66 protein-coding genes, 2 tRNA genes and 3 pseudogenes (2 of these 71 running past the window's edge) are annotated in these 53461 nt (G+C 64.3%); 42 read left to right on the forward strand and 29 right to left on the reverse strand.

Annotated features, from left to right (window positions below; translation table 11 throughout):
- From VV867_RS08905 to VV867_RS08945, 9 genes are all read right to left on the reverse strand, one after another.
- On the reverse strand, positions 1-21 hold the 5' end (the start) of the coding sequence (locus VV867_RS08905; protein WP_328566140.1) for a hypothetical protein. Its footprint begins 471 nt before the window's first position; only the first 21 of its 492 coding nucleotides appear in the window; it begins with the start codon at positions 19-21; its stop codon lies off the left edge, out of view.
- 78 nt (positions 22-99) lie between these two features.
- Positions 100-579: a hypothetical protein gene (locus VV867_RS08910; protein WP_328566141.1), complete on the reverse strand. Its 480-nt coding sequence runs from the start codon at positions 577-579 to the stop codon at positions 100-102.
- Between the two features lie 112 nt (positions 580-691).
- The gene (locus VV867_RS08915) at positions 692-1012 is read right to left on the reverse strand and encodes a nuclease domain-containing protein (protein ID WP_328566210.1); all 321 of its coding nucleotides are present in this window, start codon (positions 1010-1012) and stop codon (positions 692-694) included.
- Positions 1012-1548, reverse strand: coding sequence for a hypothetical protein (locus VV867_RS08920; protein WP_328566142.1), 537 nt, complete (start codon positions 1546-1548; stop codon positions 1012-1014). The genes VV867_RS08915 and VV867_RS08920 overlap by 1 nt, the downstream gene beginning before the upstream one ends.
- Entirely contained in the window at positions 1541-2455 is a 915-nt protein-coding gene (locus tag VV867_RS08925) for a hypothetical protein (protein WP_328566143.1), read from the reverse strand. The genes VV867_RS08920 and VV867_RS08925 overlap by 8 nt, the downstream gene beginning before the upstream one ends.
- Positions 2442-3422 (reverse strand): hypothetical protein, encoded by a 981-nt coding sequence (locus VV867_RS08930; RefSeq protein WP_328566144.1) that lies wholly within the window; start codon positions 3420-3422, stop codon positions 2442-2444. The genes VV867_RS08925 and VV867_RS08930 overlap by 14 nt, the downstream gene beginning before the upstream one ends.
- Positions 3419-3841 (reverse strand): HNH endonuclease, encoded by a 423-nt coding sequence (locus VV867_RS08935; RefSeq protein WP_328566145.1) that lies wholly within the window; start codon positions 3839-3841, stop codon positions 3419-3421. The genes VV867_RS08930 and VV867_RS08935 overlap by 4 nt, the downstream gene beginning before the upstream one ends.
- A 43-nt stretch (positions 3842-3884) precedes the next feature.
- Positions 3885-4220 carry a hypothetical protein gene (locus tag VV867_RS08940; RefSeq protein ID WP_267853094.1) on the reverse strand — a complete coding sequence of 112 codons (336 nt, stop codon included), beginning with the start codon at positions 4218-4220 and terminating at the stop codon, positions 3885-3887.
- 88 nt (positions 4221-4308) lie between these two features.
- The gene (locus tag VV867_RS08945) at positions 4309-4518 is read right to left on the reverse strand and encodes a hypothetical protein (protein WP_328566146.1); all 210 of its coding nucleotides are present in this window, start codon (positions 4516-4518) and stop codon (positions 4309-4311) included.
- Between the two features lie 89 nt (positions 4519-4607).
- Here VV867_RS08945 and VV867_RS08950 point away from each other — a divergent pair.
- The 4 genes and pseudogenes from VV867_RS08950 to VV867_RS08965 all read left to right on the forward strand — a co-directional run.
- Positions 4608-4793: pseudogene (locus tag VV867_RS08950) on the forward strand (helix-turn-helix domain-containing protein); the annotation flags it as partial.
- A 105-nt stretch (positions 4794-4898) separates the two neighbouring features.
- Complete coding sequence (locus tag VV867_RS08955) at positions 4899-5477, forward strand: S24 family peptidase (RefSeq protein WP_328566211.1); 579 nt, start codon at positions 4899-4901, stop codon at positions 5475-5477.
- Positions 5478-5751: 274 nt separating this feature from the next.
- Positions 5752-6882 carry an ImmA/IrrE family metallo-endopeptidase gene (locus VV867_RS08960; protein WP_328566147.1) on the forward strand — a complete coding sequence of 377 codons (1131 nt, stop codon included), beginning with the start codon at positions 5752-5754 and terminating at the stop codon, positions 6880-6882.
- Positions 6875-7405, forward strand: coding sequence for a DUF4411 family protein (locus VV867_RS08965; RefSeq protein WP_328566148.1), 531 nt, complete (start codon positions 6875-6877; stop codon positions 7403-7405). The genes VV867_RS08960 and VV867_RS08965 overlap by 8 nt, the downstream gene beginning before the upstream one ends.
- A gap of 39 nt (positions 7406-7444) precedes the next feature.
- Here VV867_RS08965 and VV867_RS08970 read toward each other — a convergent pair whose 3' ends face one another.
- Entirely contained in the window at positions 7445-7708 is a 264-nt protein-coding gene (locus tag VV867_RS08970; protein ID WP_328566149.1) for a hypothetical protein, read from the reverse strand.
- A gap of 108 nt (positions 7709-7816) precedes the next feature.
- Entirely contained in the window at positions 7817-8158 is a 342-nt protein-coding gene (locus VV867_RS08975) for a DUF1654 domain-containing protein (RefSeq protein WP_328566150.1), read from the reverse strand.
- A 300-nt stretch (positions 8159-8458) separates the two neighbouring features.
- On the opposite strand from VV867_RS08975, the gene VV867_RS08980 reads away from it, so the two are divergent.
- From VV867_RS08980 to VV867_RS09095, 24 genes and pseudogenes are all read left to right on the forward strand, one after another.
- Positions 8459-9034 (forward strand): hypothetical protein, encoded by a 576-nt coding sequence (locus tag VV867_RS08980; protein WP_328566151.1) that lies wholly within the window; start codon positions 8459-8461, stop codon positions 9032-9034.
- A gap of 92 nt (positions 9035-9126) precedes the next feature.
- Positions 9127-9318, forward strand: coding sequence for a hypothetical protein (locus tag VV867_RS08985; RefSeq protein WP_328566152.1), 192 nt, complete (start codon positions 9127-9129; stop codon positions 9316-9318).
- A gap of 5 nt (positions 9319-9323) precedes the next feature.
- Entirely contained in the window at positions 9324-9560 is a 237-nt protein-coding gene (locus tag VV867_RS08990) for a hypothetical protein (protein ID WP_267853101.1), read from the forward strand.
- A 303-nt stretch (positions 9561-9863) separates the two neighbouring features.
- Positions 9864-10343 (forward strand): zinc-finger-containing protein, encoded by a 480-nt coding sequence (locus tag VV867_RS08995; RefSeq protein ID WP_328566153.1) that lies wholly within the window; start codon positions 9864-9866, stop codon positions 10341-10343.
- A gap of 2 nt (positions 10344-10345) precedes the next feature.
- On the forward strand, positions 10346-10483 hold the full coding sequence (locus VV867_RS09000; protein WP_328566154.1) for a hypothetical protein: 138 nt from the start codon (positions 10346-10348) through the stop codon (positions 10481-10483).
- A complete protein-coding gene (locus VV867_RS09005; protein WP_328566155.1) occupies positions 10480-10686 on the forward strand; it encodes a hypothetical protein in 207 nt (68 codons plus the stop codon). Before VV867_RS09000 ends, VV867_RS09005 begins: the two co-directional genes overlap by 4 nt.
- Positions 10683-10973 (forward strand): hypothetical protein, encoded by a 291-nt coding sequence (locus VV867_RS09010; protein ID WP_281686735.1) that lies wholly within the window; start codon positions 10683-10685, stop codon positions 10971-10973. The genes VV867_RS09005 and VV867_RS09010 overlap by 4 nt, the downstream gene beginning before the upstream one ends.
- A gap of 97 nt (positions 10974-11070) precedes the next feature.
- Positions 11071-11202 (forward strand): hypothetical protein, encoded by a 132-nt coding sequence (locus VV867_RS09015; protein ID WP_281686734.1) that lies wholly within the window; start codon positions 11071-11073, stop codon positions 11200-11202.
- A gap of 7 nt (positions 11203-11209) precedes the next feature.
- Positions 11210-11494 (forward strand): helix-turn-helix transcriptional regulator, encoded by a 285-nt coding sequence (locus VV867_RS09020; protein ID WP_328566156.1) that lies wholly within the window; start codon positions 11210-11212, stop codon positions 11492-11494.
- Positions 11495-11507: 13 nt separating this feature from the next.
- Complete coding sequence (locus tag VV867_RS09025; RefSeq protein WP_328566157.1) at positions 11508-12209, forward strand: ERF family protein; 702 nt, start codon at positions 11508-11510, stop codon at positions 12207-12209.
- Entirely contained in the window at positions 12206-13855 is a 1650-nt protein-coding gene (locus VV867_RS09030; protein ID WP_328566158.1) for a YqaJ viral recombinase family protein, read from the forward strand. The genes VV867_RS09025 and VV867_RS09030 overlap by 4 nt, the downstream gene beginning before the upstream one ends.
- Before the next feature lie 4 nt (positions 13856-13859).
- On the forward strand, positions 13860-14171 hold the full coding sequence (locus VV867_RS09035) for a hypothetical protein (RefSeq protein WP_328566159.1): 312 nt from the start codon (positions 13860-13862) through the stop codon (positions 14169-14171).
- A gap of 46 nt (positions 14172-14217) precedes the next feature.
- Positions 14218-14778: a hypothetical protein gene (locus tag VV867_RS09040; protein ID WP_328566160.1), complete on the forward strand. Its 561-nt coding sequence runs from the start codon at positions 14218-14220 to the stop codon at positions 14776-14778.
- Positions 14775-14960 (forward strand): hypothetical protein, encoded by a 186-nt coding sequence (locus VV867_RS09045; RefSeq protein WP_328566161.1) that lies wholly within the window; start codon positions 14775-14777, stop codon positions 14958-14960. Before VV867_RS09040 ends, VV867_RS09045 begins: the two co-directional genes overlap by 4 nt.
- Positions 14961-15184: 224 nt before the next feature.
- Positions 15185-15646, forward strand: a complete 462-nt coding sequence (ssb, locus tag VV867_RS09050; RefSeq protein ID WP_328566162.1) for a single-stranded DNA-binding protein — start codon at positions 15185-15187, stop codon at positions 15644-15646.
- A gap of 15 nt (positions 15647-15661) precedes the next feature.
- Positions 15662-16579 (forward strand): annotated as a pseudogene (rdgC, locus tag VV867_RS09055) (recombination-associated protein RdgC); the annotation flags it as partial.
- A 93-nt stretch (positions 16580-16672) separates the two neighbouring features.
- Positions 16673-16861, forward strand: a pseudogene (locus VV867_RS09060) (DNA translocase FtsK); the annotation flags it as partial.
- Positions 16854-17465 carry a hypothetical protein gene (locus VV867_RS09065; RefSeq protein WP_328566163.1) on the forward strand — a complete coding sequence of 204 codons (612 nt, stop codon included), beginning with the start codon at positions 16854-16856 and terminating at the stop codon, positions 17463-17465. The pseudogene VV867_RS09060 and the gene VV867_RS09065, both read left to right, overlap by 8 nt.
- Entirely contained in the window at positions 17458-17697 is a 240-nt protein-coding gene (locus VV867_RS09070; protein ID WP_328566164.1) for a YlcI/YnfO family protein, read from the forward strand. Before VV867_RS09065 ends, VV867_RS09070 begins: the two co-directional genes overlap by 8 nt.
- Entirely contained in the window at positions 17694-17927 is a 234-nt protein-coding gene (locus VV867_RS09075; RefSeq protein ID WP_328566165.1) for a hypothetical protein, read from the forward strand. Before VV867_RS09070 ends, VV867_RS09075 begins: the two co-directional genes overlap by 4 nt.
- A complete protein-coding gene (locus VV867_RS09080) occupies positions 17924-18133 on the forward strand; it encodes a LexA family protein (RefSeq protein WP_328566166.1) in 210 nt (69 codons plus the stop codon). Before VV867_RS09075 ends, VV867_RS09080 begins: the two co-directional genes overlap by 4 nt.
- Before the next feature lie 64 nt (positions 18134-18197).
- Positions 18198-19055, forward strand: coding sequence for a DNA adenine methylase (locus VV867_RS09085; protein WP_328566167.1), 858 nt, complete (start codon positions 18198-18200; stop codon positions 19053-19055).
- A complete protein-coding gene (locus VV867_RS09090; protein WP_328566168.1) occupies positions 19052-19852 on the forward strand; it encodes a hypothetical protein in 801 nt (266 codons plus the stop codon). Before VV867_RS09085 ends, VV867_RS09090 begins: the two co-directional genes overlap by 4 nt.
- Positions 19852-21537 (forward strand): DNA cytosine methyltransferase, encoded by a 1686-nt coding sequence (locus tag VV867_RS09095; RefSeq protein WP_328566212.1) that lies wholly within the window; start codon positions 19852-19854, stop codon positions 21535-21537. Before VV867_RS09090 ends, VV867_RS09095 begins: the two co-directional genes overlap by 1 nt.
- Positions 21538-21592: 55 nt before the next feature.
- Here VV867_RS09095 and VV867_RS09100 read toward each other — a convergent pair.
- Positions 21593-21677 (reverse strand) — tRNA-Ile (locus VV867_RS09100).
- 150 nt (positions 21678-21827) lie between these two features.
- On the opposite strand from VV867_RS09100, the gene VV867_RS09105 reads away from it, so the two are divergent.
- A complete protein-coding gene (locus tag VV867_RS09105) occupies positions 21828-22127 on the forward strand; it encodes a hypothetical protein (RefSeq protein WP_328566169.1) in 300 nt (99 codons plus the stop codon).
- 2 nt (positions 22128-22129) lie between these two features.
- On the opposite strand, the gene VV867_RS09110 is transcribed toward VV867_RS09105, so the two are convergent.
- A complete protein-coding gene (locus VV867_RS09110; RefSeq protein ID WP_328566170.1) occupies positions 22130-22366 on the reverse strand; it encodes a hypothetical protein in 237 nt (78 codons plus the stop codon).
- Positions 22367-22452: 86 nt separating this feature from the next.
- Here VV867_RS09110 and VV867_RS09115 point away from each other — a divergent pair, with 86 nt between their 5' ends.
- The 8 genes from VV867_RS09115 (at position 22453) to VV867_RS09150 (ending at position 26383) form a co-directional block, all read left to right on the forward strand.
- On the forward strand, positions 22453-22665 hold the full coding sequence (locus VV867_RS09115; protein WP_328566171.1) for a hypothetical protein: 213 nt from the start codon (positions 22453-22455) through the stop codon (positions 22663-22665).
- On the forward strand, positions 22662-23090 hold the full coding sequence (locus VV867_RS09120; RefSeq protein ID WP_328566172.1) for a hypothetical protein: 429 nt from the start codon (positions 22662-22664) through the stop codon (positions 23088-23090). The genes VV867_RS09115 and VV867_RS09120 overlap by 4 nt, the downstream gene beginning before the upstream one ends.
- 176 nt (positions 23091-23266) lie before the next feature.
- The gene (locus VV867_RS31145) at positions 23267-23671 is read left to right on the forward strand and encodes a hypothetical protein (RefSeq protein WP_442965013.1); all 405 of its coding nucleotides are present in this window, start codon (positions 23267-23269) and stop codon (positions 23669-23671) included.
- Positions 23668-24015, forward strand: coding sequence for a hypothetical protein (locus VV867_RS09130; protein ID WP_328566173.1), 348 nt, complete (start codon positions 23668-23670; stop codon positions 24013-24015). The genes VV867_RS31145 and VV867_RS09130 overlap by 4 nt, the downstream gene beginning before the upstream one ends.
- 92 nt (positions 24016-24107) lie before the next feature.
- Positions 24108-24830 (forward strand): hypothetical protein, encoded by a 723-nt coding sequence (locus VV867_RS09135; RefSeq protein ID WP_328566174.1) that lies wholly within the window; start codon positions 24108-24110, stop codon positions 24828-24830.
- Entirely contained in the window at positions 24827-24997 is a 171-nt protein-coding gene (locus VV867_RS09140) for a hypothetical protein (protein ID WP_328566175.1), read from the forward strand. Before VV867_RS09135 ends, VV867_RS09140 begins: the two co-directional genes overlap by 4 nt.
- 100 nt (positions 24998-25097) lie before the next feature.
- Positions 25098-25337, forward strand: a complete 240-nt coding sequence (locus tag VV867_RS09145) for a DUF4224 domain-containing protein (protein WP_109931388.1) — start codon at positions 25098-25100, stop codon at positions 25335-25337.
- Positions 25334-26383, forward strand: coding sequence for a phage integrase (locus tag VV867_RS09150; RefSeq protein WP_328566176.1), 1050 nt, complete (start codon positions 25334-25336; stop codon positions 26381-26383). Before VV867_RS09145 ends, VV867_RS09150 begins: the two co-directional genes overlap by 4 nt.
- 99 nt (positions 26384-26482) lie before the next feature.
- Here VV867_RS09150 and VV867_RS09155 read toward each other — a convergent pair.
- Both VV867_RS09155 and VV867_RS09160 read right to left on the reverse strand, forming a co-directional pair.
- Positions 26483-26556 (reverse strand) — tRNA-Cys (locus VV867_RS09155).
- Positions 26557-27120: 564 nt separating this feature from the next.
- Complete coding sequence (locus tag VV867_RS09160) at positions 27121-28116, reverse strand: NAD-dependent formate dehydrogenase (RefSeq protein ID WP_328566177.1); 996 nt, start codon at positions 28114-28116, stop codon at positions 27121-27123.
- Positions 28117-28556: 440 nt separating this feature from the next.
- Here VV867_RS09160 and VV867_RS09165 point away from each other — a divergent pair, with 440 nt between their 5' ends.
- Positions 28557-32663, forward strand: coding sequence for a bifunctional nitrate reductase/sulfite reductase flavoprotein subunit alpha (locus VV867_RS09165; RefSeq protein WP_328566178.1), 4107 nt, complete (start codon positions 28557-28559; stop codon positions 32661-32663).
- A 272-nt stretch (positions 32664-32935) separates the two neighbouring features.
- Here the strand turns inward: VV867_RS09165 and VV867_RS09170 are convergent, their stop codons facing one another.
- Positions 32936-33685 (reverse strand): succinate dehydrogenase iron-sulfur subunit, encoded by a 750-nt coding sequence (locus tag VV867_RS09170; protein ID WP_275629962.1) that lies wholly within the window; start codon positions 33683-33685, stop codon positions 32936-32938.
- 221 nt (positions 33686-33906) lie between these two features.
- Here VV867_RS09170 and VV867_RS09175 point away from each other — a divergent pair, with 221 nt between their 5' ends.
- The 3 genes from VV867_RS09175 (at position 33907) to VV867_RS09185 (ending at position 38030) form a co-directional block, all read left to right on the forward strand.
- A complete protein-coding gene (locus VV867_RS09175) occupies positions 33907-34461 on the forward strand; it encodes a sigma-70 family RNA polymerase sigma factor (RefSeq protein ID WP_328566179.1) in 555 nt (184 codons plus the stop codon).
- On the forward strand, positions 34461-35450 hold the full coding sequence (locus tag VV867_RS09180) for a FecR domain-containing protein (protein ID WP_328566180.1): 990 nt from the start codon (positions 34461-34463) through the stop codon (positions 35448-35450). Before VV867_RS09175 ends, VV867_RS09180 begins: the two co-directional genes overlap by 1 nt.
- Before the next feature lie 276 nt (positions 35451-35726).
- Complete coding sequence (locus tag VV867_RS09185) at positions 35727-38030, forward strand: TonB-dependent siderophore receptor (protein WP_328566213.1); 2304 nt, start codon at positions 35727-35729, stop codon at positions 38028-38030.
- An 82-nt stretch (positions 38031-38112) separates the two neighbouring features.
- Here VV867_RS09185 and VV867_RS09190 read toward each other — a convergent pair whose 3' ends face one another.
- The 11 genes from VV867_RS09190 to VV867_RS09240 form a co-directional block, all read right to left on the reverse strand.
- Positions 38113-39318, reverse strand: coding sequence for a multidrug effflux MFS transporter (locus tag VV867_RS09190; RefSeq protein WP_328566181.1), 1206 nt, complete (start codon positions 39316-39318; stop codon positions 38113-38115).
- Between the two features lie 68 nt (positions 39319-39386).
- Positions 39387-40334, reverse strand: a complete 948-nt coding sequence (locus VV867_RS09195; protein WP_328566182.1) for a helix-turn-helix domain-containing protein — start codon at positions 40332-40334, stop codon at positions 39387-39389.
- 78 nt (positions 40335-40412) lie between these two features.
- Complete coding sequence (locus VV867_RS09200; RefSeq protein ID WP_328566183.1) at positions 40413-41183, reverse strand: 2-keto-4-pentenoate hydratase; 771 nt, start codon at positions 41181-41183, stop codon at positions 40413-40415.
- Positions 41180-42784, reverse strand: a complete 1605-nt coding sequence (locus tag VV867_RS09205; RefSeq protein ID WP_328566184.1) for a bifunctional 3-(3-hydroxy-phenyl)propionate/3-hydroxycinnamic acid hydroxylase — start codon at positions 42782-42784, stop codon at positions 41180-41182. Before VV867_RS09205 ends, VV867_RS09200 begins: the two co-directional genes overlap by 4 nt.
- Positions 42785-42804: 20 nt before the next feature.
- Positions 42805-43653 carry an alpha/beta fold hydrolase gene (locus VV867_RS09210; RefSeq protein WP_328566185.1) on the reverse strand — a complete coding sequence of 283 codons (849 nt, stop codon included), beginning with the start codon at positions 43651-43653 and terminating at the stop codon, positions 42805-42807.
- 23 nt (positions 43654-43676) lie between these two features.
- Positions 43677-44279 (reverse strand): amino acid synthesis family protein, encoded by a 603-nt coding sequence (locus tag VV867_RS09215; protein ID WP_328566186.1) that lies wholly within the window; start codon positions 44277-44279, stop codon positions 43677-43679.
- A 12-nt stretch (positions 44280-44291) separates the two neighbouring features.
- Positions 44292-44741 carry a VOC family protein gene (locus VV867_RS09220; RefSeq protein ID WP_328566187.1) on the reverse strand — a complete coding sequence of 150 codons (450 nt, stop codon included), beginning with the start codon at positions 44739-44741 and terminating at the stop codon, positions 44292-44294.
- Between the two features lie 10 nt (positions 44742-44751).
- A complete protein-coding gene (locus tag VV867_RS09225; RefSeq protein WP_328566188.1) occupies positions 44752-45792 on the reverse strand; it encodes a WD40/YVTN/BNR-like repeat-containing protein in 1041 nt (346 codons plus the stop codon).
- 13 nt (positions 45793-45805) lie between these two features.
- Positions 45806-46600: an SDR family NAD(P)-dependent oxidoreductase gene (locus VV867_RS09230; RefSeq protein ID WP_328566189.1), complete on the reverse strand. Its 795-nt coding sequence runs from the start codon at positions 46598-46600 to the stop codon at positions 45806-45808.
- Between the two features lie 25 nt (positions 46601-46625).
- Positions 46626-48116, reverse strand: a complete 1491-nt coding sequence (locus tag VV867_RS09235; RefSeq protein WP_328566190.1) for an aldehyde dehydrogenase family protein — start codon at positions 48114-48116, stop codon at positions 46626-46628.
- Between the two features lie 10 nt (positions 48117-48126).
- On the reverse strand, positions 48127-49668 hold the full coding sequence (locus VV867_RS09240; RefSeq protein ID WP_328566191.1) for an acetolactate synthase large subunit: 1542 nt from the start codon (positions 49666-49668) through the stop codon (positions 48127-48129).
- Positions 49669-49993: 325 nt separating this feature from the next.
- Here VV867_RS09240 and VV867_RS09245 point away from each other — a divergent pair, with 325 nt between their 5' ends.
- A complete protein-coding gene (locus VV867_RS09245) occupies positions 49994-50749 on the forward strand; it encodes an IclR family transcriptional regulator (protein WP_328566192.1) in 756 nt (251 codons plus the stop codon).
- Positions 50750-51002: 253 nt separating this feature from the next.
- Here the strand turns inward: VV867_RS09245 and VV867_RS09250 are convergent, their stop codons facing one another.
- Both VV867_RS09250 and VV867_RS09255 read right to left on the reverse strand, forming a co-directional pair.
- On the reverse strand, positions 51003-52271 hold the full coding sequence (locus VV867_RS09250; RefSeq protein WP_328566193.1) for an HNH endonuclease: 1269 nt from the start codon (positions 52269-52271) through the stop codon (positions 51003-51005).
- A 286-nt stretch (positions 52272-52557) separates the two neighbouring features.
- Positions 52558-53461, reverse strand: the 3' portion of a protein-coding gene (locus VV867_RS09255) for a hypothetical protein (RefSeq protein ID WP_328566194.1). Its footprint extends 128 nt past the window's final position; the window shows 904 of its 1032 coding nt (coding positions 129-1032); its start codon lies beyond the right edge, outside the window; its stop codon occupies positions 52558-52560.

A 53461-nucleotide genomic window follows, 5' to 3' on the forward strand; every position in this document is an offset into this window, starting at 1 on the left:
CGTGGAAGACTTCCCCTTCATCTGCTCTCCCCCTCTTTGATCAATCCGTACTCGCGGAGCAGGCGCCATTGCTCCTGCAGCCAGGCCTGGAAGTGCTGGTCAGCCACCGCCTACCTCCCTGCCGAACCGGGCGATCAACATCGCGTCAGCCAGGGCCTGGCCCTTCCCCTTCAGGTCCAGGTCGCGCACGCCGGGATACAGCTGGATGGCCCGGGTGCGGGCCGCGTCCTTGTCCTGGCCCTGGAGCGCGGCGCGCCGCTTCCAGACCTGCGGCTGCACCAGGGTGTAGGGGATGCCCAGCCCCTGCAGCAGCCCTTCCACGACGCCGGCGCCGTGGCCGAAGCTGAAGGCCGAGGCGGCGCCCATGGTCCGCTCGCCGCCGCCGGGCATGGCGCCGACCTGCTCCAGGTAGGCGTGATGCAGCGGCTGCGCGCCCAGGAAAGCGGCCACCGCGGCCCCGTTGACGCGGTTCTTGGAGCCGAGTTTCATCGTCGGCATGTGCAGGTGGCGCAGGTAGGTGTTGTTCGGGCCGAGCAACACGATGCAGCCGCTCAGGCCGGGGTCGATGCCGACGATCATGGGTGGCACCCCGCGGCAGCCAGGTACTGCTGGATCGAGGACATGAGGCTGTGATCCCCGGCGAAAAGCACCACCGCGACGGTGATGCAGATGTAGAACACGGCTTCGCTGTTCATGCGGCCACTCCCTTGATGGTGATGATTTTCTTCTCCAGCAGGCGACGCCAGGTGCGCACCATGGCGCGCCGCATGTACCACTCGCGCTCCTCGGCGCTCAACTCGTGCCGGCGGCGGCCGTCGAGCACGTCGTGGCAGTCAATGCAGGCGTAGCAGCCGCTCAGGTCGTCGGCCTTGGTGCCCATGCCCTTGCTCTCGTCCGGCAGGTGGGCGAACACTGTGGTGTCGGTGCGGTAGCTGCAGACGCCGGCGATGTTCACCGTGCACTGCTCGTCGCGGGCGGAATCCCGGACGGCCTTCGAGGCGATCTTGCCCATCACGCCACCTCCGGCATCAGCTCGGCCATTTCCGCCACCTTCTCTTCCGTCAGCGTCGGCCAGTAGCGCGCGGCGATGTGCCGGCAGATGCCCTGGTACAGCTCCCGGAAGGCCGCCTCCTCCATCGAATCGAACGAGATCGACTGCGCCACCGCGACATCCAGCTTGCCGAGCCCCGGCAGGTCGATGGTCTGGATGTCGCAGCACAGGCCGGATTCGCGCTGAAGGCGCTTCACCGCGTCGTGCGCCAGCAGGCCGTGGAAATCCTCGATCTGGTCGACGCACATGCGGCCGAGGGCGTGCACCAGGCGGTGGAACTTCAGGTTGCGCGGGAGCTTCAGCTCCGCCCGGACCTTGTCGCCGCTCTTGTAGCCCCGCTCCTTCAGCAGGAACTTGTCGATCCCGCTGTCGGCCACCAGGGCCAGGCGGACCTCGCCGGTGTCCGGGTCGACCATGCGCTTGAACTCCAGGTACACGGGGCGGCCGGCGCGCTTCGCCTTCTTCGGCTTGGCCGGGGTGGAAAGGGCTTCAGCCATGGCTCGCCTCCTGGTTCTGCAGTTGTTCGATGGCATCCAGCGCCTCGGCGTGACGCTGTTCGGCGCGCGCTACGCGCTCAGCAATGGCCCTCAGCTCCGGCTCGATCAGGCTATCCCCCTGCTTCTGGGCCTCCAGCAGGCTCCCCAGCAAGGCCTCGCTACGGCTTGCCCGACGCTGCAGCAACTCCATCGCTCCCTCCGGGGACTCACCACGCTCGGCGAGTCGTTCTTGCTGCTGTTCGCGCCGATGAGTCTCCAGCCCCTGGCGAATCTCATCCAGGCGGTTCCGCACCTTCGGCGAGGCCTCGACGACGTCTTGCGTGAGCAGCCCCGCGATCGCTCGTCCGTCCTCACCCTGTGGCGCGCCGCCATGCTGCAAGAGCAGTTGCTGCGCCACCGGCGCCGGCAGGCGGCCCAGGCGCTTGGCCGACTCGATCGCCAGCACCCGGCGCTCGGCGTCGTGCCCGAGCGACAGCGTCCAGGCCACCGGCTGTGCCAGCTGGCGCGCGGCACCGACCAGGCGGTCGTAGGCGGCGATGAACGCCATCCTCGCCCCAACATCATCGCCGGCGTCGAAGATCGGCGCCGCGGCGGCGGCGGCTTGCTGGATCTCCGGCGTGAGCAGCACCGTCTCGGCCTCGTCGTAGCCCTGCAGGGCGATCGCCCAGGCCTCGTTCGCTGCCGGGCGGCCGTCGGCGGCCTCGGCATGCTTCAGCACCGCGGCCACGGTGAACCGGCCGCCCTCGCGGCGCACGGCTTGCAGTGCTGCGGTCAGCACCGGCTCGTCGTAGGCGGCCAGGTCCTGGACCATGAGTTGGGCCGCGGCCGGCGTCAGCTGCTGCTGCATGGCCTCGGCGGTGGCGAACAGGGAGAGCAGCAGGCGGTCCTGCTGGTCAGGCGTGAGCATGGGCTTCCCTCCTCGCGCGCTGCTCGGCCAGGGCCTGCTCAGCGGCGGACAGGTTGGTGGCGGTGTTTTCCTGCTGGCGTGCCTGGGCGCCCGTGGTCGGCCGGTTGGTCAGCCACTGCGTGTGGTACGCCTCGGCATTGGCCAGCAGCAGGCCGACGGGGTGGAATTGGGCGATCACCCGGGCATCGTGGATGCACTTCACGAAGAACGCGGCGACCTTCGGGGCTTCGCTCTGTCCTACCCGGTCGATCAGCTTCGAGAGCTTGCTGGCGACCGACTCGTTCCAGACCGGCCAGGCGCCGTGGCGGGCACGGTACGCCATGGCGTAGTTCGCCCAGGTCTTGTAGGTCTTGCAGGTCGGATCCTTCGGGCCCGGCATGTCGGCCGGGATCTCGCAGCGCGGCCCGGCGTCCTGCTCGGCGCCGACGAACTCGCCGCCCGGGGAAGGCGCAGCCTCCCCGGTAAGAATCTCTGGGGTAATCTCTGGAGTAATCTCTGGAGTAATCTCTGAAGTAGTCTCTGTAAGGACTGCGGGTTTCCCGCGACCTTGCTTGCGGCTTTTCCGCGTACTTGCTTGCGGATTTTCCGCAGGCTTGTCTGCAGGATTTCCGCATCCTTGTTTGCAGGATTTCTGCAAACTGGATTGCAGGATTTCCGCATTCAAGTTTGCAGCTATTGCGTCCATGTTCACGCGGTAGTAGAGGCGGCAAGGAACGCCTTTTTTCATCTCTTCCAGGACGCCGCACTTCACCAGCTTCTTGCGGGCGCCTTCTTGCTCGGACCTGGTCATGCCTGTCTCGGCCTCCCACTCGTCCATGGTCTTGTAGAACCAGCCGTCCGCATCTTCGGTACGGCAGGTCCAATACACCGCCTGCGAGAGCATCAAGGCACCAGTGATGCCGACGCCCAGCGAGACGAATGCGCGCTGGAATGCGATCGGGCGATCAAGCATTTCCGCGAGCGTCATGCCTGGCCTCCCGCGACTCTGAAGTCGATCGTCTTGACGCCCTTCCAGCTGTTGCATGGCGCACACAGCGTCTGCAGGTTCTCGAGCGACGTGACGCCACCTTCCGACTCGGGGATGACGTGATCGGCACGAAGGGCAAGATGAGTGCCGCAACGCAGGCACCTGTAGCGATCGCGCTCAAACACCTGTGTGCGTAGCGCAAGACTGATGACGGCCTTCCTTGGCTTCGGCATCGGTTCATTTGCCCAGCTCAGCCAGCGGCCGCCATGCTTCATGGCGTAGGCATTCGCAATCCGCTCAGCGCACCCGCCACAAACGGCGGAGCCATCGACGAGCGATGAATAGTCCCGCATCGACTCCAGCGCTCGACTGGAATCGTCGCCGCATACTGGGCAGGCCGACATGATGATCGTGCTCACGGACGTCCCCATTGGCAGCACCTGAAGCAGGTGGAAAACATGGCTACCCCCTTCCCTTCTGGGCGCGCAGTTGCTCGAGCTTCCGCTCCAGCGCGGCGATCTCGTCGCCGGCGTCGGCCAGGTACTTCTCGACCAGGTACAGGACGGGCGACGCGTCCCCCGTGGCAGCAATGAAGGTCTCGAAATCGTCCAGGGTGAAGCGACAGGAATCCCCGGGGGATTGCGCCAACTTGCGAGTCAGCTGCGAGGGGGAAAGGTCCATGTCGGCGGCGATCGACTTCTGCTGCCTGCCCTGCTGGTGCACACGGGCCGCCACGTACTCACGGCAGCTGGGGTAGCTGTCGACGAGCCCTGCTTCAAAATTCAATGTCAGCTGCATTTTCTGTTTCACCCAGATTCATCGCCTTTCATCCACGTCCTGCGGGCAAATAAAAACGGCAGCCGATTCCGGCTGCCGGCGCGCCCTTCTACGCGGCATCACCTTTGCGCTGGGTGCCAGGCACGTCGTCGTGCGAGGCGAGCAACTTCCCGGCCGAGTACTTCTCCAGCACGCACTGCTGCTGGTAACTGAACCCGCCTGCTGCTTTGCATTGAGAGATTCGGCCAGCGCTGAGCCCCAACGCATCAGCGATGGCCCGGCCCGTCTTGAAATGGGTGAGGGCTTGTTCGTAGGTCACGAGAGGTCTCCGCGTGTTTTGGCGGAGTTTAGAAAAATAAACCAACGCGCGCAAGGAAACTAAACCGCATGATGTTTAGCATCCTAAACATGGACTTCGCAGATCGCGTCAAAGAACGCATGAAGGCGCTGCAGCTCAGCTCAGTTGAGTTGGCTCAGCTCGTGGGCGTCTCAAAGGGCTCCGTCACTCACTGGACGAATGGAACCAACCAGGCCGGTGGGAAGAGACTTATCGCCCTCGCGAATGCCCTGGGATGCTCGGCCGAATGGCTTGCCAATGGAGAGGGCGCTGACTCGATAAAGGTCAGCGAGGAGCCTGACACACGCTCAGATGCTCAGGAGCCACCGGCCAATTCGACAGCGGCCTCCATGGTTCTGGATATGCTGAAGAAACACGCCGGGAAAAGCCTGAACAGCGCAGCCCAGCAGCGCATAGCCCAGGCAGTGGCGGACAGTCTTGCCGAAGGAGGATCTCCGGCGGCGCCGTCGAGCAATGTCATCGTGGGCGACTTCTCCCGGCCCGTCGGCCTGGTCGGCGACGAGATCCGCATCGCGCACTACGACATCCGCGGCGCCATGGGCAACGGCCAGGTGCCGGCCGACTACATGGAAATGCTCCATGACGTGAAGGTCAGCCAGTCGCACCTGCGCAAGATCGGCGTCTCCTTCGAAGACCCGAACCACCTGAAGATGGTGTATGGCTGGGGCCAGTCCATGGAGCCCACCATCAAGCACGCCGATCCGCTCATCGTCGACATCAGCATCAACCAGTTCAACGGCGACGGGATCTTCATCTTCACCTGGCAGGGGCACCTCTACATCAAGCGCCTGCAGGTCCAGGATGCCGACCACTTCGAGATGATCTCGGACAACAAGAAGCACAAGGACCGGTCCATCCGCATGGATGAGACCTACATTCATGCCCGGGTGCTGCTGGTGTGGAATGCTCATCTAGTCTGACTGTACGTTAGGAGCGGGTAGACGCTCACAGGGAGGACGTATGCGGTAACGGAAGATGGGTTTCGTGGGGATGGCAGGGCGCGGGGCGCTCTAATCGCGACGCTCACGCACCATTGGATGCACTGCCCTGCGGAGGCTGGTTTGGGAGTGACGAGTCGCGTAGCAGAGCTCGCTGTTTCGCCATCTGACGAACGTCTCGGTTTGTAAGCCTTTTGCCAATGACAAACCTGATGATCGCTACCATACTCTGCGCAATTTGCTAAAGAGCATATTGATGGACGTACTTGACATTTCTCTGTCGGTCTTGGAATGGGCCGCAAGCCAAGTGGGCAAGTCTTTCAACGACCTCGCTTCTGAGGTTGCGACCGGAAAAGGAATTGATCGCGTACTGGAAGGGAAACTGACAGTTCGTCAATTAGAAAAGGTTGCTTCTCTCACGCACACCCCTTTTGGGTTCCTATTCCTTCAAGCACCGCCCAGCCTGGAAAAGCCTCGCTTGCCTGATATGCGGCAGGTTGCATCGCCTGACCCTCTCGGGCCGGACTTTTTTGAAGTTCTAGAAGATGTGCTTGAAAAGCAAGCTTGGTACATCGACTATCTAAAAGACATCGGCGCAGATGAACTCAGCTTCGTAGGCAAATACAGCCCTTCCGCAAAGGTCGAGGAAGTGGCACGTGATATTGCCAAAGTTGCGGGAATCGATACAAGCCTGAAGAAAAGATGCTCTAATCCAGAGGAGTATTTTAGAGCACTAGCCGAACGTTTCGAATCGATTGGGATTCTAGTATTCAAGAATGGCGTAGTCAAAAACTCTTCCAAGAGAGGGCTTTCGGTATCCGAATTTCGAGGATTCGCCATTTGCGACTCGATGGCACCTGCCGTTTTTATAAATGGAAAAGATTCTGAAGCAGCGTGGATTTTCACACTCGCACACGAAATTGCCCATATCTGGATTGGCGAAAGCGGCGTATCGGACATTCCCTCGCCCAAAGACTTTAGAGAAGCCGACAAAATTGAAAAATTCTGCAATGCAGTAGCTGCTGAGCTTCTCGTTCCTCAAGATGAATTTCTTGCCTTAGTCGCTAGGGATGGAATTTTATCCATCGACCAAGCCAGTAGGGTATTCCGTGTAAGCCGCCTTGTAGTAGGGCGGAGAGCTTTTGAAATGGGTTTCATAAGCAGAGAAGAATATGGAAGTTTGTATGCTAAAAGCTATAAGCAGGCTGGATCGGGTGGAAACCCCTACGCAACAATACCAGTTAGAAACAGCAAAAAGGTAACCAGCGCGATCGTAAAAAGCACAATGGAAGGAACGACATTAATACGCGACGCGGCGCGCCTATTGAATGTCACCCCCGAAACCATTGTAAACATTTATAAAAAGAATATTCGCGCCCATGCATAAATACTTAGTTGACGCCAACATTTTCCTCCAAGCCAAAAACCTCTATTACAGGTTTGAGTTTTGTAGCCACTTCTGGAGCTGGATGCTGACTGCGCATGGTGCGGGCCTCGTCTGCTCGATCAACAAAGTTAAGAAAGAACTAACTAACGGCGATAAAGAAGACCCGGCTCGCAAGTGGGCAGAAGAACTCCCAACAACATTCTTCCTTGCAGACGAATCCGATGCAAAAGTAATGGAAAAATACGCGGAGATAATGGCATGGACCGCGAGAAGTACCCATTATAAGGATCAAGCCAAACGACAATTCGCGGACAGCAATGTAGCAGACGCATTCCTATTAGCAACCGCCATGGCTTATGGGTACGACATTATTACTCACGAACTCCCAAACCCCGAGAGAAAGAACAAAATTCAACTACCCGATGCCGCCTCCGCATTTGGAATAAAAACACATTACGTCTATGACATATTAGCCGAGAACTCCAATACCGATTTTAGCTTTGCAAATAAGCCGAAAATTTAATTCGAAAAAGCGGATGCCGATATAGCGAATTAAATTGCTTCAAACCTGATCTGCGTCGACCAAGGCCCATGGCCTGTAGCCTTCCTTCTTCGCCGCTTTCTCGGCTTCCAGAATTGCCTCGGTCCTGCTGATGCTCCGCGAGCGGTGCTCGAAGCGGAATGCCGGGCCGCTGGCTTCCCTCACGCTCAAGACCACCAGGTAGCCGCCAACCGGCCTGCTGGCGTCCTTTGTCGTCTTCTTTTTGACCGGAGCAATCCCCAAGGCTTCGCGCATCTGAAGTTCGAGGTCTTTGGTAGAAGGCATCTGGCTGGACTCGCAGAGAGGGGCGGCGATTATCGCAGCTTCCAGGGCTCGCCGGTGCCCATTCGCTGGGCGGTACATCATTTCGATACCGCCCCTCCCTGGAACCAATTAGAACGGCGCCGGCTCCTCGTGCAGGTGCTCCACCACCATTTCTTCGCTGTAGACCTCCTCCCCGCCGGCGTCGGCACCCTCCTCCTCTGACGGCTGCCACGTCAGCAGCACAGTCCCGTCCTCGTTCCGCGTCATCTCAAGGCCTTCCGTCTCGGCCAAATCCTCGAGCACCTGGCGCCACGTCAGCTCCGTGTCGCTGTCCAGCCGCCAAATCGTCGTTCGGCGGTCAGCCTGCGCCTTCGGGTTGTTGATCATCGCCGACACCCGCAGGCGTAGGCGGTCAACGCCGTTCATGCCGCTGCGGTCCTGGTCTGCCGTTCTCTTCTGCTGCTTGACCATAAGCCTCTCCCTTCGCTGTATATTCATACAGTACTTTCAGATTTTTCCTTTCGCAATCCCCTCCCTCGCTCCGTCCTTTCGGTTTATATATCTAAATTTCTTCTTGACCTGTTTCGTTTAGTTTTCTAAATTTCGCTTCAGCGCCATCGCATCACTGGCGCCAGGCCATCAGGCCGCGCTCTTTACATAACTCAGGATCTTCGCGGCGGATCCCCGGAAACGGGACGCAGCAATGCGACCGGCTCGCCCAGCGGCACAGCCCTGGGTGGGTCGGACAGCGCGAATCAGAAATTCCGCCCCATGCCGGCTCTGGAACCGGCCAGGTCAACGACCTGCACGACCGATAACGCTTACCTGGTGCGCTGGGTGGGCGGGCGTGAACAAGTCATCGCCCAGCCGGATGTGGCGCGTAACGCCGGCCAGAGATACCCGATTTCCTCGATGCGCTTCCACCAGAGGCGCATCCGGGAAGACAACCGCCCGCAGGGCGCAGCAGAAGGGAGAACCGAGATGGACGAGACCAAGCTGAAGTTCCAGCGCCGCATGATCAACGCCATTGAGCGCGGCGACATGTACTCGCTTGAGAACTGGACCACCTACGAGCTGCACGACCTTGAGTTTGCCGCCGAGACCTGGGGCGCGAAGAAGGCCCAGGCGGCAATCCTGAGCGAACTCGATCGCCGCGATTTGCAGGTCAAGCTGTGCGTGGCCACTGCGCGCGATGCGAACCACGTTCGCATCCGCATGCTGAAGACCGGCTACCCGCAGCACGCCAGCGCAGCGCTCGGCATGCGCGTTGCCTCCATGGTCAGCGCCCGTGAGCACGCCGGCCAGGTCGGCAAAGTGCCGCGCCTTCTTGCGCAGCTCCAGGCCTAATCCGCCGCCCTGCCGACGGCAGGGGCTCCCGAGAGCATCACTTCTGCACCTGGGCGACCGGGTGCAGCGGGATGCCAACCAGGAGAACCACCATGGACCAGCAACAGAACGTCGTAGCAGCGAAATGCACCTACTGCGGCAATCCCACCGAAGCCCCGGTGAAGGCAAAGATCATCGACCAGGCCTACGACAACGTGCGCCGCAAGAAGTACGTGCGCACCAGGGAGTTGGAGTTCTGCAGTAGGGCGTGCGCCGGCTACTACCAGATGAGTTGCGAGGGCTGAACACCATGAGCAAGAACGATGGCGGCCCGGCCTTCCCGGTACACGATCCCTTCAATCTGGAACCAGCGAACGTGGACGAGATGAAGGCCTTGGCCTCTGGAATGTCCCTCCGCGACTACTTCGCGGCGAAGGCAATGCAGGCGCTCATACAGAACGCCGGCGGCGATATGTCGGCCCGGCAAGACGTGGCGGTGCATGCCTACGGCTTCGCCGACGACATGCTCGCCGCCCGAAACGCCTAATCCGATCCCCTGGCCCAGCCAGGGCGCATCGGAGAGTGATCGGCAGCTGAGCCGGGCACCTGACTTGTAATCAGGCCGTAGCCGGTTGGAACGCAAGCAGCCAACGCAGACGCCAGGGGGACGCCCCGCGCCGATCACTCCCCGCTGCGTGAGCAGCTCCTTGCAGTTTCCCTCGCATTCGCCCGGCTCCGGCCGGGCTCTTTTTCACGCCCGCATCCGACAGCACACGCCCACGGCGCCCACCGGCAGACACCCGTGGCGGCCGTGTGCTGCCGCATGCCGGCGACACCGAGGAATACCAACATGATCGACCTTCGAGCCCTCTGCACCAAGAAGCTGGCGCCGCCGGCGCCGCTGCCCTACGTGAGCCGCAAGGCCCTGAAGCGCGTCCCCAACGCGCTCCCGGCGCCGACCATCTGCGAGTGCGGCGGCCAGGTCGTGCTGATGAACAACAGCGCCATCTACGGCCGCGAGTACGGCGACTGGCCCTACGTTTACGCCTGCACCGCTGTCGGCTGTGGCCGCTACGTCGGCCTCCACCCGGACACGGACCTGCCGCTGGGCACGCTGGCCGACAAGCCGCTGCGCGACGCCAGGAACCGCTGCAAGAAACCCTTCGAGCGCATCTGGCGCGAGGACTGGATGCGCCGGAAGGAAGCCTACGCCTGGCTGGCCCAGGACATGGGCATCAGCACTGAGGAATGCCACTTCGGCCTGTTCAGCACCCAGCAGTGCGAGCAGGCCAAACAGCTCTGTGACCAGTACCTCGCCGAAAGGGAATAGCCATGCAGCCACGTAGCGATTACCGCAATCGCGCGGCGCTCCGCCGTGCCCAGGCCGCCCTGGATGGCGCAGAAGATCCCGCCTGGGATGAGCCCGATCCCGAACCGGAAGACGAACCGGAGGAGGATGAACCGGAATGACCAACTTCGAGTACATCCGGCAGCAGATCGCCGAGTGCGCCACGTCGAAGGTTCCGCTCTGCCAGATCAGCTATGTGCGCGGCCTGATCGATATGGCCGAGCGCACCCAGGCCATCACCACTGGCGAAAGCATGCGCCTCGGCGCCGATCTGCTCGACCAGGACCACGCCTATACGGACAGGCTTATCGGGAGGACACGATGACCACTCGCCCCGTCACCAGCATCACTGACGAGCAACTGACGGACCTGGAGAGGAGCGATGAGTTCAGCCTCCGGCATATGGCTGGCCCAGTGCAACTGCTGATCGACAGCTACCGAGCCGCCGCCTCGGAAAATGTCTCTCTCCGCGGTAACTGCGCAGGCATGGGCAGGGAGATCAAGAGCCTGCGCGGCTCCATCGCCGAACTCACGGCCAAGAACAGGGCTCTCCGCCACGCCCTGACACGACTGGCTCGTGATGCCCTTGCCGAAGCGGAGGAAAAGCCATGAGCCGCCGTCGCCTCCTCCTCGAAATTGCCGCCGCGGCCGGGGTACTCGGCATCGTCGCCCCCTTCTACGGCTGGCTCGCCTGGGAGCTGATGCCGAAATGAACCCGAAGCGCAAGGCCATCCTGCTCGGCGCCATCGGCGCCAGCGCCCTCTACCTCCTCCTGATGCTCGGCCCCGCTATCGGCGGCCACATCACCGCAGAAACGCCGGCCGCCAGCGCCGGGAAGTGAGCCACCAATGACCAAAGCAGAACAGCGCCGCCAGCGGACCGCTGCGAGACGCATCGCCCGCGCCAAGGAACTCGAATCCATCACCAGCGATGACGTGTTCATCAGCTTCGGCGACGTCGAGCTGATGACCGGCATGAGCAGGGCAACGATCTACCGCCGCATCGCCGCCGGGGAATTCCCCAAACAGGTGCAGCTCAGCGAATCCGAGGCCCGAAATGCGGCCGTCGGCTTCCCCCTGGGCGAGGTGCGGGCCTGGATCAACGCCACCAAGCAGGCCCGCACTGCGGCCTGACCACGGAGAAACCATGGACGACACCATCCTGATCTACCGCGCGACCTACGGCACTCCCGACCAGGTCGCCCAGCTCTATGCGGCCTTCGCGAAAGCCCAGGGAGCATTCGAGCCGATCGCCAAGAACCGCGAAGTCGAGATCCCCATCAAGGACAAAGCCACCGGCGCGCAGCGCGGCTCCTACAAGTTCCGCTACGCCGATCTCGAAGAGGTCAACAGCAAGACGCGGAAGGCGCTCAGCCAGAACGGCCTGGGCACGATGCAATCAATCGGGCGCAGTACCACGACCACCGGGACCTCGATCTACACGCGCCTGACCCACGCCGGCGGCGCCTGTATCGAGGATGAAATCCCTCTCCCCGCGCAAGAAAAACGCGACATCAAGGACTACGGCGCGATCGTGTCCTACCTCCGCCGCTACGCCAAGACCGCGCTGCTGGACATCGCCGCCGACGACGACCTCGACGCCAACGGTGACCGGGACGACGACACCCAGCCGGGCGCACAGGCAGAGCAGCAGCAGCCGGAGGGCAACGGCAAGCCGCCGTACTCCGACGAGAAGCTGGAAAAGATGCTGCCGCAATGGCGAAACCTCATCACCAGCGGCAAGAAGACCGCCGACCAGGTGATCGCCACGGTCAGCAGCGGCAACACCCTATCCCCCCAACAGGTCGAGAAGATCCGCGGCCTGGCCACCGAAGGAGCAACTGCATGATCATCCACAACGTAGTCCAGGGCTCGCCCGAGTGGCACGCCCTGCGCGCGCAGCACTTCACCGCTTCCGAGGCCCCGGCGATGATGGGCGCGTCGAAGTACCAGTCCCGCAGCGACCTGCTGAAGCAGAAGAAGACCGGCCTGACCGAAGAAGTCAGCCCGCACCAGCAGGCACTGTTCAACCGCGGCCACGCCGCCGAGGCCGCCGCCCGGCTGATCGTCGAGGAGATGATCGGCGAGGAGCTGTATCCGGTCACCGCGACCGAGGGCAACCTGCTGGCGAGCATGGACGGCATGGACATGGCCGAGATCGTCCTGTTCGAGCACAAGCTGTGGAACGCCGACCTCGTCGCCCAGGTCAACGCCGGCGAGCTGGAGCCGCACTACTACTGGCAGTTGGAACAGCAGCTGCTGGTCAGCAGCGCCGAGCGCGTGATCTTCGTCTGCTCCGACGGCACCCGGGCCAACTTCGTGCACATGGAATACCGCCCGGTCGCCGGCCGCGCCGAGGCTCTGCAAGCCGGCTGGCGCCAGTTCGCCGCCGACCTCGAGGCCTTCGAAGTCGAGGCGCCCAAGGCCGAAGCCGTGGGCCGCGCGCCGGAGCACCTGCCGGCCCTGCACATCAAGGTCACCGGCATGGTCGAGGCCAGCAACCTGGCCGAATTCAAGGCGACCGCCCTGGGCGTGCTGGCCAAGATCAACACCAACCTGACCACCGACCAGCACTTCGCCGACGCGGCGCTGACCGTGAAGTGGTGCGAGAACGCCGAGGAGCGCCTTGAGGCGGCGAAGCAGCATGCGCTGAGCCAGACTGCCTCGATCGACGAGCTGTTCCGCACCATCGACGAAATCGCCGCGGAGACGCGGGCCAAGCGCCTGACGCTGGACAAGCTGGTCAAAACCCAGAAGGAAGCCATCCGGCTGAAGATCAAGGGCAAGGCCGAGCAGGACTTCCGTGACTACGTGGCGGCCATCAACCAGCGCCTGGGTAAGGTGCAGCTCCCGGTCATCCCCGTCGACTTCGCCAACGCCATCAAGGGCAAGAAGACGATCACCGGCCTGCAGGATGGCGCAAACGGCGAGTTGGCCCGGGCGAAGATCGAGGCCGACAAGTGGGCCACGCTCATCGAGCAGAACCTGGCCAGCCTGCGCGAACTGGCGACCGACCACGCCTTCCTGTTCAGCGATGCCCAGCAGCTGGTGCTGAAAAACAACGACGACCTGGTGCTGCTGATCAACGCCCGGATCGCCGAACACAAGGAGGCAGAGGAACGTCGCCTCGAGGCCGAACGCGAACGCATCCGCGAGGAAGAGCGCCAGCGCCTGGAGCACGAGCAACAGCTGGCCGCAGCCCAGGAACAACCCGCAGCCGAAGCCGAAGCCGAAGCCGAACCGGATCCTGCTCCTGCTGCCCCGGCCCCCGCCCGCGTCTCCGCACCTTCCCGCTCCGCGCCGGTGTCAGCAACCCGCTGGATCGCCCGCATCATCGACAAGAGCGCCTTCATCGCTGCCATCGCCGAGGGCCTGGCCACCGAAGACCTGCTCATCGTCGACCAGCCCGCTCTGGACAGTCTGGCCAACGACAAAGGCCAGGCGCTGAAGCTGCCGGGCGTTGTCGTTGAGCGCGTTCCGGCGAAGGCGGCCTAGCGCTATGGGGTTCGCCATCATCTGCGACGCACGCGCCGGCGAAAGCCTGGGCATCCATACCCTGGCGCTGGTGGATCGCAGCAAGTCGCGGCGCCTCTGGTGGACCAGCGACGACTGGTCCATCGCCATCAACTACCGCAAGCGCGAGGCGGCCGAATTCGCCGCCGCTCGCCTGAAGAAGAACCGCGCCTGCGTGGTTCCTTTCGAGCAGGCCATGCGCACGCTACAGGCACAAGCGAAGGCCATACGCGAGGCCGAGGATGACGACTGGGGCCACCCGCTCGACTCCGGCTACGGCGGCCACGGTCAGTACTGATCCCCCCCCTGGTCCGGCCCCGCCGGCCCAATTCAAGGACATGAGCATGACTAGCATCGACTGGAGCAAGGCGCCCGCGTGGGCGAAATCGCTTTGCTTGAACCCGGCACATGAACAGGCATGGCTTGGCGACGAAGGCTACAGCTACCTGATAGGCAACGGACACATGGTGGAGTGGACCAATGAATGCGCCTTCGACCACAGCGCATTCAAGCTGGTAGAGGCTCGCCCGACCCCGTGGGACGGCCAGGGCCTGCCGCCCGTTGGTACTCGCTGCGTGTTTAGCCTGAGCCAGGGCACCGAGTGGCACAAGGAACTGCGCGACGGCGTGGAGGTGGAAATCCTTGCGCACTACCGCCCCATCGGAATGAGCACGGTAGCCGTGTTCGCGTTCCCCTGCCCGGATGGCGGTGGCCGCGAGGTTGAGCAGGCCGTAGCGGACCGTTTCAGCCCGCTGCCAACCCCGGAGCAGATCGCCGCCGAGGAGCGCAAGAAGACCATCCAGGAAATGCTGGACGTGGACCAGTGCGGCACCTTGAGCCGCACCAAGTTCTGCAACCTGCTGTACGACGCCGGCTACCGCAAGGTGGAGGGCGGCAAGCCATGATCCAGGACGCCAAGCCCATACAGCCCGGCATGCCGACCTTCAACGGCATCACCGTCATCCCGAACTCCGTGCTGCCCCACCGCACCATGGTGGTCAGCCTAGACATCTACAAGATGCTGCGGGAGCACGGCGAAGCCAACGCCGCATTCCCCGTAGCGAAACCGGAGGCCGCCAAGCCATGAGCACCAAGCACCGTAAGGGCGTGCTCTACATCCGCCGGATGAAGCCCTCCGACAGGTCCTGGCGCGTCTAGCGCCCCATCGACCGATCCATCCCTCTCCTCAACCGCCTGCGCCGGCGCCAGCCGCCGGTGCGGCATCCGGGTGCGCGTTCGCCGAGCGCGCTTCGGCGTTTCTCAGGTAGCCATCGGCCAGATCGTTCGCAATGAAACATGGAGGCACGTGGTATGAGCCGCGGCGTCAATAAAGTCATCTTGGTGGGCAATGCCTGCCAGGACCCGGAAACCCGCTACCTGCCCAACGGCAACGCGGTCACCAACTTCACCCTGGCCACCAACGAGAGTTGGAAGGACAAGCAGACCGGGCAGCAGATGGAGCGAGCCGAATTCCACCGGATCGCCCTGTTCGGCCGCCTGGCGGAGATAGCCGCCCAGTACGTCCGCAAGGGCTCGCAGGTCTACATCGAGGGCAAGCTGCGCACCCGGAAGTGGCAGGCCCAGGACGGCACTGACCGCTACACCACCGAGGTGATGGTGGACATCAACGGGAACATGCAACTGCTCGGCGGCAAGCCCGACCAGGCGCAGCAACCGCGCGGCAACCGCGAACCGCCGCCGCGGCCCACCACCCACCACCAGCCACAGCCGGCCGCCGACTACGACGATTTCGACCAAGACATCCCGTTCTGACCAGGAGAGCCCGCCATGTGGTTCCGCAACCTGCAAATCTACCGCCTCACCCAAGACCTGCAGATCGACGCCGCGGCGCTGGAGCAGGCCCTGGCCAGCAAACCGGCACGCCCCTGCGCCAGCCAGGAACCGACCACCTACGGCTTCGCCGCCCCGTTCGGCAAGGGGCCGGACGCGCCGCTGGTGCACTCCAGCCACGGCTTCCTGCTGATCGCCACCCGCAAGCAGGAGCGCATGCTGCCCGGCAGCGTGGTGCGCGATGAGCTGAAGGAGAAGGTCGAGCAGATCGAAACCGACCAGATGCGCAAGGTGTTCAAGAAGGAGCGCGACCAGCTCAAGGACGAGATCGTCCAGGCCCTGCTGCCGCACGCCTTCATCCGCAAGTCCACCACCTTCGCCGCGCTGGATCTGGAGCGCGGCCTGGTGCTGGTCGACACCAACAGCGCGAAGAAGGCCGAGGACCTGCTGTCCACCCTGCGCGAGGCCCTGGGCTCGCTGCCGGTGCGGCCGATCAGCGTGAAGGTCGCGCCCAGCGCCACCCTCACCGACTGGATGAAGAACCAGGCAGCCGGCGGCGACTTCCACGTGCTGGATAGCGCGGTGCTCGCCGACACCCACGAGGACGGCGGCAAGGTCGTGGCCACCCGCCAGGACCTGACCAGCGAGGAGATGCAACTGCACCTCACCGCCGGGAAGCTGGTTACCCAGGCCGCCCTGGCCTGGTCGGACAAAGTCAGCTTCGTGATCGACGACCGGCTGGCGATCAAGCGCCTGCGCTTCGAGGACCTGCTGCAGGAGCAGGCCGAGAAGGACGGCGGCGACGATGCCGCGGGCCAGCTCGATGCGAGCTTCGTGCTGATGATGCTCACCTTCCGCCAGTTCCTGCCCGCGCTCTTCGAGGCCCTGGGCGGCGAGGAGTTTCCGCAGGGGATCGACGGAGTTCGAGAGGAGGCCTCGCCAGCAGAAGACGCCGGCATCGATACCCAAGAGCCCGGCCAGGCCAGCGGCACCCCCAAGGAGGCCGACGCCGACCCGCTGTATCCGGAAGCGGTACGCCATGTCCGCGAAACCCGGCGCGCCTCGATCTCCTCGGTCCAGCGCAAGCTGCTGATCGGCTACAACCGCGCGGCCCGACTGATCGAGGCAATGGAGTTGGCCGGCGTCGTCACCCCGATGAACAGCCACGGCGAGCGCGAGGTGGTGGCCCATGGATAGCTTCTACTACTGCTCCACCACCCCGCGCATCGTCGCCCTGGTGCGCGCCTGGTACCTGCAGCGCGACGTGTTCGAGGCCCAGCGCAAGCAGCTCGGCGAGGCCTTCGGCGCCGAGGCCTCAGTGATGCGCGGCATCGACTCCCAGTACATCGGCGGCCTGAAGCTGCCCCCGGCGCCCGACCTCGACGTGCACTGGCGCCAGCCGGACAACTACGGCTTCCGCAACCTGCGAACCGCCGGCCAGCCGCCCAAGGGCTCCAGCAAGACCGAGCGCGCAGCGATCCGCAAGGAGCACGCCCGCCTGGTCGCCCTATGGCAGGAGTACTGCCCGAAGCGGATCAGCAGCCACAGCACCTGGCAGCAGCTCGGCATCAACACCGGCAACCTGCTGCTGTGCGGCGGCATCATGTTCGAGGTCAGCGGAGCCGCCTACTTCAACCTCGGCTTCCCCATCAACGAGCACGAGCACCTGGCCAAGATTTCCAACCACCAACCCTCCTACGGGTGGATCGAAGGCGCCGAGGAGATCCTCTCCAGCGCCTACTTCGCCGCCCGCGACCGCAAAAACAACGCAGCCAAGCCCAAGGAGGCCGCCCATGCGTAACGGAAACTCCCGCACCGCCGACAAGTTCGTCGCCCGCCTGCCCGACGGCATGCGCGACCAGGTCGAGCAGCGCAGCAAAACCGACCACATCAGCATGAACAGCTTCATCGTCCAGGCGATCGAGGAGAAGCTGGCCCGCGCCGCCGGCGAGCCGGACCTGGTCAGCCACCTCGGCGAGCGCCTGGCGGCCTTGGAGCGGCGCATGGACGATCGCGCCGGGCTGCTGTCGTGACCATCCACCACTGCTCGATCGACATCGCCAATGGCGTGATCCGCTACGCCAGGACGCCGCGTCGCCTGGATGGCCTGCTGAAGGAGGCCAGCACCGGGCGAAGCCTCCCGGGCGAGGAGGTTCTGCGCCTCGCCCAGGACATGGCCGGCAAAGGCTTCGAGGTCATGCCGATCGGCTGCGACCACTTCGACAGCCAGGGCTATTGCCTTGGCCACGAGGAGAAGCCATGAAGCGACCACCCTCCCCCATGCAGGACGAAACGCTCGGGCACATCCGGGCGTTCTGGGCGGAGAAAGGCTACGCGCCCACCGTAGCCGAGCTGGCCGCCGCGGCCGGCGTCCGCCCCTTCGCCATGCAGCAGCGCCTCGACGCCCTCGAGGAGAAAGGCCACATCAAGCGCGACGCCGGCGTCGCGCGCAGCATCCGCCTCCCGTAACCCCTCCTGCGCCTGAATGCCGCGGCTCCGCCGGCGGCACGGCGGCGTTCGCCCTGGAGTACCCATGCCCCCAACCCGCCCGATCCTCCGCTACCACGGCGGAAAGTGGCTGCTCGCCCCGTGGATCATCCAGCACCTCGCCCCGCACCACACCTATGTCGAACCGTTCGGCGGGGCCGCCTCTGTCCTGCTGCGGAAGGCCCGCAGCTACGCCGAGATTTACAACGACCTCGACGGGGACGTGGTGAATTTGTTCCGCGTCGCCCGCGACCGTGGCGAAGAGTTGCTCCGGGCGCTGGCATTGACGCCATTCGCCCGGGAGGAATTCGACGCGAGCTACGGCGAAACGACGGATCCGCTTGAGCGCGCCAGGCGGATGGTGGTCCGCAGTTTCCAGGGCTTCGGCAGCGCCGCGGCGAGCGGTGAGCGCACAGGCTTTCGGTCCTCGTCTGCGCAGTCCGGCACTGCGCCGGCGCTCGACTGGAGGAACTACCCTGAGGCCCTGTCGGCGATCACCGAGCGACTCCAAGGGGTGGTAATCGAGAACCGCGACGCCCTGGACGTGATGGCGCACCAAGATCGGCCGAGCACGCTGCACTATGTCGATCCGCCCTACGTCCACTCCACCCGCAGCACCAAAGTCCGCCACAACGCCACCGGCAAGTCATATCGCCACGAGCTGAGCGACGCCCAGCACCGCGACCTGGCCAAGTTCCTCAAGGAGCTGCGCGGCATGGTCGTGCTCTCCGGCTACCCCTGCCCGCTCTACGACCGCCTCTACCGCGACTGGTACCGCCTGGAGCGCAACGCTCTCGCCGATGGCGCGCGCGATCGCATCGAATGCCTCTGGCTCAATCCGGCAGCACGACGCGGCCTTGCTCAACTCGACATCTTCCACGACACCCGGGAGCCAGCAGCATGAGCAGCCAGGCCGACATCATCAAGCCCGACTCGCGCATCGTGGTCCAGTTCAGCTGCGGAGCCGCCTCGGCGGTCGCCGGCAAGCTAGCCCTTGCGCAGTACGGCGACACCCACGACGTGCAGTTCCTCAACGCCTTCCTCGCCAACGAGCACGAAGACAACCGCCGCTTCCTGGCCGACTGCCAGGACTGGAGTGGCCGCCAGTACACGATCCTGCGCGACGAGAAGTACGGAGCCGACGTGCTCAACGTCTTCCGCCGCGAGCGCTACATGAAGGGCCGCACCGGCGCGCCCTGCACCAAGCTGCTGAAGCGCCGCCTGCTGGATGCCTGGAAGCACCCCGGCGACGTGATGGTGCTCGGCTTCACGGCAGAGGAAGGACACCGCCTGGAGGACTTCCGCGAGCGGAACCCCGACCGCCCGGTGATCGCGCCGCTGATTGAGCGTGGCCTGGGCAAGGAGGACTGCAAAGCCATCATCGCTCGCGCCGGTATCGAACTGCCGGCCATGTACCGCCTGGGCTACGAGAACGCGAACTGCATCGGTTGCGTGAAGGGAGGCGAAGGCTACTTCCGAGCCATCCGCCAGGATTTCCCCGAACAGTTCGAAGCCCTGTGCAAGGTGCAGGACGAACTCGGCCCTGGCTCGTACCTGTTCCGCAACCGCCAGACTGGCGAGCGCTACTCGCTCCGCGACCTCCCAGACGGCCCGATCCGCCGCAACGAAGCCATCCCCTCCTGCTCCTTCTTCTGCGAGATGGCAGAGGCCGACATCATCCACAAGGAACCCGCTGCATGATGATCAAGCGCACCCTGTACCATTTCCACTTCTGCTGCGGCCTGGGCGGCGGCGCCAAGGGCTTCAATAGGGCACGCCCGCGCGTGGGCAACGTCGAAGCTCAGTGGGAATGCCTGGGCGGCATCGACGTCGACCCGGCCGGACTGGCTGACTTCTCACGCCTGGCCGGCGTGCCTGGCACTCTGCTCGATCTGTTCACCCGCGACCAGTACATCGACTTTCACGGAAAGGAACCGCCGCCTGGTTGGCGTGAGGCCACCCCCGAGGATGTGCGCCGCGCCGCCCAGGGCAAGCGCCCGGACGCGGTGTTCATCTCCAGCCCCTGCAAGGGGGCCTCCGGCCTGCTGTCCGAGAAGTTGAGCCTCACCCCGAAATACCAGGCACTCAACGAATTGACTCTGCGCTGTATCTGGCTGATGGGCGAGGCCTGGAAGGACGACCCGGTGCCGCTGATCGTCTTCGAGAACGTGCCGCGTCTGGCAACTCGCGGCCGCCACCTGCTCGACCAGATCAACAGCCTGCTCAGCCACTACGGCTACGCCGTGGCCGAGACCACTCACGACTGCGGCGAGCTGGGCGGCCTGGCCCAGTCGCGCAAGCGCTTCCTGCTGGTCGCCCGCCACGTCGAGAAGGTGCCGCCGTTCCTCTACGAGCCGGAGAAGAAGAGCCTGCGCGCGGTCGGCGACATCCTCGGTCGCATGCCGCTGCCCGGAGACATCGAAGCTGCGGGCCCGATGCACCGCGTTCCGTCGCTGCAGTGGAAGACCTGGGTACGTCTGGCCTTGGTGCGCGCTGGCAGCGATTGGCGCAGCCTGAACGACCTCGCCGTCGAGGATGGACACCTACGCGACCTGGTGATCGTGCCGGAGTACCGGTCCGGCTACATGGGCGTGCATGGGTGGGACGACACCGCCGGCACCATCGCCGGCCGCTCCGGCCCCACCAATGGAGCGTTCTCGGTCGCCGACCCGCGCTACCGCCAGGCTTCGAACTGGAACCACGGCCAGCAGTTCGGCGTGATCCGCTGGGCCGAGTCCTCGCCGACGATCCCCGGGCAGACCATGCCGGGCCAAGGCACCTTCAGCGTCGCTGATCCTCGCCCCAACTGGGAGAAACGCCACAGCAGCAACTATCGGGTGATCCGCTACGACCAGACCGCAGGGACCATCATCGCCGGCGGCAAGGGTGTCCAGGGCGGCCAGCAGTCAGTGGCCGACCCACGCATCCTGCACCGCGGCAAGGGCGACAACTACTTGACCGGCGGCCACTACGGGGTGATCGGATTCGACCAGCACTCCGGCGCCATCGCGGCCAGCTCCCGCTACGACAGCGGCCGATTCAGCGTCGCCGATCCGCGCATCCCGGCAGCAGACGAACGCCTGACCTGCATCATCCGCAGCCTCGACGGCACCTGGCACCGCCCCTTCACCACGCTGGAAAAGGCCGCGCTACAGAGCTTGGTCGAGCCCGAGGAGTACCTGGTGCTCGACGGCATGAGCGACAAGGACTGGAGCGAGCGCATCGGCAACGCCGTACCACCCAAGGCGGCTCAGGCGATTGGCGAGGTGATGGGAACGACCCTGCTGCTGGCCGGCATGGGTGAAACCTTCATGCTCAGCAACACCCCGATCTGGGTGCGCAACGTGGCGGTAGCGCTCAGCGTCGCCCAGGCAGCAGAAAACTAGCCCCCTAGAACCGGAAAAGCCCCCTCCATTTCTGGATGAAATGGAGGGGGCTTTGCGGAGAGCACGGGATTCGAACCCGTGAAGGGCTTACGCCCTTACCGATTTATCAGGTCGGCGCGATCAACCACTCTGCCAGCTCTGGAAAGCGCAGGCTTTCCGCAGATGGCGAAGCCCGCAAACTATATGCGAACTAGCAATATAATGTCAAGTAGCCATCACAGGCTGACCAGTAGCACTGGACCGTCAGCTCTCCATCAAACAGAATACTGTTTATTTATACAGTATTAGCCATGCACTTCGACATCCGCCCTATGCGCCGTAACGGCAAGCCCATCCCTCGCCGAGAGTTCGACACCGCGGTGCCGTTCCGGGGAGACGTCTACATCCGGATGGATCAGCAGTCGCCCATGGGCCGCCCGTCGCTGATCGCCGAGACGTTGAAGACGGCCCCGAATGCGCTGGCGCTCCACCCGCTATACGACGTCCAGGTACACGGCATGGCCACGAACGCCCTGGTCATCACCGGCGTCGAGTTCATCGGCAACACGGTCTACGCGCAGTCCTGGCACTGCATGGTGCCAGCACGGTAGGGCTATTTGCGCACGACAAATGCGTCGAATTCACCGATAAGCGGGAAATCATCGAACTCCCGTCGGCGTGCCAGCCACTGCAGCGTAGGTTCCCGGTCAAGCTTCTCGTTCCCGGCCCGCATGATAGCCACCAGCGTTCCTGTCACCCGATAGCGCCCACAGTCGGGGCAGTTCAACGCAGCCCAGTCTCCGCCGGCAGGCAAACGCTCGGCCTCTTCGCTACAGATAAAGCACTCCATCGAACACCTCCACTCCGGCCCCGCGCCGGAACATCTGAACCTACCTCAACTCGATATCACCGCGCCAGTAGGCGCAAGGAACGCTCATGCCCGCAGAAAACGAGCCGCTGGCCATCGCCGGCGTGAACCCCAAGACGCGCGAGTGCACCCTCATCGCTCGGCGCCACCCTGACGACGTGATGGAGGCCCTGGCCGCCGGCTTGGTCGTTATCCCCATCACCGCCGAGCAAGCGCGCTGGGCCTTCGGCGAAATCATTGCCGAGCCGTTCGAACTCGCCAAAGCAGGAGCGCCGTCATGAACCAGTTCGGCACCGAGAACATGGCCAGCCGTGCCCGCGCCGCCGGCATTTCCCCGAACACCGTGCGCGCCCGCGTGCGGTCGGGGATGACCGTCGAGGAAGCCCTGGGGCTGCGCCGCAAGCGAAAGCCGGCGACCGTCACCTTCGACCTGGCCCTACAGCACCACATCAACCAGCGCACCGTCCTGAACCGCATGCAGAAGGGCATGAGCCTGGAGGAGGCGCTGACCACGCCGCTCAACGAATCCAACTCCCGCAAGGTGCCGCGCGAGGACCTGATCGCCGAGAGCTGGGGCTGCCCGGCCGACGACGTGATCCGCGAGCTGCGCGCCGAGGGCAAAAGCATCCGGGCCGTCGCCGAGATCGTCGGCGCAAGCGTCACCTGGACCATCAAGCGGATACACGCTCTGGAGAAATCAAAATGACGGAACGCCCCATCTTGTTCAGTGGGCCGATGGTCCGCGCGATCCTGGAAGGCCGGAAGACGGTCACCAGGCGCCCGATCAAACCGGCACCGATCGGCATTCCAGCTCCACCACCAGCAATTGCTGGCGGCTCTTGGACCTGGAAGGGCCTGCCGCTGCTCGGGCGGAAGGAGGAAATGCTTTCGCAGTGCCCCTACGGCCGGCCAGGCGACCGCCTGTGGGTACGCGAGAGCTGGTGGCAGGCTGGCGACTGGCAGGCAACCTACCCGGAAGACGACACCGGTGCCTGGTTCGGCAGCAAGCGGATTGTCTACTCGGCCGACGGCGCCCCGCCGAACGAGCCCAACCGCCACTACCCGAGCGGCTTGCGCAACGGCGCCTATTCCGCAGCGGAACCGAACAAGATCTGGCGCCACCGCCCAAGCATCTACCCGGGCCAGCCCTTCCCGATCCCCGGCGCCAGGCTGGTGGAGCCGCCGCGCTGCCACGGCGAGCCGATGCGCCTGGCTGGCCCGGCTGGCGCCCGGCATTGGGCCTGCAGCCGGTGCGCCAGCACCGCGCCGCTGGAGGGGAAAGCATGACAACCCCACCCCTGATCAGCAGCCAGCGCTTCCTCGACCGCCAGGTCGTCCTGCACAAGGCTCGCGCCTTCAAGGTCTTCATCGTCCGCACCCTGGACCTGGAACTGCGCGGCCGCCGGTACCGCATTCTCCTCGACGGCCACCACAACCTCGCCGCGGCCAAGCTCATCGGCGCCGAGCCGACCTGGCGCGGGCCGCCGCCGAAGATCCAGCGCATCCAGCGCCGCATGCCGCCGGCCGACTTCGCGCGCCAGATGATCAACAACCTGACGGACAGCGACTGGTACTACGTCGACACCGGCGAGGTGGTCGACGAGCTGCTGGCCGCGGAGAAAGCCCCGTGAACCGCCCGACCTACTGCCGAAGCACAGGCCTGCGCATCGGCACCTGCACCTGCCTTCGCTGTACCCCGACCAAGCCCACCGAGGAATAACCCATGACCGAACAACAGGCCTGCGCCCTCTGCGGCGCGGAAGGGCACACGGCTGCCCAATGCCACTGGAACGGCCCGGGCGCGCTGGAATCCATCCGGCTCCCGAAGCACGGCACCACCATCGCCCTTGAGGAAATGCTCGCCGGATACCCGCCGGACGACCGCGAGTATGTTCGCGACGTGATCGAGGCCTATGCCGATATCCAGGCGCGCAAGGCAGTGATGCTGTATAGCGGCGCCGGCCGGCAGAGCGACGCCTGCGACTGGCTGGAGAACCTGGAGGGGGATGCTTGGGCAGATGCATGTGAAGAGATCGCGACATCGGTACAGAAGCACACCGAGCAGGCAGAGGGCGCGCAGGGGGAGCGGGAGCGCTTCGAAGCATGGTGGAATGATCCGGCGCAGTGGGAATTGCGTAAGTCCTGTGCCATGGGCTGGGGCGAGAAAATCTGGCGGGCGGCACAGGGCGCCCTGGCTGGACAGGTACCGGAGTGGAGCAGCGCCAAGCCCACTGTCGAAGGGGCCTATTGGGTTCGCGGCAATGGCCTCAATGAGCCAGCGGTGATCCTTGTGAAACTCGATCAGGGTGAGCTGTGGTGCAACCTGCACATGAACAACACCGAGACCGACTTCGGATACGGCTACACCATCGCTCAGTTGAGCAGCGAATTCGAATGGTTCGGGCCGCTCGCCGCCGCGCCTCAGCCGGCAGGAGGTGAAGCGTGATCTACCGCTTCCTGCTGCGCATCACCGAGTGGCTGGAGCGGCTGATGAAGCGCAGCCCCAGCTACAGCCGGAACGACCCGGAGTGGAACGAACTGCAGAACGAGGTCACTGCCCTGAAGCGTGACCTCCGGAAGAAGGGAGGCAGGGATGGACGCGATCATCAGTGACTGCGGCCTGTACCGCTCCAGCGCTAACCCCCCATTCAGCACCACCCCACTCCAACATCGCCGGCCAGCATCAGTCAGCCGGCGCGATGAGGTATTGCCCATGGAAAGCGAAATCCTTTCCGATGAGGAACTGGCCGAGATCACCGGCTACAAGGTCAGAGCCTGGCAGCGACGCTGGCTTGATAGTCACCACTGGGTTTATGTCGAGAGCCGCGGAAAGCGTCCGCTGGTTGGGCGCCTCTATGCCCGGATGAAGCTCGGGATAGTCCCGCCGCAGGTAGATTCTGCTCCGCCGCCCAAGCCCAAGCGCGGCCCTGACTTCTCACGGATCAACGAATGAGACCCCGCAAACCAGAGAACCGACACCTCCCCATCAACGTCTACCAGCGCAACCGCAAGCGCAAGAACGGTAAGGTCTGGACCAGGTACTACTACCGCACGCCTGACGGCAAGGACATCCCGCTTGGCGCCGACCTGAACGAAGCCCGGCGGAAATGGGCGGAACTTGAATCCACAGCCATCCCGGGAGAGGCAACGCTGATGCGGTCAATCTTCGACCGGTATGAGCGGGATGTCATCCCCAAGAAGGCCGCGCGCACCCAGGCGGACAACAAGTCGGAGATGAAGCGTCTGCGCCGAGCATTCGATGAGATGGCCATCGAGGACATCACGCCGTCGATGATCGCGCAGTATCGAGACGCCAGGGAGGCCAAGACTCGGGCTAACCGGGAAATCGCCCTGCTCAGCCACGTCTTCAACACCGCCAGGGAATGGGGGCTATGCCAGCAGGCCAATCCTTGCCTTGGGGTGCGAAAGAACAAGGAGAAACCCAGGGACTACTACGCCAACGACACAGTCTGGAAGGCCGTCTATGCGCAGGCCTGCCATGAGTTGCGAGACGCCATGGACCTGGCCTACCTGACTGGCCAGCGCCCTGCCGACGTGCTCGGGATGCGCAAGGATGACATTGTCGACGGCTACCTGCTGGTCATCCAGGGGAAAACCGGCAAGCGCCTGCGTATTCAGGTCGAAGTCGATGGCGAGCAGAACTCGCTCGGGAAGCTGCTGAAGCGTATAGAACAAGGGAATGAGGGGCTGCTGTCGCCGTTCCTGGTGCTGAGCCGGAACGGCAAGCGGGTGTCCTGGCCAATGCTCAGGAATCGGTGGGATGAGGCCAGATCAAAAGCGGCCAGTGAAGCTGAGACGAATGGTGAGCCCGATCTTGCAGTGCGCATCCGGCAATTCCAGTTCCGCGATATCCGACCAAAGGCGGCGAGTGAAATCCGGGACGTGGCCGACGCGAGCGTACTGCTGGGGCACTCGAAGGAGGGAATTACAGAGCGGGTTTATCGCCGAGTGGGCGCCGTTGCGAAGCCGGCGAAATAGGAAAGATTCTGGAACGCGTACCAGAACATACCGTTTCACGTGGCTATCTGGAGCGCAAATAAAAAGCCCCGTAGACCTTGATCTACGGGGCTTTCATGTTGGAGGCTGAGGTCGGAATCGAACCGGCGTTCACGGATTTGCAATCCGCTGCATAACCACTCTGCTACTCAGCCTTTGAACCTGGCAAACCGCATTGCGATTCGCTGCAATTCTGTTAGGTCTGGCTCTCTTTCAAGCTCTAACCTATTGATTACACAGAGTTTTCATCGCCCTGCGCTTTCGATGGCCGGGATTATGGACTAATGGGACAAGGCTGGCAACACCTGAGATTAAATTTCTTCATGACCCGGCTGGCGGCAGGAGCCTTTTCGGCAATCCACCCCAGGCTAAGCCTGAGGTGCTGGAACGTCTTGCGTATCAGAAAACGAATAGGCCTCACACGAAACCATTGAACTCCGGTTGGCGCGCAGAATTCATGCCGAAGGCCATGTCCGCAAGGACATCTTTCTACCAGCTCGTACAACATCCATCTGCAGCTATTACCAATGGCAACCACAAGACTGTCATCGGGCGTAGGCCTTTTCCTATTTGCCCAAAGATGCAAATGATAATCTGTAGCACTAATGACCGATTGTTAAATTGCCCCGATCGCTTCGGCCGACTCGCGCCCCATTCGCGAAGCGGGTCCAATCGCCATGCCCCATGCTCCTGACGATCTCGACGCCCTGCTCAAGACCCTATCCCAATGCCTGCCCGGGCTGGATGGGAGCATAGAGCCCGTTCGGGACGATCAATTGCACTGTAGCAGCGAGGGCAACCCGGCACGCATCGCCGCCCTGCAGGGCCGCGACTATGGCGTCGCGGTCGCACAGCTTGCCGCGCGCGGTGTTGATCAGGTAGGCGCCGCGCTTGAAGTACTTGAGCGTATCGGCGTTGATCATGTGCTCGGTCTCCGGGTGCAACGGGCAGTTGAGAGTCACTACGTCGCACACCCGGGCCAGGCTTTCCAGGCTGTCGTGATGGGTGAGGTTGAGTTCCCTTTCCACCGCTTCGGGCAAGCGGTGGCGATCCAGGTAGTGCAGCTTCACGTCGAACGGCTTGAGCAGGCGCAACACGCGCAGGCCGATGCGCCCGGCGGCGACGGTGCCCACGTGCATCCCCTCCAGGTCGTAGGAACGCGCCACGCAGTCGGCGATGTTCCAGCCCCCCTGCACCACCTGGTTGTAGGACGGGATGTAGTTGCGCACCTGCGAGAGGATCATCATCAGCACGTGCTCGGCCACGCTGTTGCTGTTGCAGTAGGTGACCTCCGCCACGGTGATGCCGTGGTCCATCGCCGCCTGCAGGTCGGTGTGGTCCGAGCCGATGCCGGCGGTGACGATCATCTTCAGCTTCGGCGCCCGGGCGATGCGCTCCGCCGTCATGTAGGCCGGCCAGAAGGGCTGCGAGATGACGATCTCGGCGTCGTGCAGTTCACGGTCCAGAACGCTGTCGGCGCCGTCCTTGCTGGACGTCACGATCAACTCGTGCCCCAGCGACTCCAGGTATTTGCGCAGGCCCAGTTCACCGCTGACGCTGCCCAGCAGGGTACCGGGCGTGAAGTCGATGGCCTCGGGGGTGGGCAGGGTCTGCCCGTCGGGGTAGCACTCCAGCTTCGGCAGGTCGTCGCGGGCGTAGCGAGTGGGATAGCCATCTACGGGGTCGTCATAGAGAACGCAGATTACTTTGGCCACGTGAGTCTCCTTGTTATTGGGTTGCTCGTTCCTGCCGTGTCGGCTGACCGGTCAGGTGCGGCCATCATGGTTCGGGCGTTCATGGGCGATCCAATCGTTTGGCTGGATCACCTGATAAGGCCCGGTTATCAAGCGCACGTGCTTTCAAGCCGGCTGTGCAGTGCCAAGGAGCCCGCTGGGCAATCGGCGCCAGGCCATGGCGCAATCTGGAGCACGTCGCCATTTGTTGGTGCAGGTGCTACCCGCCTAGGCGCTGTCAGTCGCCCTGAGGCCCGCCAGCGGCGGCGCTTCCAGCCGGTCGGCCGGTAGCTGGCACAGGCATTGCCTGGTTGACCCCGGGCGATCAACGTCGATCGCCCCACTCACGACAACGACGCCGTGCAGCCCCCGTGACAACGGAGGGCTGCATGGCGTTTTTGCTTTTCAGGGGCGGAACGGCCATGGCGGAAAAGACGATTCGGAGCGTGTGTCCCTACTGCGGCGTCGGCTGCGGCATCGTCATGCAGGTGCGGGACGGCCGCGTGGCCAAGGTGGCGGGCGACAAGCAGCACCCGACCAACTTCGGCCGCCTGTGCACCAAGGGCAGCACCTGCAGCCAGGCCATATCCGAGTCCGGCCGCATGGAACATGCCTACCGGCGCGACGACAGAATCCGTGAGCCGGTGCGCGCGCCGATCGCCGAGGTCATAGGTTCCACAGCCAAGCGTCTGCGGAGCATTCTCGACACCCATGGCCCCGACGCCATCGCCTTCTACGTGTCCGGGCAGATGTCGCTGGAGGCGCAGTACCTGGTCAACAAGCTGGCCAAGGGTTATGTCGGCACCAACCAGATCGAGTCCAACTCGCGCCTGTGCATGGCCAGCGCCGGCAGCGGCTACAAGCTCTCCCTCGGCGCCGACGGCCCGCCCGGCTCGTACCAGGACTTCGACAAGGCCGATGTGTTCTTCGTCATCGGCGCCAACATGGCCGACTGCCACCCCATTCTCTTCCTGCGCCTGATGGACAGGGTCAAGGCCGGGGCCAGGCTGATCGTCGTCGACCCGCGGCGCAACGCCACCGCCGAGAAGGCCGACCTCTTCCTGCAGATACGCCCCGGCACCGACCTGGCGCTGCTCAACGGCCTATTGCACCTGCTGCACGCCAACGGCCACACCGACGCACGGTTCATCGCCGAGTTCACCGAAGGCTGGGAAGACCTTCCCCCCTTCCTCGCCGACTACACGCCGGAACGGGTCGCCGAACTGACCGGCCTCGATCCCGCCGCCCTGCGCCAGGCCGCGCAGTGGATCGGCGAGGCCGGCGCCTGGATGAGCTGCTGGACCATGGGCCTGAACCAGTCGACCCACGGCACCTGGAACACCAATGCCATCTGCAACCTGCACCTGGCCACCGGCAAGATCTGCCAGAGCGGTAGCGGCCCCTTCTCCCTGACCGGCCAGCCCAACGCCATGGGCGGTCGCGAGATGGGCTACATGGGGCCGGGGCTGCCAGGGCAGCGCTCGGTGCTGGTCGAGGACGACCGGAGCTTCGTCGAGCGGACCTGGGGTGTCCCCGAAGGCACCCTGCACACCCGCCTGGGCGGCGGGACCATCGCCCTGTTCGAGGACATGGCCGCCGGGAAGATCAAGGCCTGCTGGATCATCTGCACCAACCCGGTGGCCAGCGTCGCCAACCGCGGCAAGGTCATCGGGGGCCTGCAGGCCGCGGAACTGGTGATCGCCCAGGACGCCTTCCTCGACACCGAGACCAACCGCTTCGCCGACGTGCTGCTGCCCGGGGCACTCTGGGCCGAAGCCGAAGGCGTGATGATCAACTCCGAACGCAACCTGACGCTCATGCAGCAGGCGGTGGAACCGCCCGGGGAAGCCATGGCCGACTGGCGCATCATCGCCGAGGTGGCCTGCGCCATGGGCTTCGCCGAAGCGTTCTGCTACGCCTCGGCGCAAGAGGTGTTCGAGGAGATCAAGCGCTTCCACAACCCCAAGACCGGCTATGACATCCGCGGCGCCAGCCACCGGCGCCTGCGCGAAACCCCGCTGCAATGGCCATGCGCCGATACCGAAGGCGACGACCGCGCGCCCATCCGCTACCTCAACGACGGCATCAGCCAGAAACCCAGGCTCAGTGACGACGGCTCCTGCCCCCGCCTGGCCTTCCCCACGCCCAGCGGCAAGGCGCAGTTCTTCGCCCGGCCGCACCTCGACCCGGCGGAAATGCCCGACGCCGACTATCCCTTCGTGCTCAACACCGGCCGCCTGCAGCACCAGTGGCATACCCTGACCAAGACCGGGAAGATCGCCACCCTCAACAAGCTCAACCCCGGCCCCTTCGTCGAAATCCACCCGGAAGACGCGGAAGACCTCGGCGTGCGCGACAAGGACCACCTGGAGATCCGCTCCCGCCGGGGGCACGCCGTATTGCCCGTGGTAGTGACCGACCGGGTGCTGCCCGGCGGTTGCTTCGCGCCCTTCCACTGGAACGACCTGTATGGCGAGAACCTGGCGATCAACGCCGTCACCAGCGACGCCATCGACCCGCTTTCGCAACAGCCGGAATTCAAGTTCTGCGCCGTCAGCCTGCGCCGCGTCGAACTGGTCGACCACCAGTTCCTGGAAACGCCCGCGGCTCGCAGCCACGCGGATGCTCCCCACCCCTTGCCCGAGGAAATCGATATGGCCCCTGTCGATGCATTCGCCGCCCTGCTCGGTGTGTCCGGCACGACACCGCCGCCTTTGAGCGAGCCCGAACGCGCCTACATGAGCGGCTTCATCGGCGGCTTGCGGATCACCCCGAATGCGGGCGTCCCCACCCTGCCCTCCAGTGCGCCCCTGGCCATACCGACGCGGCTCTGGCTCGACGGGATGCTGGCCGGCATGTTCAGCCGGGCCAACCAGCAGCCGGTGCAACTCGAGGCCCCCGTCCAGCAGTCGCTACCCACCCCGCAAGCGGCGGACGCGGCCCCTGTCACCCTGCTCTGGGCTTCCCAGACCGGCAACGCCGAGGCCCTGGCCGAGCGCGTCGCCAAGCGCCTGGAAACCGTGGGATGCAACGTGGAACTGGCCGCCATGGACAGCTACCCGGCGGAAAAGCTCGGCAGCGTGCGCAACCTGGTACTGCTCAGCAGCACCTTCGGCGACGGCGACCCGCCGGACAACGGCCGCAGCTTCTGGGAAACGCTCAACGCAGGCACGCCGGACCTGGCCCACCTGCGCTATTCCGTGCTCGCCCTGGGCGACCCCAGCTACGACCAGTTCTGCCAGCACGGCAAGAACCTCGACCGCCGCCTGGCCGAGCTGGGTGCCAGCCGCCTGGGCGCACGCCTCGACTGCGACACCGACTTCGAGGAAACCGCGGAACGCTGGCTGGGCGAGCTGCTGGCACAGCTGGAGCCCGGAAAGCCGGCCGCCAGCACGCCCCCTCCGACACCTTCAGCAACGCCGGTAGCGATCGGCAAGGAGCATCCCGTGCCCTTGCGCCTGGTCCTCAACCGGCGGCTGAACGGCGACGGCGCCAGCAAGGACACCCGCCAGTTCGCCTTCGCCCTGGACGACTCGGGCCTGCAGTACGAAGCCGGTGACGCTCTCGGCGTCTGGCCACGCAACTGCCCGGAGCTGGTCGAGGAAGTACTGCTGCTTACCGGTCTGAACGGGGAGCAGTCCGTGACCGTCGCCAAGGTCGGCGACATGCCCTTGCGGGCAGCGCTTGCGGACCACTACGAGATCGCCCGGCCCAGCGGCGAAGCCCTGGCCCTGGTCGCCGAACGCAGTGGCCAGGCGGAACTGCGCGAACTGCTGGGGCCGCGCAAGGCCGAGCTGAAGGACTGGCTGTGGGGACGGCAACTGGCCGACGTGTTGCAGATGTTCCCGGCGCGCCACGACGCCGGCGAGTTCCTCGGCGCCCTCAAACGCCTGCAGCCGCGCCTCTACTCCATCTCCTCCAGCCCCAAGGCCCAGGCCGGCGAGGTCCAGCTGACCGTCTCGAGCGTCCGCTACGGCCGGCGCAAGGGCGTAGCCTCGACCTACCTGGCCGACCGGGCCGGCGAGTCACGGGTACCGGTCTTCGTCCAGGCATCCCGGCACTTCCGCGTGCCGGAACAGGGCGACCGGCCGATGGTGATGATCGGCCCGGGCACCGGCGTGGCGCCGTTCCGCGGCTTCCTACACGAACGCCGGGCGCGCGGCGATGGTGGACGCAACTGGCTGTTCTTCGGCGAACAGCATGCGGCCACCGACTACTACTACCGGGACGAACTGGAAACCCTGCACAAAGACGGCCTGCTCACCCGCCTGAGCCTGGCCTTCTCCCGCGACCAGGCGGAAAAGATCTACGTGCAGGACCGCATGCGCGAGCACGGCGCCGAGCTTTGGCGCTGGCTGGAAGAAGGCGCGTACTTCTACGTCTGCGGGGATGCCAGCCGCATGGCCAAGGACGTCGACCAGGCACTCCGAGAGGTGGTCCAGGCCCATGGCGGTCTCGACGAGGAAGGTGCCGCACAGTACCTACGCTCGTTGAGCGAGCAGAAGCGCTACCTCAGGGACGTCTATTGAAGCGTATGTCCGGGAGACACCTGCCTGCCCGCAGCCAGTCCATCACGCCCCTACCGACTCGCCCGTGATACGGGCTTCCCTCCCCAACGGAAGAAGAGGCGAAGTCCGCTTATCAGGCGGATGATCTCGCCCAGGGTGGCGTCGTCGAGCACCACCATCAGGCGTCCCAGCAGGGCCGCCGTGAAAACCTCCCGCAGCGAGCGGGAACGGGGCGGGCCCTCCCCTCAAGCCCTTGGCCCCCGCTCGCCGCCGGCATGAGCGGCTGCCTCCGGCTAGGTACCGCGCTTCAGCAGCAGCCTCTCGATATGCCCGATGGCCGCCCGTGGCTTGAGCTTTTTCGGGCAGAAGGCGATGCAGTTGTAGATCGAGCGGCAACGGAACACGCTGAAGGGGTCGTCCAGCGCCGCCAGCCGCGCCTCGGTGGCCGTGTCGCGGGAGTCGGCGAGGAAGCGGTAGGCATTCAACAGGCCCGCCGGGCCGATGAAGCGGTCCGGGTTCCACCACCAGGACGGGCACTGTGTCGAGCAGCAGGCACACAGGATGCACTCGTACAGGCCATCCAGCCTGGCCCGGTCTTCCGGCGACTGCAGCCGCTCGATGGCTGGTGGTGGCTCGTCGTTGATGAGGTAGGGCTTTATCCGTTCGTATTGCCTGTAGAACGTCCGCATGTCGACGACCAGGTCCCGTATCACCGGCAGGCCGGGCAATGGCCGTATGACGATGTCCACGTCGCCCCGCAGCGGCCTGATCGACTGCCCGGATGGCAGTTGCCCGCCGTGGAGCAGGGTCGAGACGCTGGTGATGCAGGCCAGGCAGTTGGCGCCGTTGATGTTCATGCCGTCGGAGCCGCAGACGCCTTCGCGGCAGCTGCGCCGGTAGGTCAGCGTCTGGTCCTGGGTCTTCAGGTGCTCCAGCAGGTCGAGCACCATCATGTCCTCGCCCGGCTGCAGGTCGTAGGTGTAGTCCTGCAGGCGCGGCGCTGCATCCTGTTCCGGGAGATAACGGTAGATACGGACTTTCATCTCGCTCACCTCCGGGCCGATCTCCAGTGTGGACCTTCCAGGCGACCTGGCCGGGCCTCTGTCGGCAGCCCAGGAATTATACGACTCATCGATATGAGCAGCACCGGCAGAGGCGCCGAGTTGCTGGCCAATGGCAAGCTATGTGATGATTAGTATCGATTCTCATTTACCAAAAGACTCTGATGGCCGCGGGACACCACCCAGCGGCGTGGTGACTGTCTGTGAGTTCATCTGCCTATGCCACCCCTCCATCACTGGAGACACTGTACTGCGACCATCACGGCTGGCTGCAGGCGTGGCTGCGCAGGCGCCTGGGGCACGCCAGCGATGCCGCGGACCTGGCCCACGACACCTTCCTGCGGCTGATCGGCGGGGCCAGCCAGCCGCGCTTCGCCAGCATGGCCGAAGTGCGCGCCTACCTGCGAACCACCGCCAAGAACCTGTGCATCAACCTGTGGCGGCGCCAGGAAATCGAACGCGCCTGGCTCGACACCTTGGCGGCGCTGCCGGAAGAGCAGTGCCCCTCCGCCGAGCGGCAGGCCGCGGTTCTGCAGGCCCTGGAGGAAATCAGCTGCATGCTGCAGACGCTGTCCGCCAAGGCGGCACGGGCCTTTACCCTCGCCGTGGTGTGCGAGATGACCGACGACGAGGTCGGCGCGCAGCTGGGGGTTTCCGGGCGCATGGTGCGCAAGTACGTGGCCCAGGCCATGCTCGCGTGCCTGACATTGCGCGCCGGCGAGACGGTTGCCGCGTTGCGCCAGGAGCCGCTCTACTGATGGCAAGCCCCGGTCACGAAAGCCCCCTGCCCTCGCACGCCGTGCTGGAGCAGGCGGCCTACTGGTACGCCACCCTGCGTGACGGCCAGGCCAGCGCCCAGCAGCGCGCCCACTGGCAGGCATGGCTGGGCGCGGATCAGATGCACGAGCAGGCCTGGCGTTATGTCGAAGGCGTCAGCCGCAACTTCGAGCCGCTGCGTGGCCGGCCCGACACGCACCTGGCTGCCGATGCGCTGGGTATCGCCGCCGAACGCATGCATTCGCGTCGCCGGCTGCTGACCGCAATGGCGGCCATCGGCACTGGCACCCTGTGCGGCTGGCTGGGCTGGCGTGAAGCGCTGCTGCCGCCCGGCCTGATGGCCTGGGGCGCGGATTACCGCACCGCCACTGGCGAGCAACGTGCATTGACCCTGGCCGATGGCTCCCGCGCCTGGCTCAACACCGCCAGCGCCATCGACCTGGCGTTCAGTGCCCAGGCCCGCCGCGTCACCTTGGTGCGCGGCGAGGTGTTCATCGCCACCGCCAAGGGCGCGCGGCCCTTTTACGTCGAGACCGAACATGGGCGCCTGCAAGCCCTGGGCACGCGCTTCAACGTGCGCTGCGAGGGCGAGCGAACCTGGCTGGCCGTCTATGGAGGCGCTGTGGAAATACGCACTGCCAAGGGCCCCGTCCGCGTGCTGAAGGCCGGCCAGCAGGCGCATTTCAGCGCCAGCCGCATCGGTGACAGCCAGGCCGCCGACGCGGCCCGTGAAGCCTGGACCCAGGGCTCGCTGCTGGCCGACAACATTTCCCTGCGCGAGGTGGTGCAGGAGTTGCGCCGCTATCGCCACGGCCACCTCGGCGTTGCCGATGAGGTGGCCGACCTGCGGGTGTATGGCAACTTCCCCATCCAGGACTCCGAGCGCGTGCTGCGCATGCTGGCCTCGGCGTTGCCGATCCGTATCGAACAGCCCCTGCCCTGGTGGGCGAGCATCGAAGCCCGGCGCTGAGCAAGGCGGGCAAAAAAAATCGGAAAAAGGTTCCGGGTTTCGCCTGCTCGCTGGTTTACCCAGTGAGAAGACGTGAAACATCGCCGCATCGGCGCCTTGAGGGGCCGTATGGCATCGGCTGTCGAGGGTCTTCGCTCATCAACCCTTGTCCCCAGAGGAATGCCGTCCATGTCCCTCCGCTGTCACCCGCACGCTGCCCACCCGGGTGTTGTCGCACACGCTTTTGCCCTGCGCCCGCTGACCCTGGCGCTTCACCTGGCGCTATCGGGTAGCGCCATGGGCCTGGCCGGCTGGTCGCCGGTCGCCATGGCCGGGGACAGCGTCGTGGCTAGCGCCGAGCGCAGCTACGACATTCCCGCCGGCCCGCTGGCCAGCGCGCTCACGCGTTTTTCCCGTGAGGCAGGCGTGTACCTGGTCGGTGCCGGCAGCGTGGCCGAGGGCGTGACCAGCCCGGGCCTGCAAGGCAGCTACACGGTGTCGGACGGCCTGGCCGCACTGCTTTCCGGAACCGGCCTGGAGGCCGTTCAGCAGGCCGATGGCAGCTATGGGCTGCAGAGGGCGCCAAGCGCGGAGCCCTATCGCCTCGCTCCCGTCATCGTCAACGCCCAGGCGGTAGCGGACGACCCCTCCGCCTCGGTGGTGACCCGGGAACTGTGGGTCGGCGGCAAGGTGGCGACCAACATCCAGAATACCCCGGCCTCGGTTTCCGTCGTGACCCAGAAGGAAATCGAGCAGCGCAGCGCCAACACGACCGAGGAAATCCTCCAGTACACCCCGGGGACCATCACCGACTACTACGGCACCGATGACCGCAACGACTACTTCCTGATTCGCGGCTTCCAGGCCACCACCTACCGCGATGGCCTGACCCTGGGCTCGATGCGCGGCGTGCGCGAGGAGCCTTTCGCCTATGAGCGCGTCGAGGTGCTGCGCGGCGCCAACTCCACGCTGTTCGGCCCGGCCGACCCGGGCGGCTCGGTGAACTTCGTGACCAAGCAGCCGCGTTTCAACAAGTTCGGCCAGGTCTATGCGACCTACGGCTCGTTCAACCACATGGAGGCCGGCCTGGACACCGGCGATGCGAACGAAGACAAGACCCTGGCCTACCGCTTCACCGGCAAGTTCCAGGACAGCGATCGCGAATACGACCACTCCCAGGACGACAACAACTTCCTGATGGGCGGCCTGACCTGGGCGCCGACGGCCTATACCTCCGCCACCCTGGTGGTGGATCACCTGCGCCAGGACAACACGCCCAACAGTGGCGGTTACCCGATGGACAGGGAGTATGACCGCGACAAGTTCTTCGGCGAGCCGAGCTACAACTTCCACGACGTCGAGCGCACCAACGTCAGCGCCAACTTCACCCATGATTTCGACAACGGTTTCACCCTGCGCAGCAACCTGCGCCACAGCGACCTGAGCGATGAATACGGCTATGCCTATATCAGCGACGCTGCCGGGCATACCGGAACCCTGGTCGACCGTGGCTACCTGGGTTCCGACAGCGAAGCCGAGCAGTTCAACGGCAACCTGATGCTGCAGTACGACGCGCGCTTCGAGAACATCGATAGCAGCAGCATCGTCGGCGTGGAATATCTCGACTCCTCTGCCAAGAACGTTTCCGTCTATGGCTCCGCCGACCCGATAGACGTTGCCAACCCGGTATACCGCGGCGTTTCGCCGGCCATCGTCTACCAGGACAAGGACCAGGACAGCACCATCAAGTCGGTGTTCCTGCAGCAGAACCTGTCGTTCTTCGAGCGTTTCATCGTCACCGCCGGCATGCGCAACGACTCCATGGACGTTTCCGAAACCGACCACCTCTACGGGGTCAAGTCCTCGGACAGCTTCTCGGAAAACTCTTTCCGCGGCGCGTTGACCTATATCGTCAACGATGAGGTTTCCACCTACGTCAGCATGGTGGAGTCGGTTTCCCCGCCCGAGGTCGGCGTCACTCCGGAGCGCGGCACCCAGTACGAAGTGGGTGTGAAGTATTCGCCGCAGGAGATGAACGCGCTGTTCTCCGCTGCCGTCTACCAGCTGACCCAGGACGATGTCGCTACCGCGGTCGTGCAGCCGAACGGCGTCATCGACCAGCAGACCGTGGGCTCGCAGCGCGTGCGTGGCCTCGACCTGGAGGTCAAGGCCGAGCTGACGGAGAACCTGAGCCTGGTCGGCGGCTACTCCTACATGGACACCGAGGTGCTTCGCGGTGCGCTGCAGGTATGGGCCGGGACGGGTTACGAGGTCGTGTCGATCAAGGGCAACCAGCTCGTCTCCGCACCCAAGCACTCGGCTTCGCTATGGAGCTATTACAGCGTGCCGGGAACGGATGTCAGCGTCGGCCTGGGCGCCCGCTACACAGGGGCCTACTATTTCGGCGACTTCAACAATACCGGCAAGAGCGATGCCACCACGCTGTTCGATGCCGCGTTCAACTACCGGCTCCTCAAGGACACCGACCTGGCCATCAACGTCAGCAACCTGTTCGACGAGCAGCATGTGGTCGGTCGCGGTAGCGCGGACTACTACAACCCGGGCCGCGAGATCACGGCCAAGGTGAGCTACAACTGGTAAGGCCGGGACGCGCTACCCGATCGACTCCGCTCGGGTAGCGCGCCCGGCTTCAGCAGGCGCCCCGCTTGCCTTCCGCGAACAGCTACTCGCGAACGACCTGGGCCCCCGCTTTTCTTTCCAGCCTGCGGGCCATTGCGTGGAAGAACACGCAAGCAAGGCCGGTGGCGGCCATGACCTGGCACATGGCCGCCGGCGTCCGGTCGCCCAGGCTCCCGACCCAGGCGCTGCACAACGCCCCCAGGGCGAACTGGCCGGCCACCGCGAGGGCCGCCACGGCGCCGGCCCTGCCTGGGTAGAGGGCCATCAGGGTGGCGATGCAGTTGGCCCCGAAGAGGCCGGTGCTGCCGACGTAGAGCACGACGAAAGCGACGATGGCCGGCAACCCGCCGAGGCCGGTCATACCGCAGAACAGCAACCCGGCGCTGGCCACCAGGGTGCTCGCCGCGCCGGCGGCGATCATCCTCCGCGGCCCGGTGCGGGGCACCAGCCTGGCGTTGAGCAGCGTGAGCGCTATCACCCCGGCGATATTCGCCCCCACCAACCACGAATACACCTGCGGCGATACCTGGAAGTAATTCATGTAGACGAAGGGCGATGCGGTGATGAAAGCGAACATGCCCGCCAGGGACAGGCCGTTGCACCCCACATAGGCCAGGGCCAGAGGTTCACGCAGGAGATGCCCATAGGCCCTGAACGCCTGGAGGACGGAATCGCTGCGGCGCTCGGGGGCCAACGTCTCCTCCAGGCGCGCCAGGGAGCAGAGCAGGCAGGCGCCGCCGAGCACGCAAAGCACCAGGAAAATCGCCCGCCATCCCTGCAGGACCATGAGCAGGCCACCCACGATGGGTGCCAGCAGCGTCGCGCCCATGGTGATCATGTGCATCAGCGACAGGGTCCTGGCGGCCTGGTTCAACGGGAACAGGTCGCGGACGATGGCCCGGGCCAGGACCGCCGAGGCGGCGCCACCGAGGGCCTGGAGAAAGCGCCCGGCGAGCAGTTGCTGGATGCTGCCGGCGAACATGCAGAGCAGGGTCGCCGCCAGGTACAGGGCGATGCCGCCGAGCAGCAGCGGGCGGCGGCCGTAGCGATCGGAAAGCGGGCCGTAGGCGAGCATGCCCAGGCACAGCCCGAGCAGGAAGATGCTCAGGCTGAGCTGCACCTGGGCGCTGTCGGCGGCGAGCCCCCGGGCGATGGCCGGGAGCGCGGGCAGGTAGGCGTCGATGGACAGGGGAACGAATGCCGTCAGGGCGGCCAGAAGGACCAGGGGTGGTCCCGGGCGGGTTGTCATGCAGACTCCGGAAGCGAATGGACGCAAGGCTGGCCGCCGCGCAACCGACGGCCGTAGCAGGCCCGTTATCAGACGGAAGCGCGGGGCGTCTGCGACGGGTACTCGCCGAACAGTTCCCGGTAGCTGCCAGCGAAATGGCTCAGGTGGAAGAAGCCCATTTCCGCGGCTATCTCGCCGACGTTGAAGTCCGCCGCCGAGGTACTGATCAGCCGTCGGCGGACCGCATTCAGCCGGATGTTCCGCAGGTATTCGACGGGGCGGATGCCAACCACCACCTGGAAGCTGTTCTGCAAGGTCCTGCGGCTGACCCGCAGTTGCTCGCACAGGTCGAGAATGCTGACGGGCGTGTCGGCGTTGGACAGGGCCAGTTCCTGGCTCCGCTTCACCAGGTAGGCGCTGACAGCGAAGTTGCTGCGTCGCCCCCTCCTCTCGTCCCAGGCATTGCTGAACAGATCGAGGAAGGTATCCAGCAACGTATCCTCGAGCATCTTTTCCGAAGCGCTGCCGACCGTCCCTGCCCGTTGCAGCAAGCTTTCGAAAACCGGCTGGATCCTTTGCTGAACGCGCCGCAGCACGCCGTCGGACACACCTATCTGCGGCATGCTTTTCAACAACTGGAGCTGCTCGCCGGAGAGCTCGAACGCGGCCAGCCGCGCGAAGCGAACGGTATCGACGTTCACTGCGAAGAAACGGGTGCCTTCCGGCGCATGCAGGAGGAACTCCTCCCCATCGCGCAGCAGTACCACGCTGTGGGCGCCGACTTCGTGCCCCTGTGACACCGGGGCCCGTCCGGTCCCCAGCGACATCGCGATGCAAAAGCGCCCCCTGGGTGCCTGGCCATGCTGCACGACGCGTTTGTCCAGGACCTCCTGGAAGATCTGGAAGCGCTCCGCCGAAACCTGGCGCAACTCGCTGGAAAGGCAACCTCGGCCCAATTGATCATAGGTTTGGCACCACCCCGGAATGGCGCCGGCATGCTGCTGGGAATCAGTAAAGGAACGAACTTCGGCAAACATGATCAGCGCTCCTCTGAGCCATGGCTCTCATGGTCAACCCACAAGGCGATTGGGTCATCCCTGACGCGGCACTTTCCCTCAAACCGCATCGAAGCCCAGGACCAGCTCCGAGCCCAGAGCATGCAACCGGTATTCCCCGAGGCGGATATCCAGCGGTGGCAACAGGGCACCGGAAAGCACCACCTGCCCAGCCAGCAACGGCCTGCCATCGGCCAGCAGACGACGCAGCAGCCAGCACAGGTTGACCAGCGGTGTATCGGCCCGGTCGGCGCTATCGCCAGCGCCCAGGGTTTCGCCATTGCGCTCCAGGCGGTACGCCACCTGCGCGTGGCGCCCGGGATCGAAGGCCTGCCACGGGCCCAGGCAGTACATCGCCGCCGCAGCATTGTCGGCCAGGAAAGCGCCGGCTTCGAAGCTCCAGTCGCGCCAGCGGCTATCGGCGATCTCGAAGGCCGGGGCAACCCCGTCGATGGCATCGAGCAACTGCTCGTCGCTGTAGGCTCCGGGGGCAATGTTCCGCCCCAGCCGGAAGGCCATCTCGACCTCCAGCTTGGGCTGGATCAAGTGCACCAATGCGACCCTGCTGTGCGGCGCCACGCGCATGCCGCTGGTCAGTGCACCGTAGACGGGCTCGCTCAGGCCGAAGCGCGCTTGCGCCAGGGCGCCGGCAAAGGCGACCTTCCAGCCGCTCAGCGTCTCACCTTCCTCCAGCCGCTCCTGCAGGGCTGACCACTGCAGGCCATAGCCCTGCTGCACCGCCAACGCCTCGGGGTCGGACAGCGCGGGCAAGGCCATCGCGATCAGCCTTGCCCGACGCAGCTCGGTCAGGAGGTTATCGATGCTGTTCATGACAGCTGCCCTGCCAGCTTGGCCAGCACGGCCTCCAGGCGCTCCGGCGTGGTGATCGCCGCCACGAAGCGGTCCGGGCGCACCACCACGATGCTGTCGCGGGCCTTGCCGAACCAGTCCGCCAGCCGGTTGTCCACGTCCTCCACGCTGATTACACCGTCTGCACGAAGCGGTTGGCCACGGTTGCCGCTACGCGAGCGGTTGACCTGGACGAAGCACGTCTCCAGGCGCTCCCAGAATGCCCGCGTCTCGGTGCTCAGCCCCTGCGTCGGGTCGGTGCGGAAGCCGATCACCGAGTACCAGGGCCCGAGAACCTCATCCAGGCGCAGGCGCTCTCCCGCAGCGTTCTCGACACAGGGCTGGATGAACAGCTGGCCGACCAGGTCGCCCTCCTGCACGTCCGGCCGCTCGTGGTGTACCAACCCCTTGCTGATGGTCGCCCTGGGCTTGAACTTGAACTCGACCAGATGCGAGCGCAGGTTGTCGACGGTGCCGACCGCCTGGAACAGCCAGTCGCGCACCCCGGCCATCAGCGGGTTGGTCAGGCCGAGCACCGCGCCCATGTTGTCGGCCAGGGCGATCAGGTCGGTGGCATGGCCACGGCGCTCCTGGTCGTAGGTCTCGATGATCGAGGCCTTCGCGCGGCCCTTGAGCACCGCGGCCAGCTTCCAGCAGAGGTTGGCTACGTCGCGCAGGCCCGAGTTCAGCCCCTGCCCGGCCCAGGGCGGGGTAATGTGTGCGGCATCGCCGATCAGCGCCACCCGCCCGGATACGAAGCGCTCCGCCACCCGCGAGTTGTGGGTGTAGGCGCGGATCCGCACGATCTCCAGCTGATCCACCGCATCGCCGATGTGGCCACGGATCAGCCGGCGAATGTTGCCCTCCTCGCACATCTTCGTCTCGTCCTCGCCCTCCAGCAGCATGAACTCCCAGCGGCGCTGTCGGTACGGCAGGTAGATGCACACGAAAGGCCGCTGCGGGTCGGCATGCAATGCGGTGTAGGGCGCATCCAGCGTATCGTTGGCGGCATCGACCACCACCCACTTGCGCGGGTGGGTCAGGCCGACCAGCTCGATGCCGAGCTGCTTGCGCACGCAGGAGCGGCCACCGTCGGCGCCGATCACGTACTGGGCGCGCAGCTCGTAGGGCTCGCCGGCGGCATCCTTGACCTTGAGCGTGACGCCCTCGCCGTCCTGGCGCAGCTCGAGCATCTCGTGCCCCTGGCGCAGGTCGACGCTTTCGCGCCTGGCCAGCTCGTCACGCAGGGTGCCCTCGAGCAACTGCTGCATGAAGATGTTGCGCATCGGCCAGCCATAGTCGGCGGTGCTCGGCTTCACCTCGGCGAAGCACACGCCGCGGGTGTTGTAGTAACGCAGCGGCACGTTGGCGATCATGTCGCGGTGCGCCACCTCGGCGACGCCCACGGTCTGCAGTACCCGCAGCGCCTCGTCGTCCATGCCCACTGCCCGCGGATAGGGCAGGATGCCTTGCGAGAGTTCCAGTACCACGCAGTCGATGCCGTACAGGCCCATGTAATGGGCAGCAGTGATGCCGTTCGGCCCGCCGCCGACGATCACGACCTGAGTATTCTCCCGTTTCATGCTCTCTTCTCACCGCTGTCTTATTGTTGTCGTTCAGGCAGACCTGCCAGGTAGCCAGCCACGACGGCGTTGAACCTTTCGCTCTGGTCATCGTGCACGTAATGGCTGGCGTCGGCGATCTCTACCGTACGGATATGGGGGTTGGCCTCGCTCATCGCGGCCACGGTCGCCGGGGGCAGAAAGTCCGAACGTCCTCCGCGGATGAACAGGCTCGGACAATCCAGCGCCCTGATCGCCGGCCAGAGGTCGGTGGGCGCGATGCTCAGGCGCGCCTGGGCAATGCCCTGCTGGTCGTGCCGCCAGGTGATCCCGTCCGGGGTCTCCCGCATGCTATGGGCCAGCCGGGAGGCCAGCCCCTGCTCCGACAGCCCAGGGCGAGACCTGCGCCAGAACGCCCTTGCCGCGTCCCAGTCGGCGAACAGCAGCGGTGTCTCGCGCATCTCGCGGCGAATCCGCTCGGCACCATCGCCCGCACTCGACGAACCGGGGCCTATGTCCTCGATAACCAGCGCCAGCAACCGTCCCGGGTGCTGCCTTGCATATTCCAGTGCGTTTGCCCCGCCCAGCGAGTGGCCGACCAGGATGAAACGCTCCAGCCCGAGGTGGGCGACCAAGTCCTCCAGATCCCGGACATAGGCCTCGGTGCGATAGCTCGAAGGTTCGGCCCAATCGCTCAGGCCACGGCCACGCTGGTCGAGCGCATGGCAGCGGAACCCGTCGCCCAGGGCGCTGGCCAATGGCTCCCAGGTCTGCGCATAGGCGCGCAGGCCATGGAGCAGAACCACCGGAACGCCATCCTGGCGCCCCCAGCTCAGATAGTGCAAGCGCAGGCCGGAGCGATTGGTGAAGAACTGGCTTTGCGTGGACATCGCTATCCTCCCACAGCTTGTCATCAGGTCAGGCCGTTGTCGCCCTGGATGTCCTCTGCACGCAGCCCGCCCAGCCGGGCGCGCAGCCGGCCACGGGTGGCGAAGGCCCAGATGACGATGACTTCGTCGGCGGCCGGGCCGTCGCCGAAGGAGACCGACACGGTGTCGTAGTGGGAGCGCACGTAGAGCGCGTCCTTGTGCGCCAGCGGCACGTCGATGGTCGCCCCGGGGGCACCGCGCTTGCCGGTGGAAGGCACCCAGGACTTGCCACCGCCCAGCGCCACGCGTACCGGGTCTGCAGCCGGGTTGGTCAGGAACGCGTTGCCGTGCTCGTATTCGCCGTTGCTGCCCACCAGGCAGGCCTTGCCGTAGCTGACGATGGCGCGATCGCCGGCCAGCTCGCGGATACGGCGGCCGAACTCGTGGCCCAGCTCCGGCGAATTCTCGATCAGCTCGGCCAGGCTTTCGCTGAAGCGCCCGGCATAGGGGTTGTGGATGGCCGCGGCGATGACGTATTTGAACAGCGGTTCACCGTCGGCCAGCTGGCCACTCTCGTTGGCCAGGGTTTCCTCGGCGAAGCTGTACCATTTGCGGATGTGGTAGTTGGAAAAATTGCTCGGTTTCATTGGAGAGCGCTCTCAGAGTGGGTCGAGATGGATGTTGCGACTGGGCGCACCGGCCGCCTTGAAGCGAGCCTTGGCCCGCTCGTCGTCGTGGTCGGTTTCGAGGAAGAACTCCAGGCGGTTGCCGTCGGGGTCGTTGAAATACACGCCGTTGCCGATTTCGTGATCGGTGATCTTCACCACCTCGACGCCCTTGTTCAGCAACATGCCGTAGAGCTGGCGCAGGGTGTCCATGTCGCCGGCGATTTCCAGCCCGTAGTGCTGCAGGCCCAGGCCACCCTGGTGGGCGCCGGGCGCGGCCTTGATCAGGGCGATATCGTGGTGCTTGCTGCCGAACGCCATCATGATCCAGCTCTCGCCACGGGCCGACTCATGCATGCCGAGCACATCGGCGTACCAGCGCGCCGAGACGTCCGGGTCGCTGACGAACAGCGACAGATGGGTACGAACGACTTCGAATTTCATCGCGTGCACCTCACTTCTTGTTGATGACGGATTGGTGTCCCGACTTGATCTGCGCCACGGCAGGCGTCCACAGCACGTCAGCGATCTCGCTGAACTCGCGCCACTGCTTCTGCCAGCTATCGCCGCCGTTTTCCGAGGTGAACAGATGGCCGTACTTGGTGCCGGCCACGATCTGCCGCGGGTTGGCCGGGTTGAAGGCGATCGCCCAGACACAGGAGTTCGGCTGCTGGGGCAATGGCAGGATTTCCCAGCTCTCGGCAGCGTCACGGGAGACCAGAACCTTGCTGGTGGTGCCCGGCGTGCCGTCGGAGATGCTCAGGTAGAGGGTGTCCTCGGTGCCGGGCGGTGCGTTCAGCACGCGGGCGTAGTAGAGGCCGAAAGCCTCCTTGGCGACGATCCCGGTCCAGCTGGCGCCTTCGTCGAAGCTGCGGTAGATGGCGTTGACGCAAACCACCACGATCACCTTCCGGCCATGGTTGGGCAACACCACGATGTTGTGGATGTCGGAGTTGTAGTCCCACAGCAGGCGATCGTCGATGCGCTCGAAAGTGTCGCCACCGTCGCGGCTGTGGAACAGGCCGCCCTCCTCCAGGCCGAACCAGACCTGGTTGCGCTCGGTTGGATCGTAGGCAAAGGCCAGCAGCCGCGGACGGCTGACCCCGGCGCAGAACTCGGGGATTTCCACCGGAACGCGATACCAACTCGCACCACCGTCCAGCGTGCGCCAGAGCACGGCCCGCGAGGGCGCGCCGGTGCCGACGAAGATACGCTGCGGGTCCTGGGGATCGACTGCGACCTTCCATACCGTCTGCCCATTGAAGGGCGAATCCACCAGCGCCCAGGTGCCACCGACATCGCGGCTGACGATCAGGCCGATGTCCGCACCGGCGTAGATGACTTCAGGCGCCGCCGGGCTGACGCTCAGCGAACGGGTGATGGCATCGAACTCCAGCGGCTGGCCGAGGCCCAGGCGATGCCAGCTGTGGCCCTCGTCGGCACTGCGGATGACGGCCTGGCCGACGGTCGCGACCAGAAAGGTTCCGTTACTCATTGCTGCAACCTCCTCAGATGAAGATGCCGCGGGTCAGCCCGCCGTCGATGCCGATGGATTCGCCGGTGACCGCGCCCGCCTTCGGCGAAGCGAGGAAACCGATCAACCAGCCCATCTCGATGGGCTGCAGGGTGCGGCGGATCGGCGTGGCATCGATGTAGCCCTGCTCGACCTGCTCGGGCGTCTTGCCTTGCTTCAGGCCTTCGCGCTCGTACAGCTCCTGGATGTGCGGGGTGTCGACCACGCCGGGGTGGATCAGGTTGACGGTGATGCCGAACGGCCCCAGTTGGTCGGAGAGGGTCTTGGTCATGTGGGCGATGGCCAGGTTGCGCATGCCGGACAATACCTTGCTGCCGCGCCCGGTCAGGCCACCGATGTTGATGATGCGGCCGAAGCCGCCCGCCTTCATGTGCGGGGTCACCGCCTTGGCACAACGGAAGTAGCCGATCACCTTGGTGTTCAGGTCGGACAGCAGCTCGTCGTCGCCGGCGTGCTCGATGTCGTTGCGCACCACCCCGGAAGGCGCGGCGGCGCCGTTGACCAGGATGTCGATGCGGCCGAAATGGCGCTTGGTTTCGCTGACCATGTCGGCCACCGCCGACATGTCGTTGGTGTCGCAGTACAACGGCAGTACCTCGTTGCCGGTTTGCGCACTGATTTCCTCGGCGGCCGGCCTGAGGTACTCCATGCGCCGGGCGCAGATCACCACCTTGCAGCCTTCCTCGGACAGGAAGCGCGCGACCTCCTTGCCGATTCCCATCCCGCCACCGGTGACGATGGCCACACGGCCCTGCAGTTCCAGATCCATGTTCGCTCCTCTTGTCGTTGGTTCGTCAGGCGAGATCGACGAAGACGCTTTTCGTCTCGGTGTAGGCGTCGATCACGTTCTTGCTCATTTCCCGGCCCCAGCCGGACTGCTTGTAGCCACCGAAAGGCGAGGCCGGGTCGACCACGTTCCAGCAGTTGATCCATACCGAGCCGGCCTTGAGCGCGGCGGCAACGCGGTGCGCCGAACGCAGGTCGCGGGTCCACAGCCCGGCGGCCAGGCCGTAGGGGGTATCGTTGGCGCGCAGGACCAGTTCGTCGATGTCCGACCAGCTCATCACCGTCAGCACCGGGCCGAAGATTTCCTCGCGGGCGACGCAGGCCCGCTCGGCCCGGTCCAGGAAGACCGTCGGCTCGATGAAGTGCCCCTTCTCCAGGTGCGCCGGACGCTGGCCGCCGCAGATCAGCTCGGCGCCCTCCTCCCGGCCACGCTGCAGGTAACCGTTGACCGTCCCCAGCTGCCGTTCCGAGACCAGCGGCCCCATGCTGCTGCGCGGGTCCAGGCCGGGGCCGAGCACATGGGCGCGGGCATGCCGGCGCAACTCGGCCAGCACCTGGTCGAGCACACTCTCGTGCACGTACAGGCGGGAACCGGCGGTGCAAACCTGGCCCTGGTTGTAGAAGATGCCGTCGGCGGCGCCTTTCGCCGCGCGGGCGATGTCGGCGTCCGGCAGGATGATGTTCGGCGATTTGCCCCCCAGCTCCAGGGAGACCTTCTTCATGTTGCCGGTGGCGGCCTGGGCGATCAGCCGGCCGACCTGGGTCGAGCCGGTGAAGGCGATCTTGTCCACGTCGGCATGCTGCGCCAGCGGGGCGCCGGTGCGCACGCCGAAGCCGGTGAGCAGGTTGACCACGCCGGGCGGGAAGCCCGCCGCCTCGATCAGTTGCACCAGGCGCACGGCCACCAGCGGCGTCTGCTCGGCGGGCTTGAGCACCGCGGTGCAGCCGGTGGCCAGGGCCGGGCCGAGCTTCCACACGCACATGGTCAGGGGGAAGTTCCAGGGTACGATCAGCGCGCAGACACCCACCGGCTCGCGCAGCGTGTAGTTGAGCATCGGCGTGCCGCTGGCCGGCGACACCGGCAGCGTGCTGCCCTCGATCTTGGTCGGCCAGCCGGCGAAATAGCGCACGATATTGGCCGCGCTGACCGCCTCGCCGCGGGCATTGGCAATCGGCTTGCCGTTCTCCAGGGTGATCAGTTGCGCCAGCTCCTCGGCATGCGCGTCGATCAGCTCCGCCAGACGGAACAGCAACAGCCCCCGGCGCGCCGGAGACTCGCGCCGCCAGGGCCCCTCGAATGCCGCGCGGGCGGCAGCCACCGCGGCGTCCACGTCCCGCTCGTCGCCCTCGGCGACTTCGCACAACAACGCCTCGCTGGCCGGGTTCTCCACGGCGAAGCGGCGACCGGCGGCAGCGGCCTGCCAACTGCCGCCGATATACAGGCCCTGGGGCTTTGCCAGGAACTCGCGTACCGCGGGTAAAAGTTCGATCTCGCTCATCACGCGCTCCTCAAAGCTCCATCTCGATCAGGCAGGGCCCTGCCGAGGCGACGGCGTCGGCCAATGCACGCTGCAGCTCGGCATTGCTGCGCACGCTGCTGGCCGGCACGCCATAACCCTTGGCCAAGGCCTTCCAGTCCACCCGCGGGCGATCCAGCTCGGTGAGCGCCAGGGCCTGGGGGCCGAGTTCGCTCAGGCCGAAGCGGCGCAGCTCGTTCTGCAGGATCGCGTAGCGGTGGTTGGCGGCGATCAGGATCACCACCGGCAACTGCTCCCGGGCGATGCTCCACAAGGTCTGGATGGTGTACTGGGCACTGCCGTCGGACTGCAGGCAGAACACCCGGTTGCCGCGCTCGGCCAGCGCCGCGCCGAAGCCCACGGGGATACCCTGGCCGATGGCGCCGCCGGTGTTGGTCAACACCCGATGGCGTGCCGCGTTAGCCGAAGCGGTGAAGAACGGGTAGCCACAGGTGCCGCCCTCCACCGAGACGATGCAATCCTCCGGCAACGCCGCGGCGAGCACCCGGCCGACCGATTGCGGCGTCAACCGCTCCTGCGCGGCGGGCAACTGGACACCCACCCGCGCCGGCACGAAGGCCGGCGCATCGAGCACCTCGGCCAGGGCTGCCAGTGCACCGCTGACGTCGTCGCCAACCTCGGCCAGGCAGAGCAGGCGGTCGCGCTCGGCCAGCCGGGAGGGAATGCCTTCGTAACCGAAATAGCTGATCGGCTCCGGCACTCCGGCGCAGACCACGGCGTCGTACTGGTTGAGGACTTCGATGGCCACCTCGGGGAAGTACGGCAGCCGGTCCAGGTCCGGCAAGCCACCACCGCGGTAGCTCAGGCGCGGGAAGGTCTCGGCGAACAGACGCACGCCGGGCAGGCCGGCAAGGCGCCCCGCCGCTTGCAGCCCGGCGACGGACAGCCCTTCGTCACCGACGATGAACACCAGGCGCTTGCCGGCGCGCATTTGGCGCGCAACAGCCTCGACCTTGTCGCTGGCTAAGCGTCGAACCGGCGGCGTCGGCCTGGGGAAAGCGTCGTCGAACACTATGTCGCGCGCCTGCAGGTCCATGGGCAGCACCAGACTGGCGACCTGGCCACGCGGCTGCCAGGCAGCCTGTACGGCACAGAAGAAATCCTCGCCGATGCCGGCGGCACGGCGCGAAGTACGCACCCAGCCGGACACGGTCCGCGCCAGGGCCTCGATATCGCTGGCCAGCGGCGGGTCGTAGTTGACGTGCCAGGAGGCGTGATCACCGATGACATTGACGATCGGGGTGTTCGCACGACGGGCGTTATGCAGGTTGGCGATGCCATTGGCAAAGCCGGGACCGAGATGGGTCAGTGTCATCGCTGGCTTGCCTGCAATGCGCCCGTAACCATCGGCGGCGCCGGTGCATACGCCTTCGAACAGCGAAAGCACCGGTTTCAGCGCAGGCTCCGCGGCCATGGCGGCGACCAGTGGAATCTCCGTGGTTCCAGGATTGGCGAAGCAGTATTCGATCCCGCTGGCCGCGGCGGCCCTGACCAGCAATTCGGCACCATTCATGTTTCTAGCTCTCGACTGGGTTGGTTGCGAGTGATGAGATTTATTGCACAGCGAAAATCAACCAACAATATTTTTTGATAAAAACTCTCAAAATAAGAGACAAATGAGATTTTTTGAGCGCTAATATCCGCCAGGAGAAGGCACCCTTTCCCAAGCCACCGATCTCGTGGCGGCAAGGAAAGGAGGCATGCCAGCACGGGCAGTACTCTTGAAAGCCCATGGCTGCTGCCCAATAGTGCTGCCAGCGAACCCGGCGCCGTCGTCCGCCCCGACATGGACGACGGCCCAGCAGCCCCGGGAGCCCGGGTACCGAGAAAGGAGCGCCATGAGTAGCTTGAGCAAGATGCTGAACGTGCTGGACCTGTTCAGCCCGCAGAACCTGCAACTGGATACGGACACCATCGGCGAGCGCATGGGTTTGTCCCGCGCAACCGTCTACCGCTACGTGAAGGACCTATGCGAGGCGGGCCTGCTCACCCGCGTGAACGCCGGCAGCTATGGCCTGGGCCCGCGGATCATCGAGCTGGACTGGATGATGCGGCAGTACGACCCCATCCTGGTGGCCGGCCGCGAACTGATGCACGGGCTGTCGGCGCAGACCGGCCTGGCGGTGTTCGCCAGCGTCTTCTACGACGGGCACATCATCAACACCTACATCACCGAGCCCGACGAGACCTACCGCTTCGCCTTCGGCCGCGGCCACCCGCTGCCGCTGTTCCGCGGCGCGCAGTCCAAGGTGCTGGTGGCCTTCCAGCGCGGGCGCAAGCTGCAGCGGCTGTTCGAGGAGAAGATCGCTAGGGAGCCGGGCAATACCTACAGCTGGTCGGAATTCGCCCGCGCCGCCAAGCGCATCCGCAAGGACGGCTACTGCATCACCCACGACGAGCTGAACCGCGGCCTGACAGGCATCGCCGCGCCCATCCTCGGCGCCGACGGCAAGGAAGTGCTGGGCAGCATCTCGGCGGTGGGGTCCACCGAAAACTTCAGGCTGCTGCGCCAGGAGACGGTTACCGACATGGTCATCGACACCGCCCGCCGCATCGCCAGCAACATGCTAGAGGCCGACGGCCAAGGTGGCTGAGTGCGGAGTTGCGCTTACTTGACCAACTGATTGCATTCGACTTGACCAAGCATTTGCATCGGATCTGACCATCACACTGCGTGGCCATGACTGGCAGAGAATGACCCGAAGCGGTCGGTGAGCGAAGGCCCACGGGCCAAAAGCTGCCAGACGACTCAGGGGCATGCCCAAGTTCCGCTCGGCAGATGGATTTACGGCGTATGTGCTTGAGTTCGCAGGCGCACCCGCAACCAGAACACGCATTGAAAGAGCATCAGTGGTCTTCCCTCCTACTTTGAGGCTCTGAGTCATGAATGTGCCTGGCCAGATGCTCAGGGTTCGGCCAATCATTCCTAGATTTTGGCAGCACAATCTTAATTCCTTCATACTGCCAATAATCTGTATCTCTCATATCACTGGCGAGACGAACAGTCATCGTGCCAGGATCAATCCACAGGCGCCCCAGATCGAAAAGTGTGTGGATATCCGATCTCAGAAGCAATCCATTGTCAGTGCGGTTTGTATGGATACCCCGATAAGGAACGATATGGGCGGCCTCAAGCACATCGACCGTAGAACATCCCGTGACTGCGCACCTCTCTCCGTACGCGGCCAGCATCAGCGAACGGAAATTGAATTGCCCTTGCCGCATCGCAACCTGCATCAACACTCGCTTTCGACCATCTAGTTCGCCATCAATCGGCGTTACCTCAATCGAGTCGACCTCCCGACGAGCTAGTATCGCAGCATGTGCAATCAATGTTTGCGGCGCCTCGTATACCTTCCCAGCGCCTGAAGAGTCATACTCCAACACCCAAACTCCATGAACCTCAGGAACATAGGGTTCGTACCGAACATTTTTTCCGAAGGACGTTTTGAAAAGCTTGTCGGCAGGGTGGCCAGAATCACTCCTTCGCCCTTTTTTTACACCTTGATAATGGGCCCTAATATCACTGTTAACTGACATTTTCTCCATGTCGGGCCGGATATTTTTTGAGTTGAACTGCGGATCTCGCATCCTGATCAGCGCCCTCACTTCTGCCACTGACACAGGACGTCCTAGATCAAAAACTGCGTCTCTGACGAGCTCCCATCTCACCCTCCCATATCTGCCTTGTCGGCCCCATGAGCGGGCCTGGATCTTGCCAATAATCCTCTCAGCATGCACCTTCGAGTCGATGCTTTCTTTAGTTTGCCGGGGTTGCTGCCTATCAGCTTCATAGATGCTGATTGCAGCATTTACATCCTCCACAAAATATCGCCAGTCGACTGAACGTTCGTGCAGATGGTCCGATAAGGAGCCATTCGGGAGTTCTGAGTGTAACTGGTAAGTCTCATCGCCTAGAACGATCCCTGCCCCCACATAACCATGACGATTGACATAGGCAATGACCCAATCGCCTGCAGCAAGTTGATTCAGGATTACGTCTCCACGATCTCCTGGCTGGCCCTCGAAGCCTGCTGTGATGACTTTGCGATCCAGATTTTGTGACCACCATTCAGTAGTGGCGGGTAGGCCGATGTTGAAGATGTAATATGCCAATTGCTGCCTCCATTCAATTCTAGTTTCTGAAACGACGCCAACTGGGGACGAATGGATTGGTGGGGAACCACCAGACGCGTAGTTTACAAACCGCCCTATCGTCTTTGATTCAGTAGACACTCGTTGATCGATTTTGACCGGTTTCTGTCAGTTGCCATTGGTCGCTTTGGGTCGGAAGCTGCCGCCGGCCAGGCGCAGCAAGCAGCCGAGTGCCGACCTTTGCGAGAGGGATGATGTCACCTCTACAATTGTCTCCATACCTAACGCCCATTCTCGTGGACTTAGGTTACCCGCCAGGGTTTGTACTTGGCCGTTCTGACGTCTGAGTTTCGATGTGTACGCCATAAGGGGTCTCATGTGCGCAATACACATTTGAGTGTGCGAGCCACACGCAATGCTGGTTGTAGGTTTTTAGCACTGTTAAATTATTCGCCTCGCAATTTACGCGCACGACATTCCCCTGTTTGAAGTCGACATCACGATATTCGGGATTTAAGTCAATGATATCCTGGCCTTTTATGTCTACAAGCATTACCACCATGAAAGCACTAGCATCCAAGTTAAACATCTGAACCTGAGTACCTTTCTTAGGCCTTTCGTCTATTATTCGATCGCAAAGCAAGACGCCAGCGCTCTGGGGTTCGTCATACCGAAAAATAGAGAAATCCTTGATGATATTATCGTTATCGATAACGCTTTTGATCAAGTGCTCAATGAGATTTAGCCCTTGATCTAAAGGCTGCAGTATCAGGAGATAAATGATTTTAAGCCATTCTATATATTCTTCCTCCGAAACACTGAGCTCCTCACATATTTGCGCCACTTGCGGCCTACTGGCTGAATCAAGCGAAATAAAATGCGATTGCAGATCTTTATTTCCAGGCAGCACGCCTCTCAACTCCCTAAACATTTCGAGAGTTCTCTTCATGTCGTAAGGGTTTCTAATGATGTTCAGAAGTTTAAGAGCGTACAGGCGAAGTAATTCCTTTTTGAAATCAATGGATTTAGGATCTTTTAGCTTATTGAGCAATGACCTTGTCATGCCTGGTATATCGTTCTCATATTGCTGAAATGCGCTCTCAAGATTGTGTTGCCCGCCCTCATCGAGGATCTTTAATGTATATAAATCCTGTCTTGATAGATTTTTTTCTATTTTTACACCTGTGCTTCCACTTTTTCTTATTGATGGC

The organism is Pseudomonas sp. JH-2 (genome assembly GCF_036231725.1).
Lineage (GTDB): Bacteria > Pseudomonadota > Gammaproteobacteria > Pseudomonadales > Pseudomonadaceae > Pseudomonas > Pseudomonas delhiensis.

Excerpts from the sequence above, each read along its gene's own strand:
- VV867_RS09005 (WP_328566155.1), top strand. The coding sequence starts at position 10,480 with ATGACCAACTTCGAGTACATCCGGCAGCAGATCGCCGAGTGCGCCACG.
- VV867_RS09085 (WP_328566167.1), top strand. The coding sequence starts at position 18,198 with ATGCCCCCAACCCGCCCGATCCTCCGCTACCACGGCGGAAAGTGGCTG.
- VV867_RS08995 (WP_328566153.1), top strand. The coding sequence starts at position 9,864 with ATGATCGACCTTCGAGCCCTCTGCACCAAGAAGCTGGCGCCGCCGGCG.
- VV867_RS08940 (WP_267853094.1), bottom strand. The coding sequence starts at position 4,220 with ATGCAGCTGACATTGAATTTTGAAGCAGGGCTCGTCGACAGCTACCCC.
- VV867_RS08965 (WP_328566148.1), top strand. The coding sequence starts at position 6,875 with ATGCATAAATACTTAGTTGACGCCAACATTTTCCTCCAAGCCAAAAAC.
- VV867_RS09245 (WP_328566192.1), top strand. The coding sequence starts at position 49,994 with ATGAGTAGCTTGAGCAAGATGCTGAACGTGCTGGACCTGTTCAGCCCG.
- VV867_RS09105 (WP_328566169.1), top strand. The coding sequence starts at position 21,828 with ATGCACTTCGACATCCGCCCTATGCGCCGTAACGGCAAGCCCATCCCT.
- VV867_RS09035 (WP_328566159.1), top strand. The coding sequence starts at position 13,860 with ATGGGGTTCGCCATCATCTGCGACGCACGCGCCGGCGAAAGCCTGGGC.
- VV867_RS08970 (WP_328566149.1), bottom strand. The coding sequence starts at position 7,708 with ATGCCTTCTACCAAAGACCTCGAACTTCAGATGCGCGAAGCCTTGGGG.
- VV867_RS08960 (WP_328566147.1), top strand. The coding sequence starts at position 5,752 with ATGGACGTACTTGACATTTCTCTGTCGGTCTTGGAATGGGCCGCAAGC.
- VV867_RS31145 (WP_442965013.1), top strand. The coding sequence starts at position 23,267 with ATGCTTTCGCAGTGCCCCTACGGCCGGCCAGGCGACCGCCTGTGGGTA.
- VV867_RS09225 (WP_328566188.1), bottom strand. The coding sequence starts at position 45,792 with ATGAGTAACGGAACCTTTCTGGTCGCGACCGTCGGCCAGGCCGTCATC.
- VV867_RS09070 (WP_328566164.1), top strand. The coding sequence starts at position 17,458 with ATGCGTAACGGAAACTCCCGCACCGCCGACAAGTTCGTCGCCCGCCTG.
- VV867_RS09220 (WP_328566187.1), bottom strand. The coding sequence starts at position 44,741 with ATGAAATTCGAAGTCGTTCGTACCCATCTGTCGCTGTTCGTCAGCGAC.
- VV867_RS08975 (WP_328566150.1), bottom strand. The coding sequence starts at position 8,158 with ATGGTCAAGCAGCAGAAGAGAACGGCAGACCAGGACCGCAGCGGCATG.
- VV867_RS09000 (WP_328566154.1), top strand. The coding sequence starts at position 10,346 with ATGCAGCCACGTAGCGATTACCGCAATCGCGCGGCGCTCCGCCGTGCC.
- VV867_RS09150 (WP_328566176.1), top strand. The coding sequence starts at position 25,334 with ATGAGACCCCGCAAACCAGAGAACCGACACCTCCCCATCAACGTCTAC.
- VV867_RS08910 (WP_328566141.1), bottom strand. The coding sequence starts at position 579 with ATGATCGTCGGCATCGACCCCGGCCTGAGCGGCTGCATCGTGTTGCTC.
- VV867_RS09010 (WP_281686735.1), top strand. The coding sequence starts at position 10,683 with ATGACCACTCGCCCCGTCACCAGCATCACTGACGAGCAACTGACGGAC.
- VV867_RS08930 (WP_328566144.1), bottom strand. The coding sequence starts at position 3,422 with ATGACGCTCGCGGAAATGCTTGATCGCCCGATCGCATTCCAGCGCGCA.
- VV867_RS09135 (WP_328566174.1), top strand. The coding sequence starts at position 24,108 with ATGACCGAACAACAGGCCTGCGCCCTCTGCGGCGCGGAAGGGCACACG.
- VV867_RS09090 (WP_328566168.1), top strand. The coding sequence starts at position 19,052 with ATGAGCAGCCAGGCCGACATCATCAAGCCCGACTCGCGCATCGTGGTC.
- VV867_RS09190 (WP_328566181.1), bottom strand. The coding sequence starts at position 39,318 with ATGACAACCCGCCCGGGACCACCCCTGGTCCTTCTGGCCGCCCTGACG.
- VV867_RS09025 (WP_328566157.1), top strand. The coding sequence starts at position 11,508 with ATGGACGACACCATCCTGATCTACCGCGCGACCTACGGCACTCCCGAC.
- VV867_RS08920 (WP_328566142.1), bottom strand. The coding sequence starts at position 1,548 with ATGGCTGAAGCCCTTTCCACCCCGGCCAAGCCGAAGAAGGCGAAGCGC.
- VV867_RS09040 (WP_328566160.1), top strand. The coding sequence starts at position 14,218 with ATGACTAGCATCGACTGGAGCAAGGCGCCCGCGTGGGCGAAATCGCTT.
- VV867_RS09130 (WP_328566173.1), top strand. The coding sequence starts at position 23,668 with ATGACAACCCCACCCCTGATCAGCAGCCAGCGCTTCCTCGACCGCCAG.
- VV867_RS09210 (WP_328566185.1), bottom strand. The coding sequence starts at position 43,653 with ATGTCCACGCAAAGCCAGTTCTTCACCAATCGCTCCGGCCTGCGCTTG.
- VV867_RS09180 (WP_328566180.1), top strand. The coding sequence starts at position 34,461 with ATGGCAAGCCCCGGTCACGAAAGCCCCCTGCCCTCGCACGCCGTGCTG.
- VV867_RS09080 (WP_328566166.1), top strand. The coding sequence starts at position 17,924 with ATGAAGCGACCACCCTCCCCCATGCAGGACGAAACGCTCGGGCACATC.
- VV867_RS09115 (WP_328566171.1), top strand. The coding sequence starts at position 22,453 with ATGCCCGCAGAAAACGAGCCGCTGGCCATCGCCGGCGTGAACCCCAAG.
- VV867_RS09020 (WP_328566156.1), top strand. The coding sequence starts at position 11,210 with ATGACCAAAGCAGAACAGCGCCGCCAGCGGACCGCTGCGAGACGCATC.
- VV867_RS09205 (WP_328566184.1), bottom strand. The coding sequence starts at position 42,784 with ATGAAACGGGAGAATACTCAGGTCGTGATCGTCGGCGGCGGGCCGAAC.
- VV867_RS09095 (WP_328566212.1), top strand. The coding sequence starts at position 19,852 with ATGATCAAGCGCACCCTGTACCATTTCCACTTCTGCTGCGGCCTGGGC.
- VV867_RS09030 (WP_328566158.1), top strand. The coding sequence starts at position 12,206 with ATGATCATCCACAACGTAGTCCAGGGCTCGCCCGAGTGGCACGCCCTG.
- VV867_RS09145 (WP_109931388.1), top strand. The coding sequence starts at position 25,098 with ATGGAAAGCGAAATCCTTTCCGATGAGGAACTGGCCGAGATCACCGGC.
- VV867_RS09195 (WP_328566182.1), bottom strand. The coding sequence starts at position 40,334 with ATGTTTGCCGAAGTTCGTTCCTTTACTGATTCCCAGCAGCATGCCGGC.
- VV867_RS09240 (WP_328566191.1), bottom strand. The coding sequence starts at position 49,668 with ATGAATGGTGCCGAATTGCTGGTCAGGGCCGCCGCGGCCAGCGGGATC.
- VV867_RS09235 (WP_328566190.1), bottom strand. The coding sequence starts at position 48,116 with ATGAGCGAGATCGAACTTTTACCCGCGGTACGCGAGTTCCTGGCAAAG.
- VV867_RS09170 (WP_275629962.1), bottom strand. The coding sequence starts at position 33,685 with ATGAAAGTCCGTATCTACCGTTATCTCCCGGAACAGGATGCAGCGCCG.
- VV867_RS09120 (WP_328566172.1), top strand. The coding sequence starts at position 22,662 with ATGAACCAGTTCGGCACCGAGAACATGGCCAGCCGTGCCCGCGCCGCC.
- VV867_RS08980 (WP_328566151.1), top strand. The coding sequence starts at position 8,459 with ATGCCGGCTCTGGAACCGGCCAGGTCAACGACCTGCACGACCGATAAC.
- ssb (WP_328566162.1), top strand. The coding sequence starts at position 15,185 with ATGAGCCGCGGCGTCAATAAAGTCATCTTGGTGGGCAATGCCTGCCAG.
- VV867_RS08925 (WP_328566143.1), bottom strand. The coding sequence starts at position 2,455 with ATGCTCACGCCTGACCAGCAGGACCGCCTGCTGCTCTCCCTGTTCGCC.
- VV867_RS09165 (WP_328566178.1), top strand. The coding sequence starts at position 28,557 with ATGGCGGAAAAGACGATTCGGAGCGTGTGTCCCTACTGCGGCGTCGGC.
- VV867_RS08990 (WP_267853101.1), top strand. The coding sequence starts at position 9,324 with ATGAGCAAGAACGATGGCGGCCCGGCCTTCCCGGTACACGATCCCTTC.
- VV867_RS08955 (WP_328566211.1), top strand. The coding sequence starts at position 4,899 with ATGCTGAAGAAACACGCCGGGAAAAGCCTGAACAGCGCAGCCCAGCAG.
- VV867_RS08915 (WP_328566210.1), bottom strand. The coding sequence starts at position 1,012 with ATGGGCAAGATCGCCTCGAAGGCCGTCCGGGATTCCGCCCGCGACGAG.
- VV867_RS09065 (WP_328566163.1), top strand. The coding sequence starts at position 16,854 with ATGGATAGCTTCTACTACTGCTCCACCACCCCGCGCATCGTCGCCCTG.
- VV867_RS09185 (WP_328566213.1), top strand. The coding sequence starts at position 35,727 with ATGGGCCTGGCCGGCTGGTCGCCGGTCGCCATGGCCGGGGACAGCGTC.
- VV867_RS09215 (WP_328566186.1), bottom strand. The coding sequence starts at position 44,279 with ATGAAACCGAGCAATTTTTCCAACTACCACATCCGCAAATGGTACAGC.
- VV867_RS09110 (WP_328566170.1), bottom strand. The coding sequence starts at position 22,366 with ATGGAGTGCTTTATCTGTAGCGAAGAGGCCGAGCGTTTGCCTGCCGGC.
- VV867_RS09045 (WP_328566161.1), top strand. The coding sequence starts at position 14,775 with ATGATCCAGGACGCCAAGCCCATACAGCCCGGCATGCCGACCTTCAAC.
- VV867_RS08985 (WP_328566152.1), top strand. The coding sequence starts at position 9,127 with ATGGACCAGCAACAGAACGTCGTAGCAGCGAAATGCACCTACTGCGGC.
- VV867_RS09230 (WP_328566189.1), bottom strand. The coding sequence starts at position 46,600 with ATGGATCTGGAACTGCAGGGCCGTGTGGCCATCGTCACCGGTGGCGGG.
- VV867_RS09200 (WP_328566183.1), bottom strand. The coding sequence starts at position 41,183 with ATGAACAGCATCGATAACCTCCTGACCGAGCTGCGTCGGGCAAGGCTG.
- VV867_RS09015 (WP_281686734.1), top strand. The coding sequence starts at position 11,071 with ATGAACCCGAAGCGCAAGGCCATCCTGCTCGGCGCCATCGGCGCCAGC.